This window comes from Xanthomonas sp. WHRI 10204 (assembly GCF_040202875.1).
Classification (GTDB): Bacteria; Pseudomonadota; Gammaproteobacteria; order Xanthomonadales; family Xanthomonadaceae; genus Xanthomonas.
Window position 1 is genome coordinate 2,302,864 of the sequence record NZ_JBEGDW010000001.1, and the last position, 57,671, is coordinate 2,360,534.

A 57,671-nucleotide genomic window follows, 5' to 3' on the forward strand; every position below is an offset into this window, starting at 1 on the left:
GACAGACAATGCAACACGAGGTAAGTCAGATCGCTGCTCACCAACGAATCCCCACACCCTACTCCCCACTCCCCGCCCTTTGGCACCGCACTTGCATCAGCACTCCCCATGAGCCCTGAAATCGCCCTGACTGAATTACGTGGTGGCCTGGTCACCGTCCTGTGGATTGCCGGACCGATGTTGCTGGCGGTTCTGGTGGTCGGTGTCGTCATTGGCGTGGTGCAGGCCGCGACCCAATTGAATGAGCCCACCATCGGCTTCGTGGCCAAGGCCGTGGCGTTGACCGCGACCCTGTTTGCCACCGGCAGCATGCTGCTGGGGCATCTGGTGGAGTTCACCATTGCGCTGTTCCAGCGCATTCCGCATTTGATCGGTTAGCGGACCAGACCGGATGGATTCCGCTACCCAGATGGTGATCGACGGCCAGCGCGCGTTTGCGATGGTCGGGGCGATTATGTGGACCATGCTGCGCACCGGCGCGCTGCTCACGGCCATGCCGTTGATCGGCACGCGTGCGGTGCCCGGGCGGGTGCGGGTGATGCTGGCCGGGACCTTGTCGATGGTGCTGGCGCCGATCCTGCCGCCGGTGCCGGAATGGGATGGCTTTACTGCGCAGGCGGTGCTGAGCATCGCGCGCGAGCTGGCCGTGGGCGCCAGCATGGGCTTCATGCTGAAGCTGATCTTCGAGGCGGGCGCGCTGGCCGGCGAGTTGGTGTCGCAGTCCACCGGCCTGTCGTTTGCGCAGATGTCCGACCCGATGCGCGGGGTGACCTCCGGCGTGATCGCGCAGTGGTTCTATATCGGATTCGGCTTGCTGTTCTTTGCGGCCAACGGACACCTGGCGGTGATTTCGCTGCTGGTGGACAGCTACAAGGCGTTGCCGATCGGCACAGCCATTCCCGACGCCCGCGCGTTCGCGGAGGTGGCGCCCACCTTGTTCCTGCAGATCATGCGCGGCGGGTTGACCCTGGCCTTGCCGATGATGGTGGCGATGCTGGCGGTCAACCTGGCCTTCGGTGCCTTGGCCAAGGCGGCGCCGGCATTGAACCCGATGCAACTTGGCTTGCCGTTGACGGTCTTACTGGGGCTGTTCCTGCTGTCCAGCTTTGCAAGCGAGTTCGCGCCACCGGTGCAGCGCATGTTCGATACCGCCTTCGACTCCGCCAGAGAACTGACGGGTTAAGCGTACGGACGCTCAAGTTTTGCACCAGTTCGCCGTCAACGCTGAGGACGATTGGCCCGTTCAATCGCACGCCCCCCTTTCCGCGAAAGCCGATGCCCAACGTGTCTGCGCTGTTCGTTTCACCTGGTGTGCGCGGCAAGACGCTGCGTCGTCTGGCAACGCTGTGCCTGCTCGGATGGCTGATCGCCGGCAGTGGATGGGCGAAAACCTATAGCTTTCGCGATTACGCACAGGCCGATGGCCTGCAGGGTATGACCGTCAACAGCCTGCTCGAAGATCGACAGGGTGTGGTCTGGGTCGGCACCGAACTGGCATTGCATCGCTTCGAACGCGAACAATTCATCCCGGTCGGTCAGGAAAGCGGCCTGGACGCGCGCTACATCCGCGCGTTGACGCTGGATGCGCGCGGGCGCTTGTGGGTGGCCAGCGCCAACGGCGTGTTCGTGCGCAATGGCACGACCTTCAGCCCGGTGCTGCATGACGGCGCGCCGATCCGTGCCGACAGCGGCAATGTGATCGCCGCGTACGCGGGCGGTGTGGTGGTGGTCAGCGAAAATCAGCTGTTGCACCTGACGCCGACCAAGCCAGGCGGCTGGAGCGCCCGGGTGCTGCCGTTGCGCCTGGACGACGGCACCACCCTGCCCGCCGGGAAAGCCTTGCTTGCCGATGGCAGCGCGCTGTGGGCAAGTTGCGGAAAACGCGTCTGCCGCATCGATGCCAACGGACGCATCACTCAGTTGGGCGATGCCGACGGTGTGCCGGAACGGCAATGGCGCGCGGTGTTCCGCGACCATCGTGGCGACCTGTGGCTGCGCGGTGGCGGCATGGTGATGTCGCGCGCAGCAGGCGAGCGCGTGTTCCGCGACCATGCGCCTCCAGCCGGCACCAGGTTCGACACCTTGGCTGGCGCAACCACCTTGTCGGAGGATGCGCAGGGCCGCCTCATTACCCGCTCCGACCGCGGAATGGTGCGCTGGGAAGGCGACCACTGGCACTATTTCGGGCACGACCAGGGGCTGTCGATCAGCCCGATGGTGGGCCCCTTGATGATGCAAAGCACCGGCCAGCTATGGATCGGCACGCGCGGGCTGGGGGTGCAGCGCTGGCTGGGCTACGGCAACATCGAGCACTGGGACGAGAGCCAGGGCCTGGCCGAATCGCCGACCTGGGCCATCCAGCGGCTGCCAAGTGGTGAGCTGCTGGTAGGCGGCGATGCAGGCTCCAATGTGCTGGATCCGCGGACCGGGCGCATGCAGCCGTGGACACTCGCCAACGGCGAGCCAATGCTGCAATCGATCTCCATCGCGCTGTCGCCGAAAAATGGCGCGGCCTGGGTGGCGCGCTCGTCGGGCGCCCTCTCCCGTCGCGACCCGCAGACGGGCAAGACCTTCGACGTGCTGCAGCTTGGGCTGCCCACCAACAAGCTGTTGTTCGATTCGGGTGGCGTGCTGTGGGTCACCACGCCGCGTGGCCTGTACTCCGTCCCGCCCGAGCTGCCGTTGCAGGCCAAGCGCGAAGAGGCAGTGCCGGCGGCGTTCGTGGGCGATATCGATGTGGATCTTCAGGGGCGACTGTGGGCCAGTACTCGCAAAGGGCTGTATCGCCAGGAAAAAAATGGCCGCTGGCTGCAGGTGGAGGTGCACGGCAACCTGCCCAGCCACGATTACTTCCTGCTGGATTTTTCGGCCGACGGCCAGCTCTGGCTGTCCTTGCGCGACACCGGGCTCTGGCATGGCGCCGTGCAGAACGCGGCGACGGTCACGCTGACCGCAGTCAACGACCCGCTGGTGTCGCGCGTGATGCCGTTCATCCTCTCTCACGACAGCAAGGGGCGCTTGTGGCTGGGCAGCAGCCAGGGCCTGGACCTGCTGGAGAATGGGCACTGGTCGCGCACCACGCGCAGCGAAGGCCTGTTGTGGGACGACGTGTCTGCCAATGCCCTGTTCGAGGACGTCGATGGCAGCGTGTGGCTCGGCAGCAGCCGCGGGTTGACCCACCTGATCGATCCGTCACGGGTGTTCGCGTCGCCGCCGCTACGGGTGGAAGTGCTGCGCGTGCGGCGTGGCGAACAGACCCTTGCCGCCGGTGCGCAGGTGCCCTGGTCGCAGGTTCCGCTGGACGTGGATCTGAGTACGCCCGGCGCCGAAGGCGGCCCGGACCGCATCAGCTTCCGCTACCGCGTGGAAGGCCACCAGGCCAGCTGGACCAGCACCTCGCTCAGCCACATCACCTATCCGCTGCTGCCGCCCGGCCGCTATGCGCTGGAGGTGCAGGCAGTGGACGCCGGCCAGCGCAGTGCCAGCCCGATCACACGGTTCGCCTTCGCGCTCAGTCCACCCTGGTGGCGCAGCATTCCCGCCTTGATCGCCTATGTGTTGCTGGCGATCGCCGCGGTGATTGCGCTGTTGCGCTGGCGCACCGCCAAACTGCTGCGGCGCAAGCGCGAGCTGGAACAACTGGTTGCCGAGCGCACTGCCGAGCTGGAACAGGACAAGCGCGACCTGGAATCGGCACGTGCCGAACTTGCCCTCAAGGCCACCCACGACGAACTCACCGGCCTGCTCAACCGCTCCGGCATCCTTGCCGCGTTACGCAACATGCTGCTGCGGGCCGATGCGACGGCGCGCCCATTGGCGGTGGTGTTGATCGATCTGGATCACTTCAAACTGGTCAACGATCAGCACGGGCATCTGGCCGGCGATGCGGTGCTGGCCGGGGTCGGTCGCCGGCTGGATACGCTGGTGCGTGGCGACGACCGTATCGGCCGCTACGGCGGCGAAGAATTGCTGGCACTGCTGCCAGGGCTGACGCACGAAGCCACGCACCGACTGGACGCGCTGCATCGTGGTATCTGCGGCGATTACCCCATCGATGGCGGCTGGCTGCACGTCACCTGTTCGATCGGCGTGGCGTGGTTTCTGCCCGGCGAAACCCTCGAGCAATTGCTGGCGCGCGCCGATGCCGCGCTGTATAGCGCCAAACGCCGCGGACGCAATTGCATCGATTACGACGCCGGCCACCTTACTGCGCTTGCGGCACCCGACCATCGCGCCGACTGATCGCCGCGCGCGGGCCACCATCGCACGTAGAAACAGCGATGTTGGCGGTGGCAAAGCATCCGCACCCATCCAGCGAATGCCGCAGCGAATGCCAGCACTACCTGCAGCTAAGCGCGCTCGCGGCCGCCACACTGTCTGGATCAAACACCGGTGTTGGTCGCAGTCTCGGCCGATTTAGCGCGTCCATGCGCAGCAGTGCAGCAGTCGCGCCCGCTCGATCGTGCCAGCATCGATTGCCACGTGACGCACGCTGGCGAGCACGCGTAGCGCGCAATACTCAACCTGTCGATAACACCAAACCGTAGTCTTTGCATGCCACACGCCCCTCCAGACTGTAGTCGTGCTTGCTGGCAGCGGCACAATGCGCAAGGGTGGTGTCCTAAAGTAAAGCGCGTGAACAGCCGCTAGTCGATATAACGCGGCCTGCTATGGGGGCTGCCAATGGCAAGCGTGAGACACCGCGCGAGGGGCGCGGACCGCACGCACCGATGCGTGGGAGATTGCAACGCTCGTGGGGTTCTTGCACCGCCAAGGGAGGTCGTCAGGCCGAGGGGCATCGTTCGCTGCGATGCTGCTACTGGCGTTGCTGTCGTTTGCCGATCTGGCCAGCGCACAGAGCGCCAGCATCCGTCGCTATGCCCACGACCAAGGACTACTCGGTCTTGCCGGCACCTGCCTGTTGCAGACCCGCAGCACCTTGATGTGGGTCTGCACCGAGAGCGGGCTGTATCGCTACAACGGCCGCATCTTTCAACAGGTGATGCTGGACGGCCTGCGCAACGAACCGATTACCTCGATCAGCGAAGCGCCCGATGGGCGTCTGTGGGTCGCCGGCTTCCAGGCGTTGTTCGTCGGCGACGAGCACGGCTTTCGTAAACTCGCGCGCGATGAAGCCGAGCACCTGCAGGAAGGCATGCTGCTTGCCAGCCCTGCATGGGGCACGGTGATCGCCAATGGCGGCGAACTGGAAGTGCTGCGCGAGCGCAGCAATGGCCGCTGGCATAGCGAATATCTGCTGGACACCGCCACGCGCGTGCGCCTGCCCGATCTCTCCAAAGTACTGAGCCTGTCGGTGGAAGGCGACACGTTGTGGGTCGGCTGCGGACGCAAGCTGTGCGCCATCGATGCGCAGCGCAAGGTACAGGTCTACGGGCCCGACGAGGGCGTACCGGTCGATCGCTGGTACAGCGTGTTGCGCGACAACGACGGCGGGCTGTGGGCGCGTGGCGCCGGCACCCTGCTCTACCGCGCACCAGGTGCGAGCCGGTTCAGCGTGCGGCCGTTGCCGCTGCTCGACAGCAACACGGTCGGGCAACAGGCGCCGTTGGTGATGGACCGCGAAGGGCGCGTGCTGGTGCGCCGCAACGACGGCTTGGCGCGCTGGGAAAATGGCGCATGGCGCAGCTTCGGTACCGAGAACGGGCTGCCGCCCGGTAGCAGCGACGCGATCGTGGTGGACCGCGACGGCGACGTCTGGATGACCGTGGATGGCGAAGGCCTGGTGCGCTGGGCCGGCTACGAATGGATCGAAAACTGGGACGCCTCGCAAGGCATGCCGGCCCCATCCACCTGGTCCATCGCACGCGATGCGCAGAACGCACTGCTGGTCGGCAACGAGCACGGCGTAGGCCGTCAGGCCCGACCCGGCGAGCGGTTTGTGCCGGCCCTGCCGCAGGCGGGCATCCAGATCGTCGGCTTGGCGCGCACTACCGACGGCAGCGTGTGGACGCTCAATTCTGCCGGCTTCGTGCGCCGCAACTGGCCGGACGGCCGCAGCGGCGAGGCCGGCAAACTTCCGCGTACCGGACGGCGCCTTTATAACGACCGTCAAGGTCGCCTGTGGATTCTCACCCTCGGCGGACTGTTCGTGATCGAGCGCCCGCTGGACGGCGGCACCTTGCAGCCGGTCGCCGACATGCCTGCGATCGCCTACACCGATATCCAGCAGACCGCCGACGGCACCCTGTGGGTCTCCAGTGCCAACGGGCTGTTCCGCCTGCAGGGCGAGCGCTGGTCCAAGGTGCAGGTCAAGGTCAACGGCGGCGACTCTGACCCGTGGATCAGCAAGTTCCACATCAGCGACAGCGGCGAGGTGTGGCTGGCGTTTTATCGCCCCGGCCTGTGGCACGGCATGTTGCTCGGCGATGGCCTGGACCTGCAGGCGATCAACGACGAAGCGCTGCGCGACGCGGGTGTGTACCTGATGCGCAGCGACAGCCTGGGCCGGGTGTGGGTGGGCCACGCCCGCGGCGTGGAGGTCTATAACGGTGAGCGATGGGCCCATCTGTCGCAGTCGCAGGGCCTGATCTGGGACGACATCTCCGAAGCCGCATTCTTTGAAGATCCCGACGGCTCGGTGTGGATCGGCACCGCGCGCGGTGTCAGCCACCTGGCGGATCCGGCGCGCCTGTTCGACGAGCGCCAGCCCAGCGTGCGCATCGACAGCGTCAGCCGCGGCGGCGTGCCGATACGCGCCGGGCAACTGCTGGCCTGGAGCGACACGCCGTTGCATATCGAGCTGTCGACGATGGAGGTCTACGACGACCCCAGCCGGCTGACCGTGCGCTATCGCGTGCGTGGTCTGCACAACGAATGGATCGAGAGCGACGATCTGTCGATCGACCAACCGCCGCTGCCGTCCGGGCATTTCCGCCTGCAGGTGCAGCTGCTGGACCGCTATCGGCGCACCGCATCGCCGGTAGTAGATCTGGCATTCGCGGTGGCGCCCTTGTGGTGGCGCAGCCCGCCGGCGATTGCGCTGTATGTCTTGATCGGCGGCGGCTTGCTGATCGGCTTGTGGAGCTGGCGGCACCGTCATCTGGTGGCGCGCGAGCGCATGCTGGCCGAGCTGGTAGCCGAACGCACCTATCAACTGGAGCGCGAAAAACGCGACCTGGAAAGCGCCCGCGCGGCGTTGGCATTGAAGGCCAGCCACGACTCGCTCACCGGCCTGCTCAACCGCTCCGGCATTCTCGACGCGATGACCGAAGAGCTGCAGGCCTGCGCGCATGCCGAGCATGCGTTGGCGGTGGTGCTGATCGATCTGGATCACTTCAAGCAAGTCAACGACGAACACGGCCATCTGGTCGGCGACGCGGTGCTGGCCAAGGTGGGCGCGCGGCTCACCGCCTGCCTGCGCGACTCGGACAAGGTGGGCCGCTACGGTGGCGAAGAACTGTTGTTGCTGCTGCCCGGCATGACCCGTCAGAGCCAGCACCGGCTGCGTGCCATCCACGAGGCGATCAGCCTGCCGCTCTACGACGTCGGTGCCGCGCGGCCACTGCAGGTGACCTGCTCGATCGGCGTGGCGTGGTTTCGCATCGGCGACACCGCCGCCACGCTGCTGGCACGTGCGGACGAGGCCTTGTATCGGGCCAAGGGCCACGGCCGCAATCGCATCGAACCGGAAGAACCCGAGGTTTCGGTCGCCTGATCCACTGCGTTGCGCCAGTGCGTGCTCAAGAACGCGCGCAGCGGGTCGCTAGCTCCTTGAGCAAGCGCGTCTTTCGACGTCGGAACTGGATGGGTGGTCGCAACCTACAACCTTGGCATGGTGCTGTTGTCGCTGGTGGTGGCCGTATTGGCCTCCTATACCGCGCTGCATCTGGCCGCCCGCATGACCGCCAGCCGTGGTGGCATCGCCGCCGCATGGCTGGTGGGCGGAGCCATCGCGATGGGCATCGGCATCTGGTCGATGCACTTCGTCGGCATGCTGGCCTTCCAGCTGCCGATTCCGCTGGGCTACGACGTGGCGCTGACCGCCTATTCGATGCTGGCGGCCATCCTGGCCTCGGCGCTGGCGCTGTGGCTGACCTCGCAACCGCAACTGCCCTGGCCGCGGCTGGGCCTGGGTGCGGTGCTGATGGGGTTGGGCATCGCACTGATGCACTACATCGGCATGAGCGCGCTGCGCATGTCGCCTGCCATTACCTATGACCCGGTGCTGTTCGCGCTGTCGGTGGCGATCGCCATCGGTGCGTCTGCCGCCGCGCTGTGGATCGCGTTCCGGTTGCGCCACGATGGCCGCCGCTACAGCCTGCGCCTGATCGCAGCGTTGATCATGGGCGTGGCGATCGTCGGCATGCATTACACCGGCATGGCTGCCGCGCAATTCGCACCTGGCAGCATCTGCGGCGCGGCGGCCGGAACGCACCTGCCGTTGTCGTGGCTGACCGCGGTGGTGGTGGCGGTCACGTTGGGCCTGCTGATCCTGGCGCTGGTGATCTCGGTGCTGTCGCGCCGCCATCAGCAGCACACCGAAGTGCTGGCGCAATCGCTGGCGCAGGCCAACGCCGATCTGGCGCTGGCCGCCCTGCACGACCCGCTCACCCGCCTGCCCAATCGGGTGCTGCTGCACGAGCACGTGCTGCAGAACATCGAGCGCGCGCAACGCGATGGGCAGCGCTTTGCGGTGATGCTGATCAACCTGGACGGCTTCAAGGTGGTCAACGACGGCTACGGCCATCGGGTCGGCGACCAATTGCTGGTGGTGGTGGCCGAACGCCTGAGCGCGCATCGGCGCGCACACGGCAGCCTGGCGCGGCTGGGCGCGGATGAATTCGTGCTGGTGGCCGATATCGCCGACCCGGAAGACGCGGCGGCCATCGCCGGGCATCTGGTGCAGGCGTTGGCGGTGCCGTTTCTGGTCGGCGATCAAGAGCTGCGCCTGAGCAGCAGCATCGGGATTGCGCTATATCCAGAAGATGCCGGCAGCGAGCACCAGCTGATGACGCACGCCGATGCAGCGATGGGGCATGCCAAGCAGGCCGGGCGCAATCGCTACCGCTTCTTCGAGCGCGCGATGACCGACACCACCCGCGAGCGCCTGCAACTGCTGCAGGATCTGCCGCGCGCGCTGGAATCGGGCCAGTTCGTGCTGCACTACCAGCCCAAATACTGCGCCGACGACGGCCGCCCGATCGGCGCCGAGGCGCTGATCCGCTGGCAGCATCCAGAACGCGGCCTGGTGCCGCCGGACAGCTTCATTCCGCTGGCAGAACGCAGCGGCATGATTGGCCCGCTCGGCAGCTGGGTGCTGCAGCAGGCGTGCCGGCAGATGCGCGCGTGGCGCGACGACGGCCACGGCGACTGGCGGGTGGCGGTGAACCTGTCGGCCACCCAGCTCGCCTCGCCCAGCCTGCTCGACGAAGTGGCCACCACCCTGGCCGAGCATGCGATCGCCCCCGGCCAGCTCACCCTGGAAATCACCGAAACCATGGCCATGCGCGATGCCGAGGCCTGCCTGCGCACGCTTGGCCAGCTCAACGCACTGGGCGTGCGCATCGCCATCGACGATTTCGGCACCGGCTATTCCAACCTGCTCTACCTGCGCAAGCTGCCCGCGCACGAGCTCAAGATCGACCGCAGCTTCGTGCAGGCCATGGACAGCGGCGCCGAAGACATCGCCATCGTCGCCGCCGTCGTGGCGTTGGCCCACACCATGCGCTTGCAGGTGGTGGCCGAAGGCGTGGAAACCGCCGCCCAGCGCAACACCCTGGAACGGCTGGGCTGCGACCAGCTGCAGGGCTATCTGCTGGGCCGGCCGATGGAAGCCGACCGCTTCATCGCAGTGGTCGTCGCCCAGCGCGATGGCCCGCGCCGCCTGGCCAGCTGAGCAACAAACGACGTCGAACGACTCCCGGCCCAGCCGTCATGCTCAACGACTCCCAGCCAGGCCGAGCACCAGCCTGGACGTGGAGCGGCTGACAGCACGTAGCGAGCGTTTGCCGGGCAGTGAGCGCAGTGGCGTTGTCGGCCGCATCCTGCGGTCACAGGCCCAGGCCAAGCGCCGAGTAGGTCGAGTGCGCGGTGCCCTCGCCGCTCGCGGGACACGCCGTGAACCCGTCCCTGGGGGCTCGATGGCGGCATCCATGCCGCCAACGGTCCCGCAAGCGGCGAGGACACCGCGCCAGACAGCCGGCTGGTGACTTTGAAGAATAGAAGGCACTGCGCCAGACCGCTGCTGGTTGCGTGGTGAAAGCTCTGCACAACGACTAGCGTGACTGGTCCTTGCCCGCTCACCGTCGCGGGACCCTTGGCGGCATGGATGCCACCAAGGAGCTTGGAGCAGCTACCAAAACGACTGTGCAGCCGCCAGGCGGGCGCGGCCGGTGCTCGGAATCGGCATGTACCACCCGTACACTTCGGTTCCTCCGCGCCGTCCACACCCACCTGACGACTGCTCGCTACGTTTTGTTAGCCGTTCTTACATGGACGTACTTGCAGCGTGTCCTGCGATAGTGGGCAAGCAAGGACACTGCAACCAATTAGCAGATCAGCCGGCCTGCACTAGTAGTGACGTCACGCAGTCTTGTTAGCCGCGCTTTTGTAGACCGACGGGCTGCCCTCGCCCCTCACCGCCGCCACACCCCTCCAGCAGCTCAACGCGCGGCCACTGCTTTTTTCGATTCCCCAACCCCATTCCCGCTCCGAAACTGGAACGCCGCTTGCATGAGACCAGGCTGATCCCCCACCGGCACCTTCATGTCCGAGTCCGACGACGGCGGCGAGCGTACAGAGCTTCCCACCGAAAAACGCCTGCGCGAAGCGCGTGAGCAGGGCAACATCCCGCAATCGCGGGAGTTGTCCACCGCAGCGGTGTTCGGCGCCGGCGTGTTCGGGTTGATGGCACTGGCCGGCGGCATCGGCGATGGCGCGGCGGTGTGGATGAAGACAGCGCTCAGCCCCGACCCGAGGATGCGCGAGAACCCGATGGCGCTGTTCGGCCACTTCGGCGACCTGCTGATGCAGCTGCTGTGGGTGATGCTGCCGCTGATCGGCATCTGCCTGCTGGCCGGGCTGGCCGGCCCGCTGCTGATGAGCGGCCTGCATTTTTCCAGCAAGGCCATCATGCCCGACCTCACCAAGCTCAACCCGGCCAGCGGGATCAAGCGCATGTGGGGCAGCAACAGCCTGGCCGAGCTGGTCAAGTCGATCCTGCGCCTGCTGTTCGTTGGCCTGGCGGCCTGGCTGTGCATCTCCAAGAACCTGCACGGCCTGCGCTCGCTGGTGAACCAGCCGCTGGAACAGGCCATCAGCAACGGCCTGCACTTCACCAAGAGCCTGCTGTTCTACACCGCCGGCGCGCTGGTACTGCTGGCCGCCATCGACGCGCCCTACCAGAAGTGGAACTGGATGCGGAAGCTCAAGATGACGCGCGAAGAGATCAAGCGCGAGATGAAAGAAAGCGAGGGCAGCCCCGAAGTGAAGGGCCGCATCCGTCAGATGCAGATGCAGATGTCGCAGCGCCAGATGATGGAAGCGGTGCCCAAGGCCGACGTGGTGCTGATGAACCCGACCCACTACGCGGTCGCGCTCAAGTACGAAGGCGGCAAGATGCGCGCCCCGATCGTGGTGGCCAAAGGCGTGGACGAAATGGCCTTCCGCATCCGCGAAGCCTGCGAACAACACCGGGTGGCGATCGTCACCGCACCGCCTTTGGCACGCGCCTTGTATAGGGAAGCTCAAATCGGCAAGGAAATTCCCGTGAGACTCTATTCGGTCGTGGCCCAGGTGCTCTCCTACGTCTACCAGTTACGCGGCTGGAACGGCGGCCCGATGCCGGAATTGCCCTCGCTGGACGTGGATGAGTTCGGCAAGGGAGCCAGCGCATGAGCGCCCAACCCACCCCGCTGAATGCCCGTCGCGTCATGGAGTTGCTGCGCAACGGCCTGGGCGCCCCGCTGGCGCTGATGGCCATGCTGGCCATGCTGATGGTGCCGCTGGCCGCACCGGTGCTGGATGCGCTGTTCACCTTCAACATCGCCATCTCGCTGATGGTGCTGCTGGCGGTGATCTACGTGCAGCGCCCGCTGGAATTCACCATTTTCCCGATCGTGCTGCTGATGACCACGATGCTGCGGCTGGCGCTGAACGTCGCCTCCAGCCGCGTGATCCTGATCAACGGCCAGGACGGCCACGCCGCGGCCGGCAAGGTCATCGAGGCCTTCGGCCAGTTCGTGATCGGCGGCAACTACGCCGTGGGTATCGTGGTGTTCGCGATCCTGACCATCATCAACTTCGTGGTCATCACCAAGGGTGCCGGGCGCGTGTCGGAAGTGACCGCCCGCTTCATCCTGGACGCCATGCCCGGCAAGCAGATGGCCATCGACGCCGACCTCAACGCCGGTTTGCTGACGCGTGAGGAAGCCAAGGCCCGCCGCGAAGAGGTCCGCGAAGAAGCCGACTTCTACGGCGCAATGGACGGTGCCAACAAGTTCATCCGCGGCGACGCCATCGCCGCCATCATGATCCTGTTCATCAACCTCATCGGCGGCATGGCGGTGGGCATGTTCCAGCACGACATGAGCTTTGTGGATGCCGCGTCCACCTACACCCTGCTGTCGATCGGCGACGGTCTGGTGGCGCAGCTGCCGGCCCTGCTGGTGTCGTCTTCGGTCGCCTTGCTGGTGACCCGCGCCTCGCGGGCACAGGACATGCGCGGCGCCATGATCAGCCAGGTGTTCGGCCAGCACCGCGCACTCGCGGTAGCCGCCGCCATCCTGGGCCTGGTCGGCCTGGTGCCGGGCATGCCGAACGTCGCGTTTTTGACGCTCGGCCTGATCCTGGGCGTGATCGCCTGGAAAATGTACAAGCGCAGCCTGGTGGTCGCCCCGACCGGCGACCCCGTCAGCGACCCCAAGGCCGCCGCCGCAGCCGCCACCGCGCAGGCCAGCGCCGAACTGAGCTGGGACGAACTGCGCCCGATCGACCCGCTGGGCCTGGAAGTGGGCTACCGGCTGATTCCGCTGGTGGACAAGCACCAGGGCGGCGAATTGATGGCGCGCATCAAGGGCGTGCGCCGCAAGCTCACCCAGGACATCGGTTTTCTGGTGCCGCCGGTGCATATCCGCGACAACCTGGAACTGTCGGCCAACGCCTATCGCCTGCTGGTGCATGGCGTGCCGGTGGCCACCGCCGAGATCTATCCCGACCGCGAGCTGGCGCTGGACCCGGGCGGTGCGCTCGGCCAGCTGGACGGCATTCCAGGCAAGGACCCGGCGTTCGGCCTGGATGCCACCTGGATCCAGCCGCATCAGCGCTCCTACGCCGAATCGATGGGCTACACCGTGGTCGACCCGGCCACCGTGGTGGCCACGCATCTGTCGCACCTGATCCGCGAACACGCCCCGGAGCTGCTCGGCCACGAAGAAGTGCAGCAGTTGCTGGCCACCCTGGCCAAGACCGCGCCGAAGATGGTGGAAGACCTCACCCCGAAGGCGCTACCGCTGTCGGTGGTGGTGCGCGTGCTGCAGAACCTGCTGATCGAGCGGATCCCGGTGCGTCAGCTGCGCAAGATCGTCGAAGCGCTGGTCGAGCACGCCCCGCAGAGCCAGGACCCGGCCACCCTCACCGCCGCCGTGCGTACCTCGCTGGGCCGCTTCATCGTGCAGGAGATCGCCGGCATGTCCGCCGAACTGCCGGTATTCACCCTGGCCCCGCAGCTGGAGCGCGTGTTGCAGGAATCCACCCACGGCAACGGCGTGGCGCTGGAGCCCGGCCTGGCCGAGCGCCTGCACCAAAGCCTGGCCGATTGCGTCGGCAAGCAGGAAGCCCGCAACGAACCGGCCGTGGTCCTGGTGCCCGGCACGGTCCGCGCCGCCCTGGCCCGCCTGGTCCGCCATAGCGTCCCCAGCCTGTCGGTGCTGGCGTATAGCGAAGTGCCGGAAGACAAACGCCTGAAGCTGGTCGGCACGATCAGCTGAGTCGAAAGCACACCGTCATCGCCCCCATTTCCGTAGGAGCGCACCCGGGCGCGAGGGCTTTACCGGGACAGCCCCATCGCGCCCAGGTGCGCTCCTACGGCGCACTGGGTCATCCGACAACGCGGGCGAGCTTTGATCCAGAAGGGTCAACCGCTGGGATGCGAGATCCCATGAAGACAGCACAGCTCGGACTGGACAACGTCGCCGACACCGCTTCCGTAGGAGCGCACCCGGGCGCGACAGCTTTACCGGGACAGCCCCATCGCGCCCAGGTGCGCTCCTACGATGCAGCGTGCACCCTGACGAGGTGCCGTTGACTCCGCTCTGCATGCTCCACCGCGGCAACGCGCGATGTCCCGGACGACGACCTACCACTAAGCAACATCGTGGCCCCTTTCCGTAGGAGCGCACCCGGGCGCGACAGCTTTACCGGTACAGCCCCATCGCGCCCAGGTGCGCTCCTACGACTGCATCGGCGCTCCGGTACAGCTCGACAGCCTCTATCGCGTCCTCCAGCAATCGCCGCAGGCCGGCCACCAACCGCCAACGCCAGGCGCCGGAAATCCGCCACTCGGCAAAATCCCAATCGATTGCATGCCACCGACCCTGGGAAGCATGACGAGCGCGACGCTGTCGCGGCTCCCGCGGGCGTTCAATGCGCTCCGACAGACGCGACCTGCGCTGCCGCCCAGCACAGGGACGCCGTCGCACCGGCACCCAATGCCGTCGAAAAATTCAATCAGAACATCCACTTAGCGCAGCAAGCCCGGCTCGGCGTCAGTACCCAGCCTCCTCCGCGCACGCCCCGCACCCACTCGCCAAAAACCCAGCACCGCCGTTTTGGCACGCCGCGTGCATTAGCTCTGGCGAGACCGCAGACAGCACCACCGCTGCGGGGCGGATGGCAGGACTTGGAACAACCGAACGGGACAGGCAACTCATGACGCTGGCAACACACCCACATTCATCGCGCACCCGTCCGGCGTCCGGCGGGTCCCGTTCCTGGAGGCACGTGGCATGAAGATCAAACGCTTTGTCGCCCCGGACATGCGCACCGCATTCCGCATGGTGCGTGAAGAGCACGGCCCGGATGCAGTGATCCTGTCCAACCGTCGTACCGCTGAAGGCATCGAGATCGTCGCTGCCAGCAACTACGACGAAGAACTCGTGCAGCGTGCGCTGGAAACCGCACGCTCCGATGCGCCGATCACCCACACCGCTCCGCAGCAGCAGGCGCCCGTGCAACAGGCTCCGGTGCAGGCCGCTGCCCGCCCCGCCGCTCCGGTGCATGCCCCGCTCAAGCCGGCCGCCGAGACCGGCATGAGCCACCGCCAGCGCGTTGCCAGCGCCGCCGAAGAAATGATTGCTGCGATGGCCCTGCGTCAGCCGGTCAGCGTGCCGCGTCAGGCCCCGGTGGCCGCCCCGATCCGCAGCGTGGTGCCGATGCCGGCCGTGCAGGATGTCGCCGCCCCGGTGGTGCAGCGTCAGGAACACGCGCTGTCGGCCGTGCCGGAACAGCTGTTCGCCGACTTTTTGACTACCGCCCCGGTGCAGCGCCCCGCCGTACAGGCCGCTCCGGTGCAGGCGCCGACCCCGGTCGTTGCCGCAGCCCTCGCCGCCCCGGCTTACGCCGCGCATGGTCAGGACGACGATGCATTCGACGACGAAGCCGACTTCGACCTGGACGACGCGCTGCCGCAGATCCTGCCGCCAGCCGCGTTGCCGCCGATCGTCGTCGCCCCCGCCCCGCTGGCCGCGGTGCCGGTGGCCGCCGCGCCGCTCCCGCAGAACGACGAAGAACTCAAGCAGCTGCGTGGCGAACTGGCGCTGATGCGTCAGATGATCGAGCGCGAAATGAACCGCCTCACCGACGAGCGCCTGCGTGGCTCCCCGGTGCGTGCGCAGGCGCTGGAGCTGATGGACGACTACGGCTTCGATGCCGGCCTGACACGCGATGTCGCCATGCAGATCCCGGCCGATACCGAATTGCACCGCGGCCGCGGGCTGATGCTGGGCCTGCTGTCCAAGCGTCTGCCGGTGGCTCCGATCGACCCGCTGGAACGCGGCGGCGTGATCGCCCTGGTCGGCCCGACCGGTGCCGGCAAGACCACCACCATCGCCAAGCTGGCGCAGCGCTTTGCCGCCCAGCACGCCCCGCGCGACGTGGCCCTGGTCACCACCGACACCTTGCGCGTCGGTGGCCGCGAGCAGCTGCACAGCTACGGCCGCCAGCTCGGCATCGCCGTGCACGAAGCCGATAGCGCCGAAAGCCTGCTCGCGCTGCTGGATCGCCTGCGCGACTACAAGCTGGTGCTGATCGACACCGCCGGCATGGGCCAGCGCGACCGCGCCCTGGCTGCCCAGCTGAACTGGCTGCGCGCCGCCCAGCAGGTCACCTCGCTGCTGGTGCTGCCCGCCAACTCCCATTTTGCCGACCTCGACGAGGTCGTACGCCGCTTCGCCCACGCCAAACCCCAAGGCGTGGTGCTGACCAAACTCGACGAGACCGGCCGCTTCGGCAGCGCCTTGTCGGTGGTGGTCGACCACCAACTGCCCATCACCTGGGTGACTGACGGACAGCGGGTCCCCGACGACCTGCACCGCGCCAATGCCGCCAGTCTCGTTCTTCGTCTTGAAGATTTACGGCGCGCTGCCGATAAGCCCTGTACTCCGGAGCACAACCATGCAGTCGCGTGAATACGCAAAGCTGACCAACGCCTTCCCCCTGACGGCGACCCGTCCCGAGCCCTTGGGCCCGGTGCGCACGATTGCCGTGACCGGTGGCAAGGGCGGCGTGGGCAAAACCAACATCTCCGCCAACCTGGCCGTGGCGCTTGCCGACATGGGCAAACGCACCCTGCTGCTGGACGCCGACCTTGGCCTGGCCAACCTGGATGTGGTCTTGGGACTCTCGCCCAAGTTCACTCTGGCCGACCTGATTGCCGGCCGCTGCACGCTCGATGAAGTGATCATCGAAGGTCCCGGCGGCGTGTTGGTGGTCCCGGCCGCCTCCGGTCGCCGCCACATGGCGGAACTGGCTCCGGCCCAGCACATCGGCCTGGTCAATGTGTTCTCCGAACTGGAACGCGACCTGGACGTGATGGTCATCGACACCGCCGCCGGCATCACCGACAGCGTGCTGACCTTCTGCCAGGCCGCCCAGGACACCGTGGTGGTGGTCTGCGACGAGCCGGCCTCGATCACCGACGCCTACGCGCTGATCAAGGTGCTCTCGCGCGAACGCGGCGTGGACCGCCTGCAGATCATCGCCAACATGGTGCGCGACCCCAACGAAGGCCGCCTGCTGTACGACAAGCTCTCGCGCGTCTGCGAAAAGTTCCTCGGCGATGTGTCGCTGAACTATCTCGGCCACGTGCCGCAGGACGACTGGTTGCGCCTGTCGGTACAGCGTCAGCAACCCGTCATCAAGGCGTATCCCGCCAGCCCGTCGGCGCAGGCCATTGCCGAAATCGCACGCCGTACCTCGCGCTGGCAGGCTCCCACCGTGCCGCGCGGCAACGTCGAGTTCTTTGTCGAACGCATCATCCAACGGGGAGTGGCCGCATGAGCACTGCTACCGCAACCACGGCCACCGCGCAGTACCGCGCCGTGCAGCGCAATAACGCCAACGACGTGGTGACCCAGCACGCCGATCTGGTCCGCCGCATCGCCCACCATCTGGCGGCGCGTCTGCCGGCCAGCGTGGAAGTGGACGACTTGATCCAGGCCGGCATGATCGGCCTGATCGAAGCCTCGCGCAGTTACGACTCCGACCAGGGCGCCTCGTTCGAAACCTATGCGTCGATCCGTATCCGCGGCTCGATGATCGACGAAATTCGCCGTGGCGACTGGGTGCCGCGTTCGGTACACCGCCGTGCCCGCGACGCTGCCGCCGCAGTGCGCAAGATCGAGCAGAACACCGGCCGCGCCGCCGCCGCCACCGAAGTGGCCGCCGCGATGGAAATGCCGCTGCCCGATTACCTGCGCCTGATGGAAGATGCTGCACGCGGCCAGGTGCTGAGCCTGGAATCGCGCATCGAAGATCACGGCGAGCTGGACACCACCGCCAAGGGTGGCCCCAACCCGCAGCAGATGATGGAGCGTGGCGAATTCGGCCGCGAGCTGGGCAAGGCCATCGGCCAGTTGCCCGAGCGCGAGCAGCTGGTGCTGTCGCTGTACTACGAACAGGAATTGAACCTGAAGGAAATCGGCGCTGTGCTCGGTGTCAGCGAGTCGCGCGTCTGCCAGATCCATGGCCAGGCCGTGGTGCGTTTGCGCGGCCGCCTCAAAGTCTTCGAACTGGCCGACGCCGGTGTCGAAATTGACGACTAATTTTTTCGCGTATTTTTTCGTGTTAGGAGCTTGATGTGAATAAGAACATGCGGATCCTGATCGTGGACGACTTCTCGACGATGCGACGTATCGTCAAGAATCTGTTGGCAGATCTCGGCTTCACCAATACCGCAGAGGCCGAAGACGGCAACAGCGCGCTGGCTGCATTGCGCTCTGGCCCGTTCGATTTCGTGGTGACGGACTGGAACATGCCCGGCATGACCGGCATCGACCTGCTGCGCAACATCCGCGCCGACGCCAAGCTCAAGCACCTGCCGGTGATGATGGTGACCGCCGAAGCCAAGCGCGAGCAGATCATCGAAGCGGCGCAGTGCGGCGTCAACGGCTACATCATCAAGCCGTTCACCGCGCAGACCTTGGAAGAAAAGCTGGGCAAGGTGTTCGAACGTCTGGCGGCGACCGCCTGATGAACGCCACCGTGGAGACCAATGCCGAACGCGCTGCGTTGATCGAGCGTCTGCAAGGTGCGCTTGATGCACTGGAAAGCGGTGACGAAGCTGCGTGGAAGCGCGAGGTCGATCACCTCGCCGCCCTGCGCACGCGTCCGATGATGCAGGGCCTGAGCCGGCTCGCGCGCGAACTTGGGCAGGCGCTGGGCGAGTTGCCCACCGTGCCCGAAGAAGCCGGCGAACTGGACGATGCCTGCTCGCGCCTGGACCACGTGGTGGAAATGACCGAAAAGGCCAGCCATCGCACCCTGGATCTGGTCGAAGAATGCCGCGAGCTGGCCAACAAGCTGCGCGATGGCGGTCTGAATCAGGACCAGGGCGCGCTGATGGACCAGATGCGCCACAACCTCACCGAGCTGTCGCTGGCGCAGAGCTACCAGGACCTCAGCGGGCAGATCATTCGCCGCGTGGCCGGCATCGTGCGCCGCGTGCATGAAGGCTTCGGCGCGCTGGGCCTGCCGCCCAAGAGCACCGAGCCGAAGAAAGACGACGGCGGTCTTGCCGGTCCTGCGGTCAAGGGCCTGGACCGTCACGCGGTGTCGCAAGACGACGCCGACGATTTGCTGTCCGGATTGGGGTTGTAACCATGAGTGCTGTTCCAGACGATATTGCTGCCGATTTCATCGTCGAGGCCCAGGAAATCCTGGATCGCCTCGGCGAACAGCTGGTGTCGCTGGAACAGGCGCCAGACGAAGCCGACCAGCTCAACGCGGTGTTCCGCGGCTTCCACACGCTCAAGGGCGGCGCCGGCTTTCTGGCGATCAAGCCCATGGTGGAGCTGTGCCACGCCGCCGAAGAAACCCTCGGCATGGCGCGCTCGGGCCAGGCAGTGCTGCAGGCGCATCACTTCGATGCCGCGCAGCAGTCGCTGGATTATCTGCAGGCCATGCTGGATGCAATGGGCTCGGGCGAACCCGTGCCGCATGCACCGCCGTCGCTGATCGCACAGTTCGATGCCAAGAGCGGACCGCCGGCGGTCAAGGCCGCGCCCAAGGCCGCAGCTGCCGCAGCTGCGCACGACGACGGCCATGCCGCGCCGGCGCCGGGCGCCAAGGCCGCACCGAAAGCTGGCGCCAAGGGCGGCGCCGAAGCCGAACAGACCGTGCGTGTGGATACCAAACGCCTGGACGCCATCGTCAATCTGATCGGCGAACTGGTGCTCTCGCGCAATCGTCTCAAGACACTGCGCACCCGTCTGCGCGACGAAGAACTCGACCGCGCGGTCAGCGTGCTGGATATTGCCACCGCCCGCCTGCAGACCGCCGTCATGCGCACCCGCATGCAGCCGGTGAGCAAGGTGTTCGCGCGCTTCCCCAAGGTGGCCCGCGACGTTGCGCGCACCCTGTCCAAGGAAGTGGAACTGGAACTGGTCGGCGCCGAAACCGAGCTCGATCGTAATCTGGTCGAAGCCCTGGCCGACCCGCTGGTGCATTTGGTGCGCAATGCGATCGACCACGGCATCGAATCGCCTGCATTGCGCGAAGCCACCGGCAAACCGCGTAGCGGCCATGTGCGTTTGTCTGCGCAGCAGGAAGGCGACTACGTCAGCATCGAAATCCAGGACGACGGCGCCGGCATCGACCCGGAGCGTCTGCGCGAGATCGCCCGCAACAAGGGCCTGATCGATGCCGAAGCCGCTGCGCGTCTGAGCACCGACGAATGCCTGCATCTGATCTTCATGCCGGGCTTTTCGACCAAGGCCGAAGTCACCGATATCTCCGGCCGCGGCGTCGGCATGGACGTGGTGCAGTCGCGTATCCGCGAGTTGAGCGGGCAGATCCAGATCCAGTCCGAACTGGGCCGCGGCAGCCGCTTCATGATCCGCGTGCCGTTGACCCTGGCCATCTTGCCCACGCTATTGGTACAGGCCGGCGAAGCGGTGTATGCGCTGCCGCTGGCACGTGTGGTCGAAGTGCTGCACGCACCGCAGACCTCGCTGGGCTGGTTCGACGGCCGCGCCGTGCTGGACCGCCGCTCGCACACCTTGCCGCTGATCGACCTGCGCCGCTGGCTGGGCGTGCCCGCCGATCAACCGCCGCTGCTGACCGTGGTGCTGCTGCAGGCCGGCGAAACCCGCTTCGGCCTGGTGGTGGATCAGGTCCGCGGCCGCGAGGAAGTGGTGATCAAACCCCTCCCCCGCGCCCTGCGCGGCCTGCCCGGCTACGCCGGCGCCACCCTCATCGGCGACGGCCGCATGGCGCTGATCCTGGATGTGGATGGATTGCGCTCCAGCGATCATTGATCTTTGGAATCGGGAATTGGGAATTGGGAATCGTCAAGACGATCCTGGTTACCTGATCTAACGACAACGGCCGCGTACTGCGGCCGTTGTCGTTTCACTAGCAGCATCGCTGCCGATCTATGCGGCTACGCGCGCAGGCATGGGCGGGATGGTTTGGCGACGGTCAGGCTGCCGTGGAACTGAACCTGGAACCGTTAGTTGAACGAATGTAGATCCATTCAACACAATGGTGCTCCACCCGCTTCTGCGGTGCATCAGCCTCACCTCGTGGAAACACCTCCACGCGCATGCCTGGGCGGCTGAAGAAGTCACTCATCCATCGCCCGTCTTCCACCATGTTGCGTTGACGTACAAACCCGATGTTTTCCAGCTTCTTGGTAAACGTATCGAAATCGATCCCGCAGATCTCCGTCATGGACGGGGAAGCACCCGCTTGCGCTGGAATAAAAGTGAACTCGAACCAACGCCCCGCAGTAGGCGTCTGGTCCATGCCAAAGCTGTAATCCCACTCACTGGTAAGCGGAGCACTGGCGCCATAACGCTTGGGATCAGCTGCCGCACGCGTCACCGGAACCCCCATTTTGGACTGCAGGTAGTCAAGTGTCAGATCGTCTAGTCCATCAATAGCTTGAATCAATGCAAGCATGCGGGTGAGCGCATCCTCTGCCGTTCGTATCGGCCCACTGGGTTCACTGCCAGCGGGAGTGACTTTGGATTCGGCTGAGGAACTCATGGCAGATGTCTCCGTGACGATTGCCGGGGCTAGGGTGGCCGCCGTGTGGGCGCATGCGCCCAGAGCGAGGGTGGCGAGCAAGGCGTGGAGGGGGCGCGCGATCATGAAGCGTCCGTTGTGCGCTGGTGTGGCTGCGACGCTAGTGGCATCCGGCACCAAGGTCGATCGCAAGGCTTATGGCAGTGATCGACGTGACACTTGGTAACTTCAGGCTCATTGCCGAAATCATTCAAAACTTTCAAAGCATCAGGACTGAGTGACATGTCCGCTCCTTGGACTTAACGGATGTAGACCCATTCGACGCATTTGTGCGCTACCAACGCTTGCGGTTCCGCCGCCTCACCTCGCGGAAAGACTTCTACTCGCATTCCTGGGCGAGTAAAGAAATCACTTATCCAGCGCCCGTCTTCAACGATGTTGCGCTCACGCGCAAATCCCATCTGCTCAAGCTGCTGGGTAAAACGATCAAAGTCCAGGCGACAAATTTCGCTCATCGCAGGCGATGCACCGGCCACATTGCGATCGAAGCGGAACTCGAACCATCTGCCATCAAGCTTGGTTTCATCGACTCCAAATCCATAACTCCAATCCTTAGTGAGCGGACCGAAGGCCCGATATCGGCGTTCGTCGCCTTTCACGAACTGAACCGCCTGCCCCATCGTCGAATTCAAACGCTGTGGAGTGAAGTCGGAGATGGTCTGGCTACCCTTGATCAACGAAAGCAGCTGACCAAGCAAGCCCTCAGCAGTGGGCTTATTAGGCGGCACAGTGGTAGGGCCGGATGAACTCATGGCAGATGTCTGCGTGACGGTTGCCGGGACTGGGGTGGCCGCCGTGTGGGCGCATGCGCCCAGGGCGAAGGTGGCGAGCAAAGCGTAGAGGGGGCGCGCGATCATGAAGCGTCCGTAGTGCGCTGATGTCGCTGCGACGCTAGTGGCATGCGGCACTGAGGTCAATCGCAAGGGGGCTGGCAACCGCACCATCATCGCCGCACGCTTTGCGCCTTGGCGGGCACCTCCACTGGCGGCAACACCTCCATCAACAGCTGCCCCGCGCTGGCGGTGATGCGCAGCTTGGTGCCGATGGCAAAGCCCAGTTGTTCCAGCCATAGGCCACTGAGGCGCACATGGGGTACGTGCTGGTCGCCGCCGTGATTGTGGGCGCCGGGGTAATGGGTGTAGCTGACGGTGCATTGGCGCGGGCGGCGGGCGCGGCGGGGTGCGCCCAGCGTGCCGGAGCCTTGCGGGGAGGCGTCCGGGTCGGGCGGCAGCATCGGTGGAAGCTTGGTGCGGTCGGGTTCCACAACGACCCACTGCACCCGCTTGGACGGCGCAGGGCGCGCACGCGTGCGGGTGGGCCGTACGCTGGCAGATGCCGTGGGTGGGCGGCGGCGTGTCATGGCGCCTCCGGGTGGTGGTTGGTGGATGCGGCGACACGCTGCTGCAACGCCACGGCCCTGCGTGCGAACGGGCGGAACGAGGTGTGCGGTAACACAGCGAGCTGGCGACTCAGCGGATGCGCGGGATCGTCGCTCGCCTGCTCAACAGCTGCGCGTGCGACGAGCCGGCGCAGCACCTCGCCCACACCCCATCGCAGGCGGTGAGCGGAAGCTGGCAACAGACCAACCAGCACAGATGCCGGTATGGATAGTGCGGTAGACATGGCAACGCCCTCCTGGAACAACCCAAGAACCGCCGCCAATGGCGACGGGATGTCGGGAGGTTCGAAACCGCACGTAGCCGGCGGGCATATTCCCCTTGCGGGTGTTGTATTAGCCGCCCTCCCGACGCAGGCATTGCGTCGGCTTGTACCTGCAGGATGCAGGCACAAAAAACCCACCGGTTTGACGGAGGTGGGTACCGCTACGTGGGGAGTTTCGACGCTCCTTGGGCCTAGATTGCAAGTACGCGGTCTGGCGTGTCAATACACGCTGGCGGGTCTCGCGCGGCTCTGTGTGCCGCTGGCGAAGTTCCATAAGGGCCACGCAAGCCGAGCGCCGTCGCCTGATAAGTGCACCTGACCCCATCACGGCAGGCAAGACGATCCTGGTTGCCTGATCTAACGACAACGGCCGCGTACTGCGGCCGTTGTCGTTTCACTACCAGCATCGCTGCCGATCTACGCCGCTACGCACGCAGGCTGGGCGCGATGGTTTGGCGACGGCCAGGCTGCCGTGGAACTGAACCTGGAACCGTTATCTGGAAGTGAACATGGAACTGTTATTTCCAGACCGGCTGTCGCCGAACCGTCGAAAGAAGTGAGGCTGGAACCGCCATTTCAAAAAAAGGTTATCAAGCTAACGATAGAGCACGAGCGCTGCGGTCAGAAGCGTCGAGCTGAGCATCCCAATCTCCCCAAACCATAATCGAATTCTGCAAAATCTCGTAATGAGAGCTACGAATCAACACCGTTGACAAAACTGCGCTAAAGGGCTGATCCGACGCACATTGATCCATCAGAACCTTGAGCCTGCGAACAAGCGCACGGCGCTGCCTAGTGGGTGCACCCGTGACTATCGCTAGGTGCTCTTGACATAGCTCCTCCAACTTATCTTTGAAAGTCTCACCAATCGCGTAGCGCATGACCCCTAGTCTATGTATGTCATTAAGACCCACTTCAATCACAGTGTTTTCACCCTCTTTAGTAATTCCAACAGGCCGATAAGCCAGATCCAAATGGATATGCTTTTGAGGATTCATCAAACATGGATCGACCATCATTTGCCCTGGCGCCGCAGTGTCCCAAGAGCCTTTCGACCCATTACACCTTTTACATGCCGGCAGCAAATTGTCCCAGTCTAATACTTTGTCAGGATGGTGCTTCTTTGCAAAAAAATGCTCGACCTCAAGATACGCAGCCCCCTCCCCAAGCCTCAACTCACAATATGCGCACTTGCTGCTAGACATATCCAACAGGGCCGATTTAATACTTGAAACATCCCAAACAGAATGCCCATCAGCCTTAAACCTATCAACCCCCTCCTGAATGAATTTCGTCGTCAAAATAGCTGGAGCCGCAGCCCTTGCAATAGGAATCATCAGATCGCCTCGATCCCTATAATCTGACGGACGACACTTGAAGGGTGAAGTGCACGCAATACTTCAGATTTTGCGGCCTCTATTTTTATGTAATCTCTCCTTGTTACAGCATTCTCGTAACGCTCCATTATTTTCACGAAAGCTAGCGGACGGGGATCCTCCATTCCCATAACGTCTCTCAGTATTTCCTCGACCGTCCAACCAATAAGGCCAAACTCGGGGTCCACTCCCTTCAGCTGAGTAGGCCGCCCCCCCTCCCTCGGCAGAATAATTAGTTCTTCTAATTTCGCACACTGAACCATATGCGGGCTATGTGTAGTTACTATAATTTGCGCTCTCGGATACGAGGCTTTGAGCGCGTAAAGCATGGGACCATGCCAGGTCGGATGTAGATGAAGGTCAAGCTCGTCAACCAGGATAATTCCATCAAATTTATTGGCAGAAACACCTAACTTCCGAAACTCAATTTCTTTTAAAATACCAAGAATTAGTGCGTAAGACGTCCTGAATCCAGCAGACATATATTCAAACGGAATTAACCCAGAACGGGTCTTAAGCATAATATCAAAAGTAGAACTGTCGACATGACTGAGTTCAACCGTTGGATCAAGCAAAGAAAAGAAGGTCTTGGCTACCTCAAAATTTTCTAGTTGGTACTCGGGCCAGTATTCCCCATGAGGCCGCATTAAATAACGATTACTAAACCATTGTTTAATGTCATGCACCACAATTCCGTTTACAGCCTGGAGTTGGTAGCCATTATTATCTCTATCTGGATCTCGCATGACCCCAGCGAGCTGCCCATAACCGAGATCTCTAGAACTTTTTACATATATAACTTTCTCAGTATTAGTATTATTGTATCCAAAGGGACTCACACTTTCATCCGGATTGAAATTCCTCACTTCACCGCCGCGATGAAGATCTTCGCCATTGGCGGATACAGTATACTGAATACGACCCAGCTCACTTCCGGCGCGACGTTTAATCACATTAAATGAATAGTGCGCAACAAAGATTGACCCAACGGCATCCAAAACAGTAGTTTTCCCTACGCCATTGGGTCCACAAATAAGACTCAATTGCTGCGAGAAATTTATTTCCATATGCTTGAAACCGCCAATATCGGTTAGTTCCAACCGGCGGATTCTAAGGGGTTTGTCATCCATCTTCTTGGCCGAAAGAAAAATTTAAAATACTGAATACGTGATCACCAGTCAAGTGGCCTCTCAGCAGCTGACCAGCTGCGTCTACAAGTTTAATATCTAACAAATGCAGTATTCGTTTCGGTCATGCACAGACGGATGTTGGCCTACATAAGCGCTATGCACATCATGACTGCAATCTCGCAATATAACTTTCCGCCACCTCGATCAAGCATGCTTCAGAGGAGTTTAAGATGTCAGCATCAGGCAACTTTGCTGTTTTGTTCGACGGACAACGCCCCGGCGACGAACGCGTGTGCTGACGCAAGATAGGAATAGTAGCTGGCGCGGCTAATCTTACGCCCGAGCTCGCTAAGCGAGCGAGCCGATCAACCTCGCTCAAGCTGACCATGCAGTATTCTGTGCGAAACACGCGCCTCCTTCCAGCGGCCGCTCTGCTCCATAAGTTGCACAATGGACTCCAGACGCATGGCGTTAGTGGCGAGCAACGCTGCCCCCGTAACCATGTCGATGCGTTCGGTACCTGTAGCAGTGATACGCAGGACTTGGTTGCCCGTAACCGCTAATGCCCAGCCGGAAATATCGGTTCCAGGTTCACTTCTTTCAGCGAGCTCTGAGTCAAGCGCAGCATCGCCGACCAGCTCGATTGAGGAAGGTTGCGAGACAGCGCCATAGCTAGCCACTGCGACAGTGCAGGCATCCGCAGCGACAAGCTCCTGCGGTGAACGACCGCGCGCACACGACAGTGTCGTCTTGCACGACGAACACTACAGCCAGGCCGGTCGCCAAACCATCGCGCCCATACCGCCGCTTGGCAGGCATGGGCGCGACACGTTGGCGCCTAGAACTTGTAGGTCAGCCCCAAGTACGCCAGCCGGCCTGCGTATCCGCCGCTGTAGAAGCGGGCTCGGGTGTCCTCGCCCAGGTGCGAGCGCGACTCCTGCTTGGTCAGGTTCAGCACCGAGGCGGTGAGGCTGAGCGCCGGGGTGATGTTGTAGGCCGCGTTCACATCGATCTGGTAGTACGGCTCCTCAAAGACGTTCAACCCGTTGACCAGGCCTTGCACCAGTTCGCCACGACGGTTGTACGAGGCGCGCAGCAGCAGGCTGTCGGCTTCGTAGAACACGGTGAGGTTGGTCTGGTTCCTCGCGCTGCCCGGCATCGAAGTCTTGCCGGCCTCGGTGCCGTCTTCCAGCCGCACCGCTGCCTTGCTGGCATCGTTGTAGGTGTAGTTGACCTGTACGCCGAGACCGAACGGCAGCGTGTGCTGCGCGTAGAGCTCCACACCTTGCGAGACCGCGTCCTGGCCGCCGGCCTGGGTGCTGTAGTTCTGTACGGTGACCGGTTGCCCGTCGACCATCATGTTGACGTCGCTGATCACGTCGACCGCGAAGTTCTCCACGTTCTTGCGGAACAGCCCCACACCCGCCACCGAACCCGGGTGGAAATACCATTCCAGCCCCAGGTCGAACTGGTTGGCCTTGTACGGCTCCAGGTTCTTGTTGCTGCCCGAGCCGTACCAGCCCTGCTCGCTGGCACCGCCGGTCAGGCGCCGGTCGGCCACGTACTCGGGGCTGTAGAACTCCAGGCTGCCAGGCGCGGCGATGTCGTTGTAGCTGGGACGTGCGATCACCTTCGCGGCTGCCGCGCGCAGTAGCAGATTTTCGGTCAGGTCGTAGGCCAGGTTGAAACTCGGCAGCACGTCGGTGTAGTTGCGATCCAGCCCGCTGACCACGAACGACTCGGTGCGCTGCACGCTGTCGGACAAACGCCAGTAGCCTTCGGTCCCGCAATAGGTGTCGGCCGGGGCGCCGCTGGGCATGGCGGCGCCCTGCTGGCAGGCCAGCGGACTGCCGTCGGCGCCGTCGAAGAAATAGTCGTTGTAGGCGGTCACCTTGTCGGTGGAATCGGCACGCTGGCCGGTGCGCGCTACCCGCACGCCGACGTTGCCACGCAGCCGCTCGGTGTGGAAGTTGAGCTGCAGGTAGGTGGAATAGATCTCTTCGTCGACGTTGTAGACGAAGTTGTCTTCGCTGCGGGTCTGCATCGCGCCGTAGGTTTGGTTCAAGTAGCCGATGTAGCCCGGGAAGTTGATCGCCGGGAACGCGCTGGCGTTGACGCCACCGGCCAGATTGTCCTGCGCGAACAGCAGGCCCGGCGAGAACTGCGTGGCGATGGCATTGCAGCGCCCGTTCCAGTAGCGGTTGTCGTAGTCGCCCGGATCGGTGCCCGGGCACACCCAGTAGTTGTTGCCGGTACTGCGGTGAATGCCGCCGTCGCGACGCTTGAGGCCGAACTGCAGCGAGTCGAAGACCTCGCCGTCGAAATGCCAGGTGGTATCGATCTGCGCGTACTGCTGTTGATTGGTATTGCGGGTCCAGGACGAGCCGGTCGAGCCCAGGTCGACCTGCAGGATGCCGTTGCGCAGGTTTTGCATCAGCTCCGGCGAGAAGGTCATGGACGGCGTGCCGGTCAGGTCCCAGGCGCTGGCGAAGTTACCGTTGGTCCAGCTGCCGTCGGCGTTCTGCAGGCGCGGCTTGATCGGCAAGGAAAACTGCAGCTCCGGCCCGCCCTTGGCCCAGGTGCGGCCGGCCTTGAACGACACGTCCACCTGCTCGCCACGCCATTCGCCGCCCAGGTCCACCGTCTGCGACTGCGATTTCTCGATGTTGTAGCTGCCGGTGATCTGCGGCGTCGGCACCGTGCAGTCATCCGAGCCCCAGCCGCCCGGCGGCAGGCCGGCCGCGGCGGCCTGGGCCTCGCTGCAATAGTAGGTCTTGCCCGGACGCAGGCTGTAGGCGGCGCCAGTGACAATCGTGCCGCTGGGATCGAACTGCAGCCCGTCGAGCAGACGGCCGCCGCGCCAGTTGCCGTCGCCGTTAAAGCGGGCAATGTTCCACTCGGGGATCTTGATGGTATTGGTCTGCGAGTTCTGCGACAGGTCGAAGCGGAAATAGTTCGCGGTCAGGGTCAGGTCGTCGGTTGGCTTGAACTGCAAGGTCAGCTGCCCACCCTTGCGCTCGCGCTCCTCGCGTTTGGCATCCAGGCTGACCGCCGTCGGCATCATGAAACCGGTGGAGTAATTGCTGTTCTGGTCCCAGAAACCGGTGCCGCCCCACCAGTTGGCGTTGAAGTCCGACGGATTTCCGTTCACATCCACCGCCGGGCCAACTTCGTCGCGGCCGTACCACTGCCAGCTCTCGGTACTGGCATTGAGCGTGCGTGCGGTGCGCTTCTGCTGCGTGTAGCCAACGAAGACACCGAAGCGGTTGTCCTTGTCGTGCCACGAGTACGAACCAGAGAACTGGCCGTCGGTCTTCTTGCTGGTATCGGACCAGGTGCCCTCGGCGGAAACGAAGCCGGAATGTGGTTCCAGTTCCAGCGGGCGCCGCGTCTGCAGGATCACCGTGCCGCCGATGCCGCCTTCGTCGATGCGTGCTTCCGGGGTCTTGTACAGCTCTGCGCTGCCCAGCAGGTTCGACGGCAGCAGCGTGTAGTTGAACGAGCGCGTCGGGTCGCCGTTGGACTCGGCGGTGGCGATGTAGTTGCCGTTCAATTCGGTCAGCACCAGCTCCGAGGACAGACCACGCACGCTGACGTTCTTGCCTTCGCCGCCGTCGCGGCTGATGACCGCGCCCGGCACGCGCTGCAGCGCATCGGCCACGTTCTTGTCGGGGAACTTGCCCACGTCCTCGGCGGTGATCACATCGACCACGGCGTTGGCGTTGCGCTTCTGCTCCAGGCTTTTTTCGATCGCGTAGCGGTAGCCGGTCACCGTCACAGCGTCCAGGTCCGTGGCCTGCACCTCGGCCTGGCCCGCGGGCGCCGGCGTGCCGTCGGCCTGCTGGGCGGAGACGGTGGCGGAGGCGGCGCTCGCGAACAAGGCGATGGCGATACCGGCGGACAAGGTGCTGCGGTTGCGTGCGAATGGCATGCAGTTCATTTCGATCATGTTCTCCCAATAGTGATCGGCTTCGGCGGCTTTGTATCGATCCAACGATCGGACAAGAACACCGCGCGAGTGACGCAAAAATATCCGGCGCCGTTGCGGCGACCCGGTTTCCCCTCCTCTTCTCTCCCCTTCTGCGCGGATGCGATTAGATCGTTCTAATGCGACGGAAAGCTAAGTATCACAGCCCATGCGCCAGCGCATTCTGCCGCGCAGCAGGCCGCGGCGTTGCAAGCGCCACGATGCGCGGTCGGGCTCGCCACGCTTGCATGCAGCACGGCACGGCACAGCCTGCTTGCCGCAGCAGCTTCATCGCGGCCCGCAACACGCCCTCGCCCGAAACCAGGCGCACGCGGTTTACCGAAGCGCCTGCACGCTCCCCATCACTGCAACCGAGCTCAGCAAAAAGCAGGCTCGACATGCGTGTTGGCACGCTCCAGGACATCGCCACCACACGCCGCCTGGCTGCCGTCGCCGTCGCACAGATGTGCCGCGACGGCGACTCACACAGGATGTCTGTGGAGCTAGAAGAGACGATTCCCAGCCGCGCTGGCGCCCGCACCGAAGCCTACAATCGACAGTCGGCGCCTGGACGTACCCTCACTCACCCCAACCCCTCTCCCGCAGGAGAGGGGCTTGAGTGTCGCGTCGGTCGTGTCTTCCATGTCCGCCTCGGTAACGCAAGGGCTGACCTGAGGCGCCACTGAGTTCAGCGAGACCCTTTACGGCCGAGGAACCGGTCCCCGGCCGCGCTACCGCTCTCAGCGCAGTTGGCAATTCGAAGACCCATACCCCAGAACGACAAGTTTCTGGCGCGCCAACCGGCCACATCTATCAAGTCCGCCGCGCCTGGGCCGATACCGCTTCCATGGACAGACTGAGCATTATCGGACTGGTGCTGGCGATCGTGGCGATCGTTGGCGGCAGCGTGTTGAAAGGCGCCGGCATTTCGTCGCTGTGGTCGCCGGCTGCCTTCCTCATCGTGATCGTGGGCACCGTGGCGGCGATCCTGCTGCACACCTCCCCGGCGGTTTTCCGGCGCGCGTTCAAGATCCTGCGCTGGGTGATCCAGCCGCCGTCCAGCGATCGGCCGCAGCTGCTGGCGCGTATCGTGGAATGGAGCAACATCGCGCGTCGTCAGGGCCTGCTGGGCCTGGAAGATCAGCTGCCGCGCCAGAGCGATGCTTTCCTGCGCAAGGGCCTGCAGATGCTGGTCGACGGCGTGGAGCCGGAATCCATGCGGCATATGCTGGAAATCGAAGTCGATAACCAGGAGCGTCAGGATCTTGCCGCGGCCAAGGTATTCGAGGGCATGGGCATCTATGCGCCCACGCTGGGCATCATCGGCGCGGTACTCGGCCTGATGGCGGTGATGAAGAATCTGGCCGACCCGGCCATGCTCGGCCACGGCATCGCGGCGGCGTTTACCGCCACCATTTACGGCATTGCCTCGGCCAATCTGCTGTTTCTGCCGGTGGCGGCCAAGCTCAAGAGCGTGATCCATTGCAGCACCAACGAGCGCGAAATGGCGATCGAAGGGCTGATTGCGATCGCTCAGGGCGAGAACCCGCGCAACATCGAGTCGAAATTGGCAGGCTACTTGCATTAGAGCTTGCTATGGCCCGTCGTCGCAAACACCACGAAGAACATGGCAACCACGAAGCGTGGGCGATTCCGTACGCCGACCTGATGACCTTGCTGCTCGCATTTTTTGTGGTGATGTACGCCATCTCCTCGCTCAACGAGGGCAAATACAAGGTCATGGCGCAGGCGCTGACCAGCGCGTTCGGCGGCTCGTCCACCAACGCCAGCCCGGTGCAACTGGGCAAGACCCAGAGCCTGGGCGCCGACTACGACCGCCCGTCGGTGATCAAGGCCGGCGCGCCGATGGCTGCCTCCAACGGCCCCACCGACCCCACCCTGCTGCCGTCGATGGCTGCGCAGATGCGCATGCCGGTGTCGCTGCGCAATCAGACCCAGCTGGCGCGTGCACAGCGGCAGATGGATGCGGTTGCCGAACAGCTGAGCAAGACGCTGTCGCCGCTGATCGACAAGAAACTCATCACCATCCGCCGCAACGATCTGTGGATCGAAGTGGAGATCAACAGCGACATCCTGTTCGGTACCGGCTCGGCCACCCTGGCCGGCGGCGCCCGCGGAACGCTGTCCACGTTGGCGTCGGTGCTGCGCGATGCGCCAAACGGCGTGCGCGTGGAGGGCTATACCGACAACCAGCCCATCGCCACCCTGCAGTTCCCCTCCAATTGGGAGCTGTCGGCGGCGCGTGCGGCCAGCGTGGTGCACCTGTTTGCCGACGATGGCATCGCCCCGCAACGATTGGCGATGGTGGGCTATGGAGAATTCCGCGCACGTGCCGATAACACAACCGAGGCGGGACGGAATGCGAACCGGCGTGTGGTGTTGATCATCCTCGCTGACTCAGCTGGCTCACTCGCACCCGATCCGCCATCGCAGTTGCACGCGACCGCCGCCGGGGCGCCAAAGCTTCCCAAGTCAGACGGCGGCCAAACGGCCGTCACCACCGAAAGCGGCACAAGTTCCGTCCCCGCCGTAATTGAAGGAGTGCAGTGAGATGCGTATCTGGGCAATCGCCAACCAAAAGGGCGGCGTAGGCAAGACCACCACGACGCTGGCGCTGGGTCGCGGCTTGGCCGCGCTCGGCCATCGGGTGTTGTTGATCGACCTCGACCCGCACTCCTCGCTCACCCGCGCGTTCGGCGTGGCGGTCGACCCGCCGCCGCGCGGGGTGCTGGATCTGTTCGGCACCCCGCCGAGCGATCTGGCCAGCCTGGCGCACGAAAGCAGCATCCCCGGCCTGTCGTATGTGTGCGCGCAAGCCGCACTGGCCACGCTGGAGCGCCGTAGCGCCAATCAACCCGGCCTGGGCCTGGCATTGCAGAACGCCATGACCCGCCACGCTGGTCAACACGATTACATCCTGCTCGACTGCCCGCCCACGCTCGGCCTGCTGATGATCAACGCGCTGGCCGCCTGCGACCGCGTGGTGGTGCCGACCCAGGCCGAGCCGCTCGCATTGCATGGCCTGGCCAGCATGGTGCGCACCGCCGACATGGTGCAGCGTTCGCGTCGCCGCGAGCTGCCGGTGTCGATCCTGCCGACCTTGTTCGACCGTCGCACCCGCGCCGGCAACGAAACGCTCAAAGAAATGCAGACCACCTACGGACCGGTGGTGTGGGAAGACGCCGTTCCGATGGACACCCGTATTTGCAACGCCGCCGCACTGACCGTCCCCGCCACCGGCGCCGATTATCAGGGCCGCGGCCTGTCCGCCTATCGCCGCGCGCTGGAATGGGTGCTGGCCGATGACGTGATGCGCATGGAGCAAGCCGCATGAGCAACCACACCGCCAACGGTGAGCTGGACGATTATCTGGAAGGCCTGCTGCACGATGCCGGTGTGGAGATGCCCACCGCCGTCGCGAGCACGCCTGCCGCTGCAACCCTGGCCGCTGCGCCCGCTGCCGCGCTTGCCACGATCGAAGAGACCGACGTCGCCGTCGCCGAAGCGCCGGTTGCCGTTGCCGCAACGCCTGAAGTCATTGCCGCCGATCTGCTGGCCGACCTGCGTTCGGACCCGGCACTCGGTGCGCCCGTGATTGCCGCACCGAGTGCTGCCGATATCGCCGCCGATTTCCTGGCCGAGATGGATGCCGACCCGGCGTTCGGACCGCCCGTGGTCGCCGCACCGAGCGCTGCCGATATCGCCGCCGATTTCCTGGCCGAGATGGACGCCGACCCGGCATTCGGACCGCCCGTGGTCGCCGCACCGAGCGCTGCCGACATCGCCGCCGACTTCCTGGCCGAGATGGATGCCGACCCGGCGTTCGGGCCGCCCGTGGTCGCCGCACCGAGTGCTGCCGACATCGCTGCCGATTTCCTGGCCGAGATGGATGCCGACCCGGCATTCGCCACGGCCGCGCCCAGCCCGTTCATGAGCACGGCCGATCTGATGGCCGAAATGGACGCCGATCCCGCCTTCGGGACCGCATCCTCTGCGGTGGACCTGCTGACTGCCGATCTGCTGGCAGAAATGGATGCCGACCCGGCGTTCGGGCTGGAAGCCGCACCGGTTTCGGTGCCAGCGCCGGCACCCCCACCGCGTGCAGCACCGCCCCGTGCCGCGCCCGCACCGGTGTATCCGCAAGGCCTGCAGGCATTGCTTGCGCCTGGCCAGGCCGACAAGATCCATGCAGAGCGCCGCGCCAGCGAACGCAGCACCCGCTGGCTACGCCTGCGCTGTGGCGAACAAACGTATGCGCTGGAATTGCTCAAGGTGCAGGAAGTGGTCTTGCCGGTGCCGCTGTTGCCGCTGCGCGGCACCGCCAGCGCCATGCTCGGCATCATGAATCTGCGTGGCCAGGTGGTGCCGGTGATCGATCTGGGGATCCATCTGGGCTCGTCGCCGGTGGACATGGACCTGCACACCCGCGTGGTGGTGCTGGAAGAAAACGGCGAAACCATGGGCCTGCGTGTGTCGGCCGTGGAAGACGTCACCAGCCTCACCGATCACCAGATCGAGCCGCCGGACAACGCACGCCTGTGCCGTATTTCCAACAACCTGTTCCGCGGTGTCGCCCGCCTGGGCCATCAACCGATGATCCTGCTCGATGCCACGCACCTGCTGCATTAACGCAGGGCTTGCACAATCTGGCGTGTCGCCGATTCACCGTTAAAGCTTTTCCGCCTTCCGCCGTTAGTACGCATAGAACCAGCCGTTCGGAGCAACAATGAGCACAGTGACATTGGGTGAGGATCTCGGCATCGAGACCAGCGCCGACCTCAAGCAGAAGCTTGCCGAATTCCTAACCCAGGGCGGCGACCTGGTGCTTGATGCCGGTGAAGTCCGCCGTATCCACACCGCCAGCGTGCAGTTGCTCTGCGCCTTTGTGCAAACCCGCCGCCAGGCCGGTCTGCACACCGAATTCGATGGCTGCAACGACACCTTTAGAGATGCGGCACGTCTGCTCGGCGTCACCGACGCACTGGGACTTTCCGCATCCAATGACAACCTGAAATCTGTGGAGAACGCCGCATGAGCGCACGTATCTTGGTGGTGGACGATTCGGCGTCAATGCGCCAGATGGTCTCTTTCGCCCTCACCTCCGCCGGCTTTGCCGTCGAAGAAGCCGAAGACGGCGCCGTTGCGCTGGGCCGCGCGAAGGGCCAGCGCTTCAATGCGGTGGTCACCGACGTGAACATGCCCAACATGGACGGCATCTCGCTGATTCGCGAGCTGCGCCAGCTGCCGGACTACAAGTTCACTCCGATGCTGATGCTCACCACCGAATCGGCGGCCGACAAGAAGTCCGAAGGCAAGGCCGCCGGTGCCACCGGTTGGCTGGTCAAGCCGTTCAATCCAGAACAGCTGATCGCCACCGTGCAGAAAGTTCTCGGTTAATCCTTACTCGCTTCACCATCGGATCTCACGCCCATGAGCATGGACCTGCAACGTTTCCACGCCACCTTTTTCGAGGAAAGCCGTGAAGGGCTCGACGCGATGGAGGCCGGGCTGTTGTCCCTTGAAGAGGGCAACCGCGACCCGGAAATCATCAACTCGGTGTTCCGCGCCGCACACTCCATCAAGGGTGGTGCAGCCACTTTCGGGTTCGAGGCCGTCGCCGGCCTGACCCACGTGCTGGAGACGCTGCTGGACGAGTTGCGCTCCAACAAGCGCCAGCTCGAACCCAATGCGGTCGATGCCATGCTCGGTTCGGTCGATGTGCTGCGCGCCCTGCTGCGCGAAGCCGAACACGGCACTCCGGCCGACCCGGCCGCGGTCAAGGCCGTGCATATGCGCTTGAACGCGGTGCTGGCCGGCGAAGCGCCGGCCGCCGTGGTGGTCGCCAAGCCGAAGGAAGAAGAACCCGAAGCCTGGCATATCGGTTTCACCCCGGCGCCGTCGCTGTTCATGAGCGGCAACGACCCGCTGCGCATCATCCGCGAGCTGGAGCATCTTGGCCCGCTGCAGATTGCCGCGCGTCTGGAGCGCATGCCGGGCTTTGAAAGCATCGACCCGCTGGAAGCCTATCTGGCGTGGGATCTGGGCCTGATCGGCAAGATTCCGCGCAGCAAGATCGAAGACACCTTCGCCTGGGTGGTGGACGATTGCGAGCTGGACATCCGCCCGATGGCGGTGCCCGGCCCGCCGCCGAGCCTGGCGGTAGACGCCGCAGCGCCAGTGGCGGCCGTTGCACCGGCCGCTGCTGCAGAAGCCGAAAGCTCCATCCGCGTCAGCGTCGACAAGGTCGATGCATTGATCAACCTGGTCGGCGAGTTGGTGATTACGCAGGCCATGCTCAAGCAGGTCTCCGCCGGGCTGGACCCGGCGCATGCCGAACAGCTGTTCGCCGGTCTGGATCTGCTCGAGCGCAATACCCGCGATCTGCAGGAAGCGGTCATCGGCGTGCGCATGCTGCCCGTCGATGCGGTGTTCCGCCGCTTCCCGCGCCTGGTGCGCGACCTGTCCAGCCGTCTCGGCAAGCAGGTGCGTCTACGCACCATTGGCGAAAGCACCGAACTGGACAAGGGGTTGATCGAAAAGATCGCCGACCCGCTCGTGCATCTGGTGCGCAACTCGATCGACCATGGTCTGGAAATGCCCGATGCGCGCCGCGCCTCCGGCAAGGACGAGACCGGCACGATCACCTTGGCGGCCTCGCATCAGGGTGGCCACATCGTGATCGAAGTCAGCGACGACGGCCGTGGCCTCAATCGCGCCAAGATCCTGGAAAAAGCGGCCGAACGCGGCATCGCCGTGCCGGACAACCCGACCGATTCGCAGGTGTGGGACCTGATCTTCGCACCGGGCTTCTCCACCGCCGATGCCGTCACGGATCTCTCCGGTCGTGGCGTGGGCATGGACGTGGTCCGCCGCAACATCCAGGGCTTGGGTGGCGAAGTACAGCTGGAAAGCAGCGCCGGCAGCGGTACCCGCGTGCTGATCCGTCTGCCGCTGACCCTTGCCATTCTGGACGGCATGACCGTCTCGGTGGCCGGCGAAACGCTGATCCTGCCGCTGTCCTACGTGCTCGAAGCGCTGCAGCCGGCCGCCGAAGACGTCCGCTCGATGGCAGGCGAAGGCCGGGTGCTGCGAGTGCGTGGCGAGTATCTGCCGATTCTCTCGCTCACCAATTACTACGGATTCGGCGGGCAACAGTCCTCGAAGGAACCGCTGGTGGTGGTGGTCGAAGGCGACGGCCAGAAGATCGCGCTGGAAGTGGACGAACTGCTCGGCCAGCAACAGGTTGTCGTCAAGAACATCGAAAACAACTACCGCCGCATTCCAGGCGTCTCTGGCGCCACCATCCTGGGCGATGGCCGTGTGTCGCTGATCGTGGATATCGGCGGACTGGTGCGCTCGTTGAAGGTGCCGCAGGCAGCCTGATGGTAGCGCAGTCACTGCGGCAAGGATGCCGCGGTGGTAAGCCATAACGACACGGAGTATCCGCCGACGGTCTAGGGCCCGCCGGCATGCGTCACCGCCCTGCTCCATGCATGGCGACGCGTCGGGCTTCACTGCCCCACTGCTTGATCCAACGACCGTCCTCCGCGTTGCGAAGATGCCGACGCCAATGGTTTCCATTGATCTTTTTGAAAGTCGACTCCCATGAATTGGTTTCGTCATCTCGCCGTTGCGCGCAAGCTCGCTGTCGCCTTCTTTTTCACCACCTTGATCACCCTGTCCCTGGGTGCGTTTGCGCTGGTGCGCATGCATACCAACGCGCAGCTGCTGCGCGAAATCGGCCACACCTGGGCGCCGGCCGTGCAGCAATTGAGCGAAATGCGCGCCTTGCTGGGCGAATTCCGCACCTACGAGCTGGCACAGCTGGCACGCGCCAACGATCCGGACGCGGTGAAGAATTATTTCGAGCGCATGGCCAAGACGCGTGCCGAGGTGGATAGCGCACAGGCGGCGTATACCAAGACCATGACCGCTGGCAAGGAAACCGAACTGTATAACGCGGTCAAGCAGCAGTTGGACGGGTACTACGGCGCCAACGCGGCGATGGCTGCTGCCGTGCGCGCCGGTGACTTCACTGCGGCCAGCAAGGTATCTGACGAACAGTCACGTCCGCTGCGCCGCGAGCTGTTCGCCAAGCTGGTGGAGTTGACCAAATTCAACATCGCACACATGGATGCGGAGATCGCCAGTGCCGAAGCCGGGTATCAGAGCTCGCTGAAGATCATGCTGACCGCGATGGTCGTGGCGATGTTGTTGGCCGCTTTTGCAGGCTGGTTCATCGCCCGCAGCATCGCCGGCCCGCTTGGCCGCGCCACCCGTGTGGCCGGCGCCATTGCACAAGGCAAGCTGGACAACCTCATCAGCGTGGACAGCCGCGATGAAACCGGTCAGTTGCTGCACAGCATGCAAGGCATGCAACAGCAGCTGCAGGCCGTGTTGGCCGCGCAATCGGACATGGCGCAACGCCACGACGCCGGCCAGATCAGCTACCGCATGGACGCAGACGCATTTCCTGGCGACTACGGCACCATGGTGCGCGATACCAACGCGCTGGTCGGCTCGCATATCGCGGTGAAGATGCAGCTGACGCAGATCATGTCGCGCTATGCCATCGGTGACCTGAGCCAGGACATGCAACGCCTGCCCGGCGAAAAGGCCGTGCTCACCGAGACCATGGACACCGTCAAGCGCAATCTCTCTTCGATGAACAGCGAGATCAAGATGCTGGCGCAGGCCGCCGCCAATGGCGACTTCAGCGTGCGCGGCGATGCGCAGCGCTTCCAGTACGACTTCCACGCGATGGTGGCGAGCCTCAACACCTTGATGGCCACCTCCGACACCAATCTGCGCGCGTTGTCGGGGGTGTTGCAGGCGATTGCAGCCGGCGATCTGACGGCGCAGATGCACGGCGAGTTCAATGGCGTGTTTGCGCAGATGCGCGACGATGCCAATGCCACCACCGAGCAGTTGTCTGGCATCGTCGGGCGGATTCAGCACGCCACCGTGTCGATCAATGCCGCGGCCAGCGAGATTGCCGCCGGTAATAACGACCTCTCGCAGCGAACCGAGCAACAAGCGGCCAACCTGGAAGAAACCGCCGCCTCGATGGAGGAGCTCACCTCCACCGTCAAGCAGAACGCCGAGCATGCGCGTCAGGCCAATCAGCTCGCCATCGGCGCAGCGACGGTGGCCTCGCAAGGCGGCGATGTGGTCGCGCAGGTGGTCACCACCATGTCCGGCATCGAGGTGTCGTCGAAGAAGATCGCCGAGATCATCTCGGTCATCGACGGCATCGCTTTCCAGACCAATATCCTGGCCTTGAACGCAGCAGTGGAAGCGGCACGTGCCGGCGAACAGGGCCGCGGTTTCGCCGTGGTTGCTTCCGAAGTGCGCACATTGGCGCAGCGCTCTGCCGGTGCCGCAAAAGAGATCAAGCACTTGATCGACGACTCGGTCGGCAAGGTCGCCGAAGGCTCGCTGCTGGTGGACCAGGCCGGCAAGACCATGGCCGATATCGTGGCCAGCGTGCAGCGCGTCACCGACATCATGGGCGAGATCTCTGCCGCATCGCAGGAGCAATCCAGCGGGATCGAGCAGGTCAACCTCACCGTGACGCAGATGGACGAAGCCACCCAGCAGAATGCCGCGCTGGTGGAAGAAGCCACCGCTGCCGCACGTTCGATGGAAGAACAGGCCGGCCAGCTGTCCGACGCCGTAGCGATCTTCAAGCTGCAGCCCACCGCTACGGTGACGATACCGGCGCGCCCCGCCCCGACAGCGCGCAAGCCGCTCAAAACGCCTGTGGCCAAGCGCGCTTCCGCCACCGCCGCACCGGCGAGCAAAACGAAAACCGTGGCACGCCCCACCCTGGCAGCCGCCTCCGGTGGGGACACCAGCTGGCACGAGTTCTGAGGTCTTTCGCGACATCGGCTGCGGTTATGCAGCCTACACCACCAAGCCCTGGCAGCGATGCCGGGGCTTGTGCGTTTCTACGGGTATGCAGGAAGCCGCTTGTAGTCTCGCGCCTCCAGTAGCAGCACACGATGCCGCCCTGGGAAACCACGTAGCCCACAGCGCTCAGCAGCGCGCAATAGAAGGCTTGCAAACCACGGTGCCTGTGTCATCGCCTTGCACGCGCCAGCCGCCCTGCGCATCGCGCCAATGCGTCGTGTTGGCGTCGACCGCGCTGAACGCAGGCGTGCCAAGCAAGCCCGAGTGGCTTAAGAAACCCGGCGAGCGAACGCTACCGGTGTACCTCTTTTCCACCCTCCCTTAGAGAATCACCATGAAATTCCTGCACTCCCTGACCGTCGGGCGACGCCTGGCGTTGGCATTCGCGTTGCTGATCGTTTTGTTGGCCGGCTCCACCACCCTGGCGCTGTACGAGTTCAAGACCGTCAAACACCAGGTCTCGATCATCATCGAGGTCAACAATCGCAAGGCCGCGCTGCTCAACCAGATGCGCGAAAGCAACATGCTCGGCGAGCGCTACATGCGCGACTTCATGTTGGCCGCACCGCAACAACTGCCCGCCGTCGATGCGCAGCTCAAGGAAAATCGCGCGCATTACGCACAGCTGTGGGCCGCGCTGCAGCAGCTTCCGACCAACACCGACGGCATGCGCGCGCGCCAGGCCATCCAGGACAGCCTCACCGCTGCCCGCGCCACCAACAACCGCCTGCTCGGCATGGTGCGCGATGGCAATCTCGACGGCGCCAAGCAGCTGTTGAATGGCGAAGCGCAGCCCTTGCTGGAACGCCGCTCCAAGGCGATCGCCGCGGCGGTGGAATTGCAGAACCAGCAGAACGCCGCCGGGGCAGACACGATCCTGAGCAGCGTGGCACTGGCCAATCGCGCCTTGATCGCCTTCGGCCTGTTGTCGGCCGGCCTGGCCGCTGCACTGGCGTGGCTGATTTCGCGCAGCCTGGTGCGCCCCTTGCAACAGGCCACCCAGGTGGCCGAGGCGATCGCGCACGGCAAGCTGGATAATCCGATCGGCCCGCAGCCGCGCGACGAGCCTGGTCAATTGTTGACCAGCATGCGCGGCATGCAGGATCAACTCAAAGCCGTGGCCGCTGCGCAGCAGGACATGGCGCGCCGGCACGACGCTGGCCAGATCAGCTTCCGCATGGATCAGGCAGCGTTTCCCGGCGAATACGGCAGCATGGTGCGCGACACCAATGCACTGGTCGCATCGCATATCGAAGTAAAGATGAAGCTGGCGCAGATCATGTCGCGCTATGCCATCGGCGACCTGAGTCAGGACATGGACCGCCTGCCCGGCGAGAAGGCCGTGCTCACCGACACCATGGATGCGGTCAAGCGCAATCTCTCGGCAATGAATAGCGAGATCCAGTTGCTTGCGCAGGCTGCCGCCAATGGCGACTTCAGCGTGCGTGGCGATACGCAGCGGTTTCAGCATGATTTTCTGGCGATGGTGGAAAGCCTCAACCAGTTGATGGCCACTGCCGACGGCAATCTGGGTGCGTTGTCCAAGGTGCTGCAGGCCATTGCCGCCGGCGACCTGACCGAGCGCATGCACGGCCAGTTCCATGGCGTGTTTGCGCAGATGCGCGACAACGCCAATGCCACCACCGCGCAGTTGTCCGGCATCGTTGGGCGTATCCAGCTGGCTACCAAATCGATCAATACCGCTGCCGGCGAAATCGCTGCCGGCAACAACGACCTGTCGCAGCGCACCGAACAACAGGCCGCCAATCTCGAAGAAACCGCCGCCTCGATGGAGGAGCTCACCTCCACCGTCAAGCAGAACGCCGAAGGCGCACGCCAGGCCAATCAACTCGCCATCGGTGCCGCCAACGTGGCCTCGCAAGGTGGCGAAGTGGTCAGCAAGGTCGTCGCGACCATGGCCGATATCCAGGCCTCGTCGAAAAAGATTGCCGACATCATCAGCGTCATCGACGGCATCGCCTTCCAGACCAATATCCTGGCCTTGAATGCGGCAGTGGAAGCGGCGCGTGCCGGCGACCAGGGGCGCGGCTTTGCGGTGGTGGCCAGCGAGGTGCGCACCCTGGCGCAACGCTCGGCCGGTGCGGCGAAAGAGATCAAGGACCTGATCGACGACTCGGTGAGCAGGGTCGCCGAAGGTTCGCGGCTGGTGGACCAGGCCGGCACCACCATGACCGAGGTCGTGGCCAGCGTGCAGCGCGTCACCGACATCATGGGCGAGATCTCCGCCGCCTCGCAGGAGCAGTCGGCCGGCATCGAGCAGGTCAACCTCACCGTCACGCAGATGGACCAGGCCACCCAGCAAAACGCCGCGCTGGTGGAAGAAGCCACCGCCGCCGCACGGGCGATGGAAGAACAGGCCGGCCAGTTGTCCGATGCAGTGGCGATCTTCAAACTCCACCCCGGCCAGACGCAGCCGGCAACGGCAACCCGCCCTGCCCCGCAGCGGCTGACATCCGTCGCCCCGACGGGTGCGCCCCGCCACGTTGGATCTGTGAAAGCGAAGCCGGCGATCAAACCCACGATCGTCTCGCGCCCAGCCCTGGTAACGGCCACCGATAACCAGGCGAACTGGCGCGAGTTCTAAGCGCACGACGCTAACCCACCTCCCGCACGGAGGTGGATTCGGGTGAGGGGACGGCTCAGCGTCACGGCACCAGTCGTCCTCACGCCGCCTCACCCAAAGCCCCAGAACGCCCCGGCCAACCACCGGGGCGTTCTGCTATCTGGACGCTACAAAACCGCATCATCGGGCGCTTCACCACACCAACGATTCACCCGCCTGCGCTGCCGTTGGTCGAAAGGTGATCAAGCGCAAGCTTCTGCGGCCGATACACACAGCAATGAGGGCGGAAGCGCCCGCGCCATGTCGAAGGATGTCCGCATGCACACCGCCAATTCCATCCGCTCTGCCCGCAACATGCTGGGCGCCGCATTCGCCGTCGCCGTGCTGGCAGCTGGCGTGTCGTTGCCGCCCTCGTTTGCCGCACCGGCCGCACCGGTCTCCGTGCTGCTGGACAGCGTGCCGGTGAGCGCACTGCAGTCGCTTGCCATCGACCTGGTGCAATTGCGCGACGACCAACGTGCCCAGCTCGCCGCCGCGCACGATGCGGCACGCGTGCAGGCCTATGACGAGCGCATGGGCAACCTGCGTCAACGCATCGCCCGGCATGCCGGCTATTTCCAGGCCACTGCGCCGCAGGGTGAGCAGGCGCGCCAGTTTGCAGTGGTGCAGCAGCAGCTGGGCCAGTACCTGGCGCAACAGCGTCTGGCCAATCGCGCCCTGCATGCTGGTGACCTGTACCAAGCGCAAGCCTTGTCGCTTGGCCAGCCCGGCGATACCCACCAGATACTCTGGACCGAGCTGCAGAACCTGCAGGCTTCGGTGGCCAAGGTCGGCACGCCGCAGCACCGCTAAGCGCATTCCGGCGTGCGCCGATCGGCCGCAGTACGGCCACCGCCATCCCCTCTACAACACGCTGTGCCGCTTCACGTGATCTGCCTTGCAGCGGATCGTGCGCGCCGCGCGGTGCCTGCATGTTTCGGTGTGTAGGCGTCAACAGATGGCGCTGTCGCGACGCAGGCGATGGCGTGCCGGCCAGATGTCGGTGCGTTGCACGCCGTGCCGGAGCAATTGACGTCACGCAACGCTCAACATTTCTATTACCGGGTCGCTATTCGACTTATCCCGGTCACAATCCTCTCGCTGGATACCTGTCATGACGTTCAAGAGCTCGCTCGCAAAGACGTTGGCCAATGTGCCGCTCAAGCGCAAATTCTTCGCCCAAACCGCGCTCGTTGCATTGGGCATCATCATCCTTGCCGTCATCGCGGCACGCATGCAGTACGTCGATCTCACCGATACGCGTCGCGACGGGCTCAAGAGCCAGATCGAAATGGCGATGGCGGTGGTCAACGGCTACGCCGAGCGCGCCGACAAGGGCGAGATGGACGTGGCCACTGCAAAGAGCAGAGCGCTGTCCACCTTGTCCACCATGCGCGCACGCGGTGGCGTGGACTACATCTACGTCACCGACCAGGCGCCGGTGATGCTGATGCATCCCACCCGCCCGGACCTCAATGGCAAGCCCTTGACCGATGTGCTCAGCCCGGACGGCAAGCGTATTTTTCCGGCGTTCGTGACCGCCGCGCAGGCTGGCGGCGGCTATGTCGATTACACCTGGGCCAAGCCCGGGCAGAAGGACCCGGTACAGAAGACCTCGTATGCGGCGCTTTACAAGCCGTGGGGCTGGGTAATCGGCACCGGTGTGTATCTGGACGACACCCAGTCGCAGGCGCTGGCGTTTACCGGCATCGTGACCCTGGCCGGTGGCGTGCTGATGCTGCTCAACCTGCTGGTCGGCTGGATGATCGGCAACTCGATCCTGGAGCCGGTCTCGCGTGCATTGGCGGCGATCAAGGGCGTCGCACGTGGCGACCTGAGCGTGCGCACTGCCGAACATGGCAACGATGAAATCGGCCAGATGCTCAAGGCCACCGACGACATGGTGCACACCCTGGAGCGCTTCTCCGCGCAGACCAAGGTGATGATGCACATGCATGCCGGCGACGACGTCACCCACCGCATGCCCACCGATTTCCCCGGCGTCTATGGCGAGCTGGCCTCCGGCATCAACACCATGCTCTTCGAGCACCTGGATGCCATCGTCGATGCCATCGGCATCCTCAACGAATACGCACAGGGCGACCTGACGCGCGACGCGGTCCGCCTGCCCGGCACGCGTGCGGTACTGCACGAAGCGGTCGACGCGGCCAAGGCCAGCCTGCTGGCCATCAACACCGAGATCAAGCGCCTGGCGCAGGCAGCGGCCAGTGGCGATTTCAGCCAGCGTGGCGATGCAACCCGCTTCAAGCACGATTCGGCGCGCATGATCAACGACCTAAACGCGATGATGGAAGTCAGCGACCGCAATCTGGGCAAGCTGTCCGAGCTGCTGGCCGCATTGGCCGAAGGCGACCTCACCGCGCGCATGGACGGCGAGTTCCACGGCGTGTTCGCACGTATGCGGGACGATGCCAACACCACGGCCACGCAGCTGGCCGGCATCGTCGGGCGCATCCAGCAGGCGGCCGGTTCGATCACCGGCTCGGCAAGCGAAATCGCCGCCGGCAACAACGATCTGTCGCAGCGCACCGAGCAACAGGCGGCCAATCTGGAAGAAACCGCCGCCTCGATGGAAGAGCTCACCTCGACCGTCAAACAGAATGCCGAAAGCGCGCGTCAGGCCAACCAGTTGGCGATCGGCGCGGCCAGCGTCGCATCGCAGGGCGGCCAGGTGGTGAGCCAGGTGGTGGACACCATGTCCGGCATCCAGACCTCGTCCAAGAAAATCGCCGAGATCATCAGTGTCATCGACGGCATCGCGTTCCAGACCAACATCCTGGCATTGAACGCGGCGGTGGAAGCGGCGCGTGCCGGCGAGCAAGGCCGCGGTTTCGCGGTGGTCGCCTCCGAGGTGCGCACGCTCGCACAGCGCTCGGCCGGTGCTGCGAAAGAGATCAAGCATCTGATCGACGACTCGGTCGGCAAGGTGGCGCAGGGGTCGGCACTGGTGGATCAGGCCGGCAAGACCATGGCCGATATCGTGTCCTCGGTGCAGCGCGTGACCGACATCATGAGCGAGATCTCCGCCGCCTCGCAGGAACAGTCGGCCGGCATCGAACAGGTCAATCTCACCATCACCCAGATGGACGAGAGCACCCAGCAGAACGCCGCGCTGGTGGAAGAAGCCACCGCTGCCGCCAACGCGATGCAGCAGCAGGCACAGCAGCTGGACGATGCGGTGTCGACGTTCCGGGTGGTTGCCGCATCCGCCACTCAGCATGGCAATGCAGGCGTGCGCGCACCCAAGCGCGTGGCGTTGGCCGCTTACTGATAGCGGCCGGCAACACGTCGTAAGTGGCTGTCAGACCGGTAGGGCGCGGAGGAAAGTGGTGTCGGGGGGTACATGCCGATTCCGAACATCGTCCGCGCCCGCCTGACCGCCGCGCTCCTGATGGTGCTGATCTCGCTATCTGCTAATCCGCATCAGCCGGTTCCTCCCCTCCCTTTGCAGCCACGCCCATGACCTCGCTCTCCTCGCACTCACGTTTCGGCGGCCGCCTTGCGTACCGCCTGATGTTCGGCACTGCGGTCATCGCCTCGCTGTGCTTCGGCCTGACTGCGGCCATCACCTATTGGCAAAGCAGTCGTGCCCTGAGTGCGTCTGCCCAGGCCACGATGCAGAATGCCGCGCGCTATCAGGCCGAGCAGATCGGCAGCGAACTGGGTCAGGCACTGACCACCGGCCAATCGCTGGCCACCAGCTTGCTGGTGCAACGCGCCAATGGCGGCATCGGCCGCGATACGGCGGCTGCGGTAATACACGACCAGCTGCAGGATCACCCCGAGTGGGTGGGCATGGGCACGCTGTGGGAAGCGCAGGCCTTCGATGGCAAGGACAGCGACTTTGCCAACGCCAAGGGCCACGACGCCACCGGCCGGTTCATGACGTACTGGGGGCGCGATGGCCAGACGCTGGTGCGTGAGCCGCTCACCGATTACGAAACCCCGGGCCTTGGCGACTGGAATCTCAAGCCGCGTGCCCTGCTGCGGCAAACCGTTGCCGAACCCTACGACTACAAGATTGGCGGCAAGACGGTGCTGATGACCACCTTGTCCACGCCGATCCTGCAGGACGGCAAGTATCTGGGTGCCGTGACCGTGGACGTGGCACTGGCTGCGTTGCAGCAGCGCCTGGGTGCATTGCGCCCGATGGAAAATGGGTATGTCGAACTGCTGTCGCCCGCCGGCGTGGTGCTGTCATCGCGCGATACCGCGCGCATCGGCAAGCCGCTCACCGACGCGCGCCACCGCGCCATGCTCGACGCGATCAAGGACGGCAAGGATTCGGTGGATTTCACTCCCGATGCCGACGGCACGGTGAGTGCGTATGTGCCGCTTCAGATCGGCAAGGCGCAGGAGCGTTTTGCGCTGGGCGTGGTGGTGCCGTATGCGGCCATCATGCAACAGGCGCATCACCTGCTGTGGACGATCCTGCTGGTGGGCCTGGCCTCCGCGGTGGTGCTCAGCGGTGCGTTGTTCCTGCTGCTGCGTCGCCAGGTGGTGCGCCCGCTGGAATCGGCAGTGGGCGTGGCCGATGCGATCGCCTCGGGCAAGCTCGATAACCACATCACCGTGCAGCGTCGGGACGAAGTGGGCCGGCTGATGGGCGCCATGCAGCGCATGCAGGACGACCTGCGTGCGCGGATTGAACGCGACACCGCCATCGCCAACGAAAACCTGCGCATCCGCACCGCGCTGGAACACTCCGAGATGGAAGTGTTGCTGGCCGACGAACAACACAACGCAGTGTTCATTACCGAGGCGCTGCACACCTCGTTCAAGCACGGCGAGCCTGCTTTCCATGCCAAGGGCCAGACCGGCTTCAGCGCCGATGCGGTGGTCGGCAAGCCGCTGGACTACGTGTTCGGTACCGACAGCGAGGGCAAGGCGCGTGCGCAGCAGCTGCAGCAATTGCAGTCCACCACGTCGGAGCGCTACAGCTTCGGCCCGGTGACGCTGGATCTGACCATGACCCCGCTGTACGCGGCCGATGGTCATCGCAGCGGCAGCATGCTGCTGTGGCGCAATGTCAGCACTGAAGTCAGCACGCAGAAGGAAGTGGCGGCGCTGGTGCAATCGGCGTTGATGGGCGATTTCGGCCAGCGTCTGGCGCTGGACGACAAGCACGGGTTCTATCTGGAATTCGGCCGCCAACTCAACGGCTTGCTGGAAACCACCTCGCAAGGCCTGGAGCGTATTTCCAGCCTGCTCAGCGCGCTCGCCGAGGGCGACCTCACCGTGCGCATGGATGGGCAGTTTGCCGGCGTATTCGCACGCATGCGCGATGACGCCAACGCCACCGTGGCGCAGCTCACCGGCATTGTCTCCGGCATCCAGACCTCGGCCACGCAAATCAATGCGGCTGCCAGCGAGATCGCTGCCGGCAATAACGATCTGTCGCAGCGCACCGAACAACAGGCGGCCAATCTGGAAGAAACCGCCGCCTCGATGGAGGAGCTCACCTCCACCGTCAAGCAAAATGCCGAACACGCGCGCCAGGCCAACCAGCTGGCGATCGGCGCCGCCGATGTCGCTTCGCATGGCGGCGCGGTGGTGGCGCAGGTGGTCACCACCATGTCCGGTATCGAAACCTCGTCCAAGAAGATTGCCGAGATCATCAGTGTCATCGATGGCATCGCCTTCCAGACCAATATCCTGGCGTTGAACGCCGCGGTGGAAGCGGCGCGCGCCGGCGAGCAAGGCCGCGGGTTTGCCGTGGTGGCCTCGGAAGTGCGCACGTTGGCGCAGCGCTCTGCCGGCGCCGCCAAGGAAATCAAACACCTGATCGACGACTCGGTGAGCAAGGTGGCGCAAGGCTCCTCGCTGGTGCATCAGGCTGGCACCACCATGAGCGAAATCGTGGCCAGCGTGCAGCGCGTCACCGACATCATGGGCGAGATCTCGGCGGCGTCGCAGGAACAATCCAGCGGCATCGAGCAGGTCAATCTCACAGTGACGCAGATGGACGAAGCCACCCAGCAGAATGCCGCGCTGGTGGAAGAAGCCACCGCCGCCGCGCGTGCGATGGAAGAACAGGCCGGGCAGCTCACCGAAGCGGTCGCCGTGTTCAAACTCAGCCAGGTGGCCGCACCCGCAAGCGCTGCGTTTGCCGCCAAGCCGGCTGTCCGTGCCCTGCCCTCGTCCAAGCGCGCATCCACCGGCAGCACCCGCATCGCCGCACCTGCGCGCCAGTCGGGCAAGCCATCGGCCAACACGGCCGGCAACGATAGCCAGTGGCAGGATTTCTAAGAGCAGCTCACAAAACCACCGTGCTCACCGCCAGGTGGGCGCGGGTCTCCCGCCCTCCGTTCCGGAGAAGCGCGTGCCGGTGTTAGGTGCGGCATGCACCACGCGTACATTCCAGTTCTGAGCGCGCCGCCCACACCCACCTGACGACTGCTCGCTACGTTTTGCGAGCCGCTCTAAGCACGCGTGATCCAGCGACGGCGTCTGTGCAAGACGCCGTCTTGCGCACACTGCGCGTTGCGCCGAGCCTGCGCGATGCCGGCACGCACGTGGCACCCAACAATTGCCCGCTACGTCGTTCAAACGCATCACCCGTGCTGCATGGCGTTGCCGCAACGCCAGCACCCATCTGCGTGATGGGCGTACCAAGCAGACGCAAGCGCTACTAGCGACCCGGCACTGCACACGCACCCCGCCCCGCCTGGCTCCACCCATCGGCAATGCTTAAAGATTTATCTGACGTTGCCGTTAGCCTGGGTGACAACGGCTGCCTGTGCCCCACCGCAACAGCCGCTCACACACCGCATGCGCGCTTGTGCAGACAACACGCGCAGACGCATGCGTCCGAGGCTTGATCGCTGCAGGGGTCACCATGAAGTCATCTATTCTCGCCAGCTGTCTTGCGCTGTTGTGTGTCGTTGGCCATGCTCGCGCCGAAGACCCCATCGCGACCGATCGACCCGATTTCGTCGAGTCCAGCCTCACCGTCGGCAACCATCGGCTGCAGGTGGAAACCAGCGCTGCGTGGGAGCGCGATGCCTCGGTCGATGGCTATTCCACACCGACGCTATTCCGCTACGGGCTCGGCCAGACCTGGGAATTGCGGCTGGAAACCGATGGCTGGCAGCACATCGACCTGCCCGGCGAATCCAACATCAGCGGTATGTCCGATGTCTCGCTCGGCATCAAACATCATCTGGCCAGCTCCGACAGTGGCAAGACCTCGCTGGCCTGGTTGCTGCATGTGGATCTGCCCAGCGGCGCACAGGCCCTGCGTGGTCACGGGGCGCGTCCCTCGTTCCGGCTGGTGGCCGAATGGGATCTCAGCGACAGCATCTCTGCCGGCGTGATGCCCGGCGTGATCTGGGACGATGACGGCGACGGCCATCGCTACACCGCAGGCATCCTGGGTGCGGTACTGGGCAAAGCCTGGAACGATCGCGTGCGCTCCTTCGTCGAAGTGGCATTGCCGCAGATCGCCAAGAGCGACGATGGCGGCAGCGTGGCACTGCTCGATGTCGGCTCGGCCTGGCTGTTGAACAACGATGTGCAACTGGACGCGGTGTACAGCCGCGGCCTCAACGACCGCTCACCCGACCACGCCCTTGGCGTCGGTCTGTCTTTCCGCTTCTGACACGGACCGCGCAATGAAGATCATGCATATGTTGGGCGCTCTGGTGCTGGTGGCCGCGTTGGCGCTGCTCGCCCTGGGCGGTGTGGGCTACAACGGTCAGCGCGGACTGCTGGAAGCCATCGCCGCGCAGGTGATCTCTTCCGATGCGCTGCGCAACCACATGCAGGCCGACATGATGCACGACGCCTTGCGCGGCGACGTCACTGTCGGGCTGCTCGCCGCATCGCGCCAGGACGATGCCGGCATCGCCGACGCCCGCGCATCGCTGGGCGAACATGCCGGCGAATTTCGCGATGCAGTGCAAGCCAACCGCAAGCTGCCGCTGGACCCCGCATTACGCAGCGAGCTGGAAGCGGTGGCACCCACGCTGCAGGCCTACATCGCCTCTGCCGACCAAGTCATGACGCTGGCCGAAACGCATGCCGACAGCGCTGCGGCGTACCGCGATTTCACCGACAAGTTCGGCCAGCTCGAAACGCGCATGGGCGCGATCAGCGAGCGCATCCTGGCCTTGAACGAGGCCAACCGCAGCCAGGCCGAGCAGTACAGCCAGCGCGTGATGTGGCAGCAAGGCGGTGCCGTCGTGCTTGCATTCGTGTGCCTGGCGCTGGCCGCCGGCTGGATCCTGCGCTCGGTGTTCGGCCTGCTGGGCGGCGAGCCGCAGCTGGCCATGGCCGCCGCGCAACACATTGCCGAGGGCCGCCTGGACCAGCCGATTCCGGTGGCCGCAAAACATACGCGCAGCCTGATGGCGGCACTGTCGCGCATGCAGCGCGACCTGCGCGAACGCCTGGAGCGCGAGCGCAGCATCGCCGCAGAAAACCTGCGCATTCGCACTGCGCTGGATAACGCGTCCACCGGCATGTACATCGCCGACCCGGACCTGACCATCATCTACACCAACACCGCGCTGCAGTCTTTGCTGCACACCTATGCAGACGATATCCAGGCCTGCGCGCCGGCGTTCAATCGCACCGCCAACCTGGTCGGGCAACCGGTGTCGCTGCTGGAAGTGGGCAATGCGCAGGACGCGGAAATCTACCAGCGTCTCGACCGCCAGGGCGCAGCGCAACGCGAAGTGCAGTACCGCGCCACCTGCATCACGCAGAACGTGTCGGCGATCCGCGACGAGCGTGGTGCGCATCTGGGCTTTGTCTGCGAATGGCGCGACCGCACCGCCGAAGCGCGGGCGGAAGTGGATGTGGCCGATGTAGTGCGCAGCGCTGCGGCGGGCGATCTGTCCAGGCGCATCGACAGCACGGGAAAACAAGGCTTTTTCCTGCAGCTGGCGCAACAACTCAATGCCCTGCTCGACGCCAACGCAGTGAGCATCAGTGAGGTATCGCGTCTACTGAGCGCCTTGGCCGAGGGCGACCTGAGCACACGCATGCACGGCGATTTCCACGGCGTGTTCGCCACCATGCGCGACGATGCCAACAGCACCGCCGAAGCGCTGGCGCAGGTGATCGGACGCATCCAGCAGGCCGCCGGCAGCATCCATACCGCCTCCAGCGAGATCGCCGCCGGCAATAGCGATCTGTCGCAGCGCACCGAACAACAGGCGGCGAATCTGGAAGAAACCGCCGCCTCGATGGAAGAGCTCACCTCCACCGTCAAACAAAATGCCGAAAGCGCGCGCCAGGCCAATCAACTCGCCATCGGTGCAGGCGGCGTCGCTTCGCAGGGCGGCGCGGTGGTGGCGCAGGTGGTCACCACCATGTCCGGCATCGAAGTATCGTCGAAGAAGATCGCAGAGATCATCAGCGTCATCGACGGCATCGCGTTCCAGACCAATATTTTAGCGTTAAACGCGGCGGTGGAAGCGGCGCGTGCCGGCGAGCAGGGTCGTGGCTTTGCGGTTGTTGCCTCGGAAGTGCGCACCTTGGCGCAGCGTTCGGCCGGTGCGGCGAAGGAGATCAAGCACCTCATCGACGATTCGGTCAGCAAGGTGGCCGAGGGCTCGCAGCTGGTCCACCAGGCCGGCACCACCATGGCCGACATCGTCGCCAGCGTGCAGCGCGTCACCGACATCATGGGTGAGATTGCCGCGGCCTCGCAGGAACAATCGTCCGGCATCGAGCAGGTCAATCGCACCATCACCCAGATGGACGAGGCCACCCAGCAAAACGCCGCATTGGTGGAAGAAGCCACCGCGGCCGCACGCACGATGGAAGATCAGGCCGGACAGCTGGCGCAGGCGGTCGCACGTTTCACGCTTGCCGATGCGCCCCAGGTCGCCGCGTTGGCACGCCCGGCCAAGCCGACCGCCATCGCGCCAAAACCGGCAACACCCGTGCGCCGCGCATCGGTGAGCGCGCCCACGGTCGCGCTCGGTAACGACAGCCAATGGCAGGACTTTTAAGTGGTATCTGCACCGCCGCAACGACGGCATCGGATGCTGTCGTTGTGCGAACGATATTGGACGATCGGCATGTTTTCCAGGTGAATTCGCGCATATAGCCGGGCCTGGAACAGTCTGGGTCATCGTTCAGAGATAAAGAATCATCGCTCCGGGCCGCTAGCGTGCAAGACAGCAGCGCAATGCTACGCCCCGGAGTTACATGATGAACAAGTTCAACGATTGGCCTATTCGCCGCAAGCTGATGTTTGCGTTCTGCCTCAGTGCCGTGCTCACCGCCCTGCTCGGTGGCTTGGGCTTTTCGCGCATGAAGCAGATGCAGCAGCAGACCGCACTCATCAACGAGGATGTGGTGCCGGTGCTTAGCAAGTTGTCGGAGCTACGTGGTTTCGCCGGCGAATTCCGCGTCTATGAAGTTGGCCAGTTCGTCAATCTGGACGACCCGGAACGCTATGCGTATTTCTTCAAGCGCATGGACGAAATCCAGGCCAAGTATGCGGAAACGCAAAAGACGCTGGACGCCAAGATCGGGCCGGATTCTGCATTAAAGGCCGAATACGCCAAGTTGGCCGATGCCAGCACGCGCTACTTCGCCGCCAACGTGAAGCTGCGGACGTTGTACGCAGACCCCGACCGCGCTGCGGCGATGGAATTTTCGCGCAAGCAGTCCGGCGAGATTCGCAAGGAACTGTTCGCCTCGGTCGACAAGATGTATGCGCAGCAGTCCAAGGCGCTGAGCGATATGGTCGCGGCCAGCGCCACCTCGTTCAAGTTCACCAGCGCGGTGCTGCTGCTGGGCACCTTGTTGATGGCCGCGCTGTCGATCACCTTCGGCTGGTTGATCGCACGCAGCATCACCAACCCGTTGTCCAAGGCACTGGGCGCCATCCAGGCGGTGTCGCGCGGCGATCTGAGCGTGCAGGTCAGCAAGACAAGCAACGACGAAATCGGCCAGATGCTCGAGTCCACCGGCCGCATGACCCAGATGCTGCGCCGCTTCTCCGACGAGACCGCACGCATGTCGCACCTGCATGCGGCCGAAGACATCACCCACCGCATGCCGGAAGATTTCCCCGGCGTTTACGGCACCCTGGCCGGCGGCATCAACACGATGATTTTCGAACACCTGGACGCCATCACCGACTCGGTGCACATCCTCAACCAGTACGCACAGGGTGACCTGACCCAGGACGCACGACGGTTGCCGGCAAGCCGCGCGATCCTGCACGAAGCGATGGATGCGGCCAAGGCCAGCCTGTTGTCGATCAACACCGAGATCAAGCAGTTGGCGCAGGCGGCAGCGGCGGGCGACTTCAGCGCCCGCGGCGATGCAGCCCGCTTCAAGTACGACTTTGCGGTGATGGTGGCGGACTTGAACTCGATGATGGAAGTCAGCGATCGCAACCTGGGCAAGCTGTCGCAGCTGCTCGGCGCGGTGGCCGATGGCGACCTGACCGCACGCATGGACGGCGAATTCCACGGCGTGTTCGCGCGCCTGCGTGACGATGCCAATGCCACCACACAGCGGTTGACCGATATCGTCGGCCGCATCAAGCACTCCACCCTGACCATCAATACCGCCGCCGGCGAGATTGCTGCGGGCAATCAGGATCTGTCGCAGCGTACCGAGCAGCAAGCGGCCAATCTCGAAGAAACCGCTGCCTCGATGGAAGAACTCACCTCTACCGTCAAGCAGAACGCCGAACACGCGCGCCAGGCCAACCAGCTTGCGATCGGCGCGGCTGGCGTCGCCTCACATGGCGGCAGCGTGGTCGGCCAGGTGGTCACCACCATGTCCGGCATCGAGACCTCGTCCAAGAAGATCGCCGAGATCATCAGCGTCATCGATGGCATCGCCTTCCAGACCAATATCCTGGCGTTGAATGCCGCAGTGGAAGCCGCACGTGCCGGCGAACAGGGCCGCGGGTTTGCCGTAGTCGCCTCGGAAGTACGCACGCTGGCACAGCGTTCGGCCGGCGCTGCCAAGGAAATCAAGAGCCTGATCGACGACTCGGTCAGCAAGGTGGCCGAAGGCTCGGCACTGGTGCATCAGGCCGGCACCACCATGAGCGAAATCGTCTCCTCGGTGCAGCGCGTGACCGACATCATGAGCGAGATTTCCGCCGCTTCGCAGGAACAATCGGCCGGCATCGAGCAGGTCAACCAGACCGTCACCCACATGGACGAAGCCACTCAGCAGAACGCTGCGCTGGTGGAAGAAGCCACCGCTGCCGCACGCTCGATGGAAGATCAGGCGCAGCAGCTCACCGAAGCGGTGGCGCTGTTCCGTCTGTCCGCCGAACTGGAATCCCAGACCCGCGCCACGCCGGTCGTGCACCAAATCGCCGCCAAACGGCCCACCGCGCCAAGCAAGCCAGCTACCAAGACGCTTGGCAAGCCGTCTGCTAAAAGGCCCGCCGCGCGCGCCGCCGTGGCGTCGGCACCGTCCAACGAATCGGACTGGGCCGAGTTCTAAACCACGTGATCGGTCGCATGCCGGCCGATGCTGTCGAAGCCGCGCTCTTTCGGGAGCGCGGCTTTTTTATTGGTTCTGTGCGCTGGCCTCTGCCTCAGTGCGGTTGGGCGATTCAGCGCGAACTCAACTACCAGGCCACCCACGCTGCTGCCGCATTGGCCTTGTTTGCTACTCTTGATCGAAACAGTGCCTTGGAGAAAAAAGTGTCTACCCAGAATAAACCGAGGAAGAGCGAGTTCTTCGCCGTAACACTGGATTCCCGCAGACCTGGCCCAGGGCACGGGGTGGTGTTTGAGAATGAAAAAGAGCTGCTCACCCCTCCGAAACGGAGCCTAAGACCACCCGAGGGGGGATTTCCTGCGTTGCGTGAGACACCTCGCTTGGTATACGACCCCAGAGAAGGAGATATACCTCAGGATCTAGAAGGTAGCTTCGGCGGCTATTGGTTGGTGTCCGATCGACTCAAGCAAGTGTTCGAGAAAGTTGATCCCCAGGCATTTGAATTTGCGGAAACCGATTTTCGATTAGCTGATGGCTCGCGAGGACCGTCATACTTTTTGTGTGATGTTGTTCGGGTGCTAGATGCAGTGGATGAATCAGCATCGAAGTTGAAAGTCAAGACGGGAAATGAATATATAAATGGCAAGGCGTATAACTTCGGAGGGACTGTCAGCCTCGCATTCAAGAGGGAAGTTACATCTTCATTTCATGCGTTCCGATTACCATTTTCAGCTCCCGGTTTATTTTTATTTATAGACAAATTAATGCTAGATGCGCTTCGGCAAGCCGAAATATCCACCGGAGAAAATTCCGGCGGACTTTGGGTGCTGGACTCTGCAGATTGGATTGATGTATAGAAATGAGCGAATAAAATGCCCAATCAATTCACGCACTTTCGCGATCATCATATCGTTGAGCAGAACTTATTAAAAACAGATCCCTTGCTCAAAGAGCTTAGCCAAGCGAATCTTTTCGAGATGCATTCGGCAAGGAACTTGATGTATTTGCCGACCGATCCCGACTTTGCGTCTCGTCTTATTATTACCGCGCATAGTGGCAGGCATATTTCCGATTATAAAATAGGATTGGCGGCTGAACTGGCAGAATACCGTTCCCTTGAAGATTATCATGCATTCTATCAGCAAGGCGATCTAGAAGCCGGCAAGCGTCTAACTGCAAGGATAAGTCAATTTCAAGATGTCATGAGAGTTGGCCTGGCAAATAGTGAGATTTATATAAATGCGCCGCCAGGAATGGATGTAGATACTATCCGGCCCGAAGTGAATGCGTTTTTTGATCAAAAACCCGAGTTCGTCACCAAGTATGCCAACCAAATCACTGCCATCGATTCGATGCAGCAAGAGGAGCTCGGCTGGCGTGCAATTGTTCATTCGGAAAAGCGAATAGTCACTACTTTAGATGAGGTGTCGCAATCCACTGCAAACCTCACCAAAGGCGGCGATCCAGAGATTGGTAGAAATTCACTTTCCCAAGCCATCGCACAAGCCCATGCCGCAGGCCGACTGACACTTTCCGACCAAGGCATCCTGCAGGTCGAAAACATTCTCGGCAAGGAAGCAGCACGACCATTACGCATTCCGCCAGGCCAACGCGGCTTCGCCACCGCAGAGCTATTGGCAGGCGATCTATCTGCCGGCCAGGCGCTACGCACTGCCGGCCTGCTCGCCACCGCCGCCGACACGGTGATAACCGGTCAGCGCGCCACACACTTACTCGGGCAGGACAACCCGCTCGCCGCACAGTCCGAGTTGGCGCACTTCGCTGGCCGCAACGTCGGTGGCTGGGCCGGCGGGACCGCCGCTGCGTATGCACTGGGGAGCTCCGGCGCCGGGCCGATGGTGCTGATCGCGGCCGATGCGTATTTCGTGAGTACCGCTGGCGAGAAGGCCGCCGCGTTGCTCGACAACCGCGCCATCTACACCCAGACCGATCGCGCGGGCACGCAGTGGTCGTTCGATGGCCGCGCGTGGGCGCGCGACGGCAAGGCCGACACCACCAACGATGGCGTGGACAACCCCACAGCGACGCCGATCGTTGCCAGCTACCAAAAGGCGCGCGAACTCAATTACCAAGCGACCAACGCCGCTGCCGCATTGGCGTTGAAAGATGCGCCCGACCCGCAGGATCCGTATCAGCAGCCGGCCAATGCCACTGACCGTCCCAGCCTGAGCCGCGCCGACTGGCGGCGTGATGCAGCGGACGGCCAGTGGCATCGGCTGGTCAAGGCCGATGTGTCGGGCGCCAACGATCATGGCAGTTACGTGCAGGAGACTGCCCTGCCGCACCGCAAAGCCGAACTGGAAGCGCAAGCGCAGGACGTCATGGCCCGCAACATCGCCAACAGTCCCGGCGCCATTGCTGCGCGCTACGAATTGGCACATCACCGCAGCGGCTGGGCGGCCGATGGGTTGCCGATGTCGCCGGCCGTGCAGCAGGCGCTGCCCGACCCGGATGCGTTGACTGCGTCAGACGGCCAGCACTACTACCGCAACATGGATGGGCAGTGGACCAGCAACGGCGCGCCACCCGATGGCAATCGCGTGCTGGAGCTGGAGACCACGCGCGCACTGCTGCAACCGGCACTGGCCGAGCAGGCGCAGGCGATTGCCGCCATCCGGCAGTTGCCGCAGGACGTCCAGGGCGAGCAGACGCTGTACCGCTACCGCATCGTCGGCACTGAGTTGCAGCCGCAGTGGCGCGAAGCGATCGACCTGGCGACCCAACGCACGCGCGAGACCGAG

General features: G+C 64.0%; 37 protein-coding genes, 2 other RNA genes and 2 pseudogenes (1 of these 41 running past the window's edge). 32 read left to right on the forward strand and 9 right to left on the reverse strand.

All coding sequences use genetic code 11. The features are described 5' to 3' along the window. The first annotated feature begins 108 nt into the window (after positions 1–108). The 5 genes from ABQZ00_RS10075 (at position 109) to ABQZ00_RS10095 (ending at position 9,856) form a co-directional block, all read left to right on the forward strand. Positions 109–378 (forward strand): flagellar biosynthetic protein FliQ, encoded by a 270-nt coding sequence (locus ABQZ00_RS10075; protein WP_055854528.1) that lies wholly within the window; start codon positions 109–111, stop codon positions 376–378. 13 nt (positions 379–391) lie between these two features. Then, on the forward strand, positions 392–1,183 hold the full coding sequence (gene fliR / locus ABQZ00_RS10080) for a flagellar biosynthetic protein FliR (protein WP_005996206.1): 792 nt from the start codon (positions 392–394) through the stop codon (positions 1,181–1,183). Positions 1,184–1,275: 92 nt separating this feature from the next. Further along, complete coding sequence (locus ABQZ00_RS10085; protein WP_323539330.1) at positions 1,276–4,242, forward strand: ligand-binding sensor domain-containing diguanylate cyclase; 2,967 nt, start codon at positions 1,276–1,278, stop codon at positions 4,240–4,242. A gap of 511 nt (positions 4,243–4,753) precedes the next feature. Next, positions 4,754–7,675, forward strand: coding sequence for a diguanylate cyclase domain-containing protein (locus ABQZ00_RS10090; protein WP_323539329.1), 2,922 nt, complete (start codon positions 4,754–4,756; stop codon positions 7,673–7,675). 93 nt (positions 7,676–7,768) lie between these two features. After that, positions 7,769–9,856, forward strand: coding sequence for a putative bifunctional diguanylate cyclase/phosphodiesterase (locus ABQZ00_RS10095; protein WP_323539328.1), 2,088 nt, complete (start codon positions 7,769–7,771; stop codon positions 9,854–9,856). Positions 9,857–10,038: 182 nt separating this feature from the next. Here the strand turns inward: ABQZ00_RS10095 and ABQZ00_RS10100 are convergent. Then, a pseudogene (locus tag ABQZ00_RS10100) lies at positions 10,039–10,332 on the reverse strand (hypothetical protein); the annotation flags it as partial. Between the two features lie 35 nt (positions 10,333–10,367). Between ABQZ00_RS10100 and ABQZ00_RS10105 the strand changes: the two are divergent. The 9 genes from ABQZ00_RS10105 (at position 10,368) to ABQZ00_RS10145 (ending at position 20,990) form a co-directional block, all read left to right on the forward strand. Then, a non-coding RNA gene (locus tag ABQZ00_RS10105) (sX9 sRNA) lies at positions 10,368–10,443 on the forward strand. A gap of 282 nt (positions 10,444–10,725) precedes the next feature. After that, entirely contained in the window at positions 10,726–11,856 is a 1,131-nt protein-coding gene (gene flhB, locus ABQZ00_RS10110; RefSeq protein ID WP_055854538.1) for a flagellar biosynthesis protein FlhB, read from the forward strand. Beyond that, positions 11,853–13,946: a flagellar biosynthesis protein FlhA gene (gene flhA, locus ABQZ00_RS10115; protein ID WP_323539327.1), complete on the forward strand. Its 2,094-nt coding sequence runs from the start codon at positions 11,853–11,855 to the stop codon at positions 13,944–13,946. Before flhB ends, flhA begins: the two co-directional genes overlap by 4 nt. A 1,017-nt stretch (positions 13,947–14,963) precedes the next feature. Continuing rightward, complete coding sequence (gene flhF, locus ABQZ00_RS10120; protein ID WP_323539326.1) at positions 14,964–16,643, forward strand: flagellar biosynthesis GTPase FlhF; 1,680 nt, start codon at positions 14,964–14,966, stop codon at positions 16,641–16,643. Continuing rightward, positions 16,630–17,514, forward strand: a complete 885-nt coding sequence (locus ABQZ00_RS10125; protein WP_055854547.1) for a MinD/ParA family protein — start codon at positions 16,630–16,632, stop codon at positions 17,512–17,514. Before flhF ends, ABQZ00_RS10125 begins: the two co-directional genes overlap by 14 nt. Continuing rightward, on the forward strand, positions 17,511–18,278 hold the full coding sequence (locus tag ABQZ00_RS10130; RefSeq protein WP_011037072.1) for an RNA polymerase sigma factor FliA: 768 nt from the start codon (positions 17,511–17,513) through the stop codon (positions 18,276–18,278). Before ABQZ00_RS10125 ends, ABQZ00_RS10130 begins: the two co-directional genes overlap by 4 nt. Before the next feature lie 35 nt (positions 18,279–18,313). Beyond that, complete coding sequence (gene cheY, locus ABQZ00_RS10135) at positions 18,314–18,706, forward strand: chemotaxis response regulator CheY (protein WP_055854550.1); 393 nt, start codon at positions 18,314–18,316, stop codon at positions 18,704–18,706. After that, positions 18,706–19,332: a protein phosphatase CheZ gene (locus ABQZ00_RS10140; RefSeq protein ID WP_055854552.1), complete on the forward strand. Its 627-nt coding sequence runs from the start codon at positions 18,706–18,708 to the stop codon at positions 19,330–19,332. Before cheY ends, ABQZ00_RS10140 begins: the two co-directional genes overlap by 1 nt. A gap of 2 nt (positions 19,333–19,334) precedes the next feature. Continuing rightward, positions 19,335–20,990 (forward strand): chemotaxis protein CheA, encoded by a 1,656-nt coding sequence (locus ABQZ00_RS10145; protein WP_115512910.1) that lies wholly within the window; start codon positions 19,335–19,337, stop codon positions 20,988–20,990. Between the two features lie 163 nt (positions 20,991–21,153). Here the strand turns inward: ABQZ00_RS10145 and ABQZ00_RS10150 are convergent, their stop codons facing one another. From ABQZ00_RS10150 to ABQZ00_RS10185, 8 genes are all read right to left on the reverse strand, one after another. After that, positions 21,154–21,828 carry a hypothetical protein gene (locus ABQZ00_RS10150; RefSeq protein WP_323539325.1) on the reverse strand — a complete coding sequence of 225 codons (675 nt, stop codon included), beginning with the start codon at positions 21,826–21,828 and terminating at the stop codon, positions 21,154–21,156. Between the two features lie 173 nt (positions 21,829–22,001). Further along, a complete protein-coding gene (locus tag ABQZ00_RS10155; RefSeq protein WP_323539324.1) occupies positions 22,002–22,619 on the reverse strand; it encodes a hypothetical protein in 618 nt (205 codons plus the stop codon). Between the two features lie 86 nt (positions 22,620–22,705). Further along, positions 22,706–23,122: a SymE family type I addiction module toxin gene (locus tag ABQZ00_RS10160; protein ID WP_323539323.1), complete on the reverse strand. Its 417-nt coding sequence runs from the start codon at positions 23,120–23,122 to the stop codon at positions 22,706–22,708. 892 nt (positions 23,123–24,014) lie between these two features. Further along, positions 24,015–24,761 carry an HNH endonuclease gene (locus ABQZ00_RS10165; RefSeq protein ID WP_323539322.1) on the reverse strand — a complete coding sequence of 249 codons (747 nt, stop codon included), beginning with the start codon at positions 24,759–24,761 and terminating at the stop codon, positions 24,015–24,017. Further along, positions 24,761–25,930 (reverse strand): AAA family ATPase, encoded by a 1,170-nt coding sequence (locus ABQZ00_RS10170; protein ID WP_323539321.1) that lies wholly within the window; start codon positions 25,928–25,930, stop codon positions 24,761–24,763. Before ABQZ00_RS10170 ends, ABQZ00_RS10165 begins: the two co-directional genes overlap by 1 nt. Positions 25,931–26,295: 365 nt before the next feature. Then, a complete protein-coding gene (locus tag ABQZ00_RS10175) occupies positions 26,296–26,610 on the reverse strand; it encodes a hypothetical protein (RefSeq protein ID WP_349777719.1) in 315 nt (104 codons plus the stop codon). Positions 26,611–26,768: 158 nt separating this feature from the next. Then, positions 26,769–29,924 (reverse strand): TonB-dependent receptor, encoded by a 3,156-nt coding sequence (locus tag ABQZ00_RS10180; RefSeq protein WP_323539320.1) that lies wholly within the window; start codon positions 29,922–29,924, stop codon positions 26,769–26,771. Positions 29,925–30,057: 133 nt separating this feature from the next. Beyond that, positions 30,058–30,297, reverse strand: a complete 240-nt coding sequence (locus ABQZ00_RS10185; RefSeq protein WP_323539624.1) for a hypothetical protein — start codon at positions 30,295–30,297, stop codon at positions 30,058–30,060. Positions 30,298–30,744: 447 nt separating this feature from the next. Between ABQZ00_RS10185 and ABQZ00_RS10190 the strand changes: the two genes are divergently transcribed. The 18 genes and pseudogenes from ABQZ00_RS10190 to ABQZ00_RS10275 form a co-directional block, all read left to right on the forward strand. Then, positions 30,745–31,485, forward strand: coding sequence for a flagellar motor protein (locus tag ABQZ00_RS10190; protein WP_115512904.1), 741 nt, complete (start codon positions 30,745–30,747; stop codon positions 31,483–31,485). 8 nt (positions 31,486–31,493) lie between these two features. Continuing rightward, positions 31,494–32,468: a flagellar motor protein MotD gene (gene motD / locus ABQZ00_RS10195; RefSeq protein ID WP_055846606.1), complete on the forward strand. Its 975-nt coding sequence runs from the start codon at positions 31,494–31,496 to the stop codon at positions 32,466–32,468. 1 nt (position 32,469) lies between these two features. Further along, entirely contained in the window at positions 32,470–33,252 is a 783-nt protein-coding gene (locus ABQZ00_RS10200) for a ParA family protein (protein WP_115527716.1), read from the forward strand. Beyond that, positions 33,249–34,547 (forward strand): chemotaxis protein CheW, encoded by a 1,299-nt coding sequence (locus ABQZ00_RS10205; RefSeq protein ID WP_323539319.1) that lies wholly within the window; start codon positions 33,249–33,251, stop codon positions 34,545–34,547. Before ABQZ00_RS10200 ends, ABQZ00_RS10205 begins: the two co-directional genes overlap by 4 nt. 97 nt (positions 34,548–34,644) lie before the next feature. Continuing rightward, positions 34,645–34,953 (forward strand): STAS domain-containing protein, encoded by a 309-nt coding sequence (locus tag ABQZ00_RS10210; protein WP_055846598.1) that lies wholly within the window; start codon positions 34,645–34,647, stop codon positions 34,951–34,953. Next, positions 34,950–35,315, forward strand: coding sequence for a response regulator (locus ABQZ00_RS10215; protein ID WP_002806565.1), 366 nt, complete (start codon positions 34,950–34,952; stop codon positions 35,313–35,315). Before ABQZ00_RS10210 ends, ABQZ00_RS10215 begins: the two co-directional genes overlap by 4 nt. Positions 35,316–35,348: 33 nt before the next feature. Beyond that, positions 35,349–37,301, forward strand: a complete 1,953-nt coding sequence (locus ABQZ00_RS10220) for a chemotaxis protein CheA (protein WP_323539318.1) — start codon at positions 35,349–35,351, stop codon at positions 37,299–37,301. A gap of 222 nt (positions 37,302–37,523) precedes the next feature. Beyond that, positions 37,524–39,791: a methyl-accepting chemotaxis protein gene (locus ABQZ00_RS10225; RefSeq protein WP_323539317.1), complete on the forward strand. Its 2,268-nt coding sequence runs from the start codon at positions 37,524–37,526 to the stop codon at positions 39,789–39,791. Between the two features lie 373 nt (positions 39,792–40,164). After that, positions 40,165–42,435, forward strand: coding sequence for a methyl-accepting chemotaxis protein (locus tag ABQZ00_RS10230; protein ID WP_323539316.1), 2,271 nt, complete (start codon positions 40,165–40,167; stop codon positions 42,433–42,435). Between the two features lie 297 nt (positions 42,436–42,732). After that, entirely contained in the window at positions 42,733–43,266 is a 534-nt protein-coding gene (locus tag ABQZ00_RS10235) for a hypothetical protein (protein WP_115514501.1), read from the forward strand. 301 nt (positions 43,267–43,567) lie between these two features. Then, positions 43,568–45,745: a methyl-accepting chemotaxis protein gene (locus ABQZ00_RS10240; RefSeq protein ID WP_323539315.1), complete on the forward strand. Its 2,178-nt coding sequence runs from the start codon at positions 43,568–43,570 to the stop codon at positions 45,743–45,745. A gap of 188 nt (positions 45,746–45,933) precedes the next feature. Beyond that, positions 45,934–48,723, forward strand: coding sequence for a methyl-accepting chemotaxis protein (locus ABQZ00_RS10245; protein ID WP_323539314.1), 2,790 nt, complete (start codon positions 45,934–45,936; stop codon positions 48,721–48,723). Between the two features lie 93 nt (positions 48,724–48,816). Further along, a non-coding RNA gene (locus tag ABQZ00_RS10250) (sX9 sRNA) lies at positions 48,817–48,893 on the forward strand. Between the two features lie 419 nt (positions 48,894–49,312). Further along, positions 49,313–50,074, forward strand: a complete 762-nt coding sequence (locus tag ABQZ00_RS10255; protein WP_323539313.1) for a transporter — start codon at positions 49,313–49,315, stop codon at positions 50,072–50,074. Between the two features lie 13 nt (positions 50,075–50,087). Beyond that, positions 50,088–52,436: a methyl-accepting chemotaxis protein gene (locus ABQZ00_RS10260; protein ID WP_323539312.1), complete on the forward strand. Its 2,349-nt coding sequence runs from the start codon at positions 50,088–50,090 to the stop codon at positions 52,434–52,436. 202 nt (positions 52,437–52,638) lie between these two features. Beyond that, positions 52,639–54,909, forward strand: coding sequence for a methyl-accepting chemotaxis protein (locus tag ABQZ00_RS10265; protein ID WP_323539311.1), 2,271 nt, complete (start codon positions 52,639–52,641; stop codon positions 54,907–54,909). Positions 54,910–55,100: 191 nt separating this feature from the next. Continuing rightward, positions 55,101–55,766: a DUF1629 domain-containing protein gene (locus tag ABQZ00_RS10270; RefSeq protein ID WP_323539336.1), complete on the forward strand. Its 666-nt coding sequence runs from the start codon at positions 55,101–55,103 to the stop codon at positions 55,764–55,766. Between the two features lie 741 nt (positions 55,767–56,507). After that, positions 56,508–57,671 (forward strand): annotated as a pseudogene (locus ABQZ00_RS10275) (hypothetical protein) (its annotated part continues 2,022 nt past the right edge of the window); the annotation flags it as partial.

Excerpts from the sequence above, each read along its gene's own strand:
- ABQZ00_RS10075 (WP_055854528.1), top strand. The coding sequence starts at position 109 with ATGAGCCCTGAAATCGCCCTGACTGAATTACGTGGTGGCCTGGTCACC.
- fliR (WP_005996206.1), top strand. The coding sequence starts at position 392 with ATGGATTCCGCTACCCAGATGGTGATCGACGGCCAGCGCGCGTTTGCG.
- ABQZ00_RS10085 (WP_323539330.1), top strand. The coding sequence starts at position 1,276 with ATGCCCAACGTGTCTGCGCTGTTCGTTTCACCTGGTGTGCGCGGCAAG.
- flhB (WP_055854538.1), top strand. The coding sequence starts at position 10,726 with ATGTCCGAGTCCGACGACGGCGGCGAGCGTACAGAGCTTCCCACCGAA.
- flhA (WP_323539327.1), top strand. The coding sequence starts at position 11,853 with ATGAGCGCCCAACCCACCCCGCTGAATGCCCGTCGCGTCATGGAGTTG.
- flhF (WP_323539326.1), top strand. The coding sequence starts at position 14,964 with ATGAAGATCAAACGCTTTGTCGCCCCGGACATGCGCACCGCATTCCGC.
- ABQZ00_RS10125 (WP_055854547.1), top strand. The coding sequence starts at position 16,630 with ATGCAGTCGCGTGAATACGCAAAGCTGACCAACGCCTTCCCCCTGACG.
- ABQZ00_RS10130 (WP_011037072.1), top strand. The coding sequence starts at position 17,511 with ATGAGCACTGCTACCGCAACCACGGCCACCGCGCAGTACCGCGCCGTG.
- ABQZ00_RS10140 (WP_055854552.1), top strand. The coding sequence starts at position 18,706 with ATGAACGCCACCGTGGAGACCAATGCCGAACGCGCTGCGTTGATCGAG.
- ABQZ00_RS10145 (WP_115512910.1), top strand. The coding sequence starts at position 19,335 with ATGAGTGCTGTTCCAGACGATATTGCTGCCGATTTCATCGTCGAGGCC.
- ABQZ00_RS10150 (WP_323539325.1), bottom strand. The coding sequence starts at position 21,828 with ATGATCGCGCGCCCCCTCCACGCCTTGCTCGCCACCCTCGCTCTGGGC.
- ABQZ00_RS10155 (WP_323539324.1), bottom strand. The coding sequence starts at position 22,619 with ATGATCGCGCGCCCCCTCTACGCTTTGCTCGCCACCTTCGCCCTGGGC.
- ABQZ00_RS10160 (WP_323539323.1), bottom strand. The coding sequence starts at position 23,122 with ATGACACGCCGCCGCCCACCCACGGCATCTGCCAGCGTACGGCCCACC.
- ABQZ00_RS10165 (WP_323539322.1), bottom strand. The coding sequence starts at position 24,761 with ATGATTCCTATTGCAAGGGCTGCGGCTCCAGCTATTTTGACGACGAAA.
- ABQZ00_RS10170 (WP_323539321.1), bottom strand. The coding sequence starts at position 25,930 with ATGGATGACAAACCCCTTAGAATCCGCCGGTTGGAACTAACCGATATT.
- ABQZ00_RS10185 (WP_323539624.1), bottom strand. The coding sequence starts at position 30,297 with ATGTCGAGCCTGCTTTTTGCTGAGCTCGGTTGCAGTGATGGGGAGCGT.
- ABQZ00_RS10190 (WP_115512904.1), top strand. The coding sequence starts at position 30,745 with ATGGACAGACTGAGCATTATCGGACTGGTGCTGGCGATCGTGGCGATC.
- motD (WP_055846606.1), top strand. The coding sequence starts at position 31,494 with ATGGCCCGTCGTCGCAAACACCACGAAGAACATGGCAACCACGAAGCG.
- ABQZ00_RS10200 (WP_115527716.1), top strand. The coding sequence starts at position 32,470 with ATGCGTATCTGGGCAATCGCCAACCAAAAGGGCGGCGTAGGCAAGACC.
- ABQZ00_RS10205 (WP_323539319.1), top strand. The coding sequence starts at position 33,249 with ATGAGCAACCACACCGCCAACGGTGAGCTGGACGATTATCTGGAAGGC.
- ABQZ00_RS10210 (WP_055846598.1), top strand. The coding sequence starts at position 34,645 with ATGAGCACAGTGACATTGGGTGAGGATCTCGGCATCGAGACCAGCGCC.
- ABQZ00_RS10215 (WP_002806565.1), top strand. The coding sequence starts at position 34,950 with ATGAGCGCACGTATCTTGGTGGTGGACGATTCGGCGTCAATGCGCCAG.
- ABQZ00_RS10220 (WP_323539318.1), top strand. The coding sequence starts at position 35,349 with ATGAGCATGGACCTGCAACGTTTCCACGCCACCTTTTTCGAGGAAAGC.
- ABQZ00_RS10225 (WP_323539317.1), top strand. The coding sequence starts at position 37,524 with ATGAATTGGTTTCGTCATCTCGCCGTTGCGCGCAAGCTCGCTGTCGCC.
- ABQZ00_RS10230 (WP_323539316.1), top strand. The coding sequence starts at position 40,165 with ATGAAATTCCTGCACTCCCTGACCGTCGGGCGACGCCTGGCGTTGGCA.
- ABQZ00_RS10235 (WP_115514501.1), top strand. The coding sequence starts at position 42,733 with ATGCACACCGCCAATTCCATCCGCTCTGCCCGCAACATGCTGGGCGCC.
- ABQZ00_RS10240 (WP_323539315.1), top strand. The coding sequence starts at position 43,568 with ATGACGTTCAAGAGCTCGCTCGCAAAGACGTTGGCCAATGTGCCGCTC.
- ABQZ00_RS10245 (WP_323539314.1), top strand. The coding sequence starts at position 45,934 with ATGACCTCGCTCTCCTCGCACTCACGTTTCGGCGGCCGCCTTGCGTAC.
- ABQZ00_RS10255 (WP_323539313.1), top strand. The coding sequence starts at position 49,313 with ATGAAGTCATCTATTCTCGCCAGCTGTCTTGCGCTGTTGTGTGTCGTT.
- ABQZ00_RS10260 (WP_323539312.1), top strand. The coding sequence starts at position 50,088 with ATGAAGATCATGCATATGTTGGGCGCTCTGGTGCTGGTGGCCGCGTTG.
- ABQZ00_RS10265 (WP_323539311.1), top strand. The coding sequence starts at position 52,639 with ATGAACAAGTTCAACGATTGGCCTATTCGCCGCAAGCTGATGTTTGCG.